Origin of the sequence: Rhodoferax sp., assembly GCF_030653815.1 — a bacterium.
In the GTDB taxonomy this organism is placed as follows: domain Bacteria; phylum Pseudomonadota; class Gammaproteobacteria; order Burkholderiales; family Burkholderiaceae_C; genus Rhodoferax.
Map to the genome: position 1 here is coordinate 1 of NZ_JAURYQ010000033.1, position 55,004 is coordinate 55,004.

Sequence of the window (55,004 nt, forward strand, 5' to 3'; positions counted from 1 at the left end):
TACCAGAGCAGGTAGTCGTCGTCGAGCTTTTGTTCAAGCCGCTCGGCGAGTCGGCGCTCGCCGCTGGTCATGCGTGAGGCGCAGGCACCCAGCGCGGGTATGAGGCTTGCCATGATGTTCCCGTCCCTGAGAAGTGATGGATGGATGATAGGCCATTACCCCGGCGCTTTTAAGTGGCGCTGCTCAGTGCTGATGCCCGTGCGCCCCATGTACATGGCCGTGGGCCAGTTCCTCGGGCGCCGCCGCGCGCACGTCGGTCACCTTGATGCTGAAGCGCAGCACCTTGCCGGCCCAGGGGTGGTTGCCGTCGAGCAGCACCGTGTCGCCCTTGATCTTGACCACGTGGAACACCTGGTCGCGGCCATCGGCGGTGCGGCCCTGCAGTTGGCCGCCCACTTTCACGCCCGGCGGAAAGTCGCGGCGCGGCATGGTTTGCGCCAGGCTCTCGTCCCGCAGGCCAAAGGCGTCCTCGGGTTGCAGCAGCAGGCTGGTCTGGTAACCAACCGTCTGGCCGTCCAGCGCGGCCTCGATTTTGGCCAGCGTGTTGCCGTAGCCACCGTGCAGGTAGGCCATGGGCTCCTTGGCTTCTTCAATGAGCTTGCCCTGGGCGTCCGCCACTTTGTAGCGCAGGGTCACGACGGTGTCTTTTTCGATTTTCATGGGTGTTGGGTGAGGTGGATGGTTCAGTAGCGCATTCTCGCGCAACGCGGCTGGGTGGATCCGCTGTCCACTTCAGTCACTTGCTACCATTGCCGGCATGAACCCAACTGCTCGTCCGCGCATCGTGCTGGTCACGCTTAACGCGCGCTACATCCACGCCTCGCTCGGCCTGCGCTACCTGCTGGCCAACCTCGACCGGCATGGCGGCGCGGGCCTGCTCGCGCTTGCCGAACTGCGCGAGTACACGATTTCCCGACCCAAGCAGGAGGTGGTGGCGGACCTGCTGGCCACGCTGGGGCCGGCGCCAGACACGGCACCACAGATCGTGGGCTTGGGTGTGTACATCTGGAACGTGACACAAACCACCGAGGTGATCCGGCTGCTCAAGGCCGCGCGGCCCGACCTCAAAATAGTGCTGGGCGGGCCGGAGGTGAGCCATGAGACCGAGCAGCAAGCCATCACGCATCTGGCCGACCATGTGATCACGGGCTGGGGCGATGTGAGTTTTGCCAAGCTGTGCCGCGCGCTGCTGGACGGCCCGCAGCCGCTCATGAAAATCATCCCCGGCGAGCAGCCGCCGCTGGCCGAGCTGGAACTGCCCTACGCCGAATACAGCGCGGCCGACCTGGCGCACCGGCTGCTGTACGTGGAGGCCTCGCGCGGTTGCCCGTTCAAGTGCGAGTTTTGCCTGAGCGCGCTCGACAAGACCGCCTGGGGTTTTGAGCTGGACCGGGTGCTGGCGGCGCTCGATGCTTTGTACCAGCGCGGCGCGCGCACCTTCAAGTTTGTGGATCGCACCTTCAATCTGAAGATCGACCATTCGGTGCGTATCTTGCAATTTTTTTTGGAGCGCATTGCGAGCCAAAACGCTGGCCTCTTCTTGCACTTTGAAGTCATCCCCGACCATCTGCCCGAGCGCCTGCGGGCCATGCTGGCGCAGTTCCCGCCGGGGGTGCTACAGCTGGAGGTGGGCGTGCAGACCTTCAACGTGGCGGTGCAGCAGACCATCTCACGGCGGCAGGACAACGATGCCACCGAGGCCAACCTGCGCTGGCTGCTGGCGCACACCCAGGCGCACCTGCACGTCGACCTGATCTTTGGCCTGCCGGGGGAAACACTGCAAAGTTTTGCCGACGGCTTCGACCGGCTGCTGGCGATAGGCCCGCATGAGATCCAGCTCGGCATCCTGAAGCGCTTGCGCGGCGCGCCGATTGCCCGCCACAGCACAACCCATGGCATGGTTTACGCGCCCGAGCCGCCCTATACCGTGCAGCACACCGCCGTGGTTGACGCCGCCACGCTGCAGCGTTTTGGCCGCCTGGCGCGTTACTGGGAGCTGCTGGCCAACTCGGGGCGTTTTGCGCAAACGCTGGCGCTGTTGCTGCATCCGCCCGCGGTCGACGGCCGCGCTGGGGTCTCGCCGTTCTGGTGTTTCATGGCGTTCTCTGACTGGCTGTGGCAGCGCCAGGGCAGCACGCACCGGCTGACGCCCGAGGCGCTGGTGGATGCCTTGTTTGACTACCTCAGCCAGCATCTGCCGCAGGCTACTGTGCGCCAGGCCCTGCTGGCGGATTACCTCGCCAGCGGTGCGCGAGCCAACCCGAAGGCGCTGCACGGCTTGTTGCCGCGGCGCACCGTGTCAGCGGCCAAGGCCGGCCGCACGCTGGCCACCCGGCAGGCGCGCCACTCTAATCAGTTGGGGTCAGAGCACGTCGCTACGCGAGTGGTCTGACCCGCAAGCCTAAACTTCATCCCAGTCCTTCCAGTCCACCGAGTGGGTGGTCCGGTACAGGTTGACCGCATAGCCCACGGTGGGGGCAAAAATGTCATGGCCGATCAGGTCCAGCGTGCCGTAATTTTTCAACCGGTCCTTGACCTGGCCCTTGAGGCCGGCGAACCACAGTTCGATGCGCTGCTCTGTCAAGTCCCGGTGCAGCTTGACCAGTGTGTCGGCGGCGGTGATGTCGATGTCGGTGATGGCATCGGCCACCACCACCAGGCGCCGCGTGGGCGTGGGTGCTGCGGCAATGGCGCGGTGCACCTGTTCCTGAAAAATCTCGCCGTTGGCAAAAAAGAGTTGGGCATCCCAGCGAAACAGCACCAGGCCGGGTACGCGCCGGCCCTCGGGGTGGCGCGAGATGTCGTGGTAACCCTTGGTGCCGTCCACCCGCGCCAGCACGGCAAAGTACGGGTGCCAGGCGTTCCACAGCAGTACCAGCATGGCCAGCGCCAGGGTGATGAAAATGCCTTCCATGACGCCAATCAGGGCCACGCCGACAAAGCTGGTCAGCGACAAGGCGAATTCCACCTTGCGCTGCCGGTACATCTGCCGCATGCCCGCCACATCGGCAAACGACAGGCAGGCCACGATCACCACCGCGCCCAGTACCGCGCTGGGCAGGCTTTGCAGCCATTCGGTGCCCGACACCAGCAGCAGGGCAATGGCCAGCGCCCCCACCAGCCCGGTCACCTGCGTTTTGGCTCCGGCGGCTTCGGCCACCGGCGTGCGTGAGGCGCTGCTGCTGATGGAAAAGCCCTGGAACAGTCCGGTGCTGATGTTGGCCAGACCGAGCGCCACCATCTCCTGACTCTGGCTGACCCGGTAGCCACCGCGTTGCGCCAGCGCACGCGACAGCACGCTGGTATCGGTGAACGACAGCAGCGAAATAATGACGGCGCCGGGCAGCAACTGCCGCACGTCCTGCCACGACACCGCCGGAAACTGCCAGTCCGGCAGGCCCTGTGGCAGGCGCCCCAGGGTGGACAGATCGGCGGTGTTGGCCAGGTCAAACCCGGCCGACACCGCCGTGGCCAGCAGCACCACCAACAACAGGCCCGGCCAGCGCGGGCGTAGCCGCGCCAACAGCAATATGAGCGCCAGACTGACGCTGCCAATCAGCAGTGCCACCCCGTTGCCCTGGCCGCTGGACACACTCGCCAGCAGATGATGCACTTGGTCTGGCAGGTCACCCGCCCGGGAGGGAATACCCAGTATTTTTGGCAATTGCCCGACCAGCACGGTCAGGGCGATGGCGTTTAAAAAACCAATGCGAATCGGTTTGGACAGCAGGTCGGCCAGCAGCCCCAGACGGGCCAGCCCGATCAGCATCGAGCACAGGCCCGACAAAATGGCCAGCATGCCTGCCAGCAGCACGGCGCGCTCCACACTGCCGGCAGCCATGGGCAGGATCAGCGCCGCAATCACGGCGGTCAGGGTCGAATCGGGGCCCAGCACCAGGATCCGGCTGGGGCCAAAAATGGCGTACACGATGAGCGGAATGATGGTGGCGTACAGACCATGGACGGCCGGCAAGCCCGAGGCCTCCGCATAACCCATGCCCACCGGTACCAAAATGGCAGTGAGCGCGAGCCCCGCCATCAGGTCGGGCAGCAGCCAGGCTTTTTGGTAGTGCCGCAAGGTGCTCAGGCCCGGTGCCCAGCCGGTCGGCCAGCGGATGTTTTTCCAGTGGATGGGCGCCACATCAGGCTCCTGCGGCGGGAGGCCGGTGCGGGGATGAAGCGAAAGCGGTGGTCATGATTGACGCCAAGTTTACGACCCGGCAGGCCTGCCGGACTGTGCCTGTCCCGTTACCATGATGGTCATGAAAAAGAACGTCCTGTCTTCCCATGCCGCCTGCCCCTGTGACAGCGGCCTGGCCTATGGCGATTGTTGCGGCCACTGGCACGCGGGCATTAAGCAAGGCGTGCACGCGCCTACGCCCGAGGCGCTGATGCGCTCGCGCTACAGCGCCTACGGGCTGGGCCTGATCGATTACCTGCTGGCCACCTGGCATCCGTCCACCTCGCCCGGCGAGCTGGAGCTGCCGCCGCTCAAATGGCTCGGGCTGGAAGTGCGTCACGCGCAGGCCACGGGCGATGCGGGGGTGGTGGAATTTGTTGCGCGTTACCGCGAAAGCGGGCGTGGCGGGCGCATGCATGAGCTCAGCCGCTTTGTGTTTGAAGACGGACGCTGGCTGTACATCGACGGCGAGCAGCAGGTGCCTGACTGAGTCCGGCGTTGGCCTTTCAGGCAGCAGGCAGCCAGAGCGTCACTGTGGTGCCCTCACCCAGCCTGCTTTCGACGCTCACTTCGCCGCCATGGATTTCAATGATCTCCCTGACGATGCTCATGCCCAAGCCGGTGCCCGGGAACTTGCCTGTGCTGTCGGCACGGTAAAAACGCTCGAAGACGCGCGCCAATTCTTCTCGACGCATGCCGATGCCGTGGTCACGCACCTCGATGCCGAAACGGCCCACGCTATGATGCACTTCCTGTAGAAAGCTCACGCTGATCGCGCCCCCGCGCGGCGAGTATTTGTAGGCATTGGAGAGCACGTTGAGCAGCGCCTGCTGAATTTTTTTCCGGTCCACCCGCACGATCAGCGTTTCGTCTGAGGTCTGTATCAACGGTGCGTCGCGACCCTCAGGCAACTTGTAGCCCATCACGGCCTCACTCACCAGCTCTTGCAGTGACAGGCGTTCCAGCACGAAGTCTTTGCCGCGGCGTGCTTCAATGCGCGCCAGGTCGAGCAACTCATTGATGATGGAGGCCATCAGTTCGGACTGGCGGAAGATGGTGGACAGCATCTCCTGGCGCTCGTTCTCGTCGAAATCCCGCATCATCAAGAGCTCGCAGTAGCCGTAGATGCTGGCCATGGGCGTGCGCAACTCATGCGCTGCCGTGGACAGGAATTCGCTCTTCATGCGGTCCACTTCGGTCTCGTGCGTGACATCACGCAGATACAAAATTTGCGACACGTTCTCGGCCTGCGACAGCCGCAGGCCGACCGCCAACACTCGATTGCCCGGGCCAGCCAGCTCGATCAGACAGTGTCGTGTCTTGATCAGTGGCATTTCCGCTTCGCCCTCACGCAGGTTTTTGCGTGCCGCACGCAAGGTAGCGACGCCGGGAAACGTCGCCTGAGGCAGACATTTGTGGGCCAGCAAACTGGAAAATTCGGCCTCGTCCAGGCCCATGATGTCGCCAGCCTCGGTGCCCGTCATGCGCAGGAAGGCGCGGTTGGCAAACGTGACCCGCAGCCCGGCGTCAAAGGACACAAAGCCGTCCGGGCTCAGATCAAAAATGGCATTCAACTGCTCGGTGCGGTCGCGTGTTGCGGTTTGTGACTGTTCCAGCTCAGCGGTTCTCAGGGTGACTTTTTCTTCCAGTGACGACTCGGAAGCGCGGACCGCGTTGACCATGACCTCAAACGCCTTGGCCAGCTGCGCCACTTCGCCGGCATTGGTTTGCGGCACGGCAATGCTCAGGTCGCCGGTCTGGGCCACACGATGCGCCGAGTCGGTCAAGGCGGTCAGCGGTGCAATCAGACCGCGCGACACGCTTCGCGCCCAGTAAATGACCAGCAGCACCAGCAGCAGGCCGGCCAGGCCATAACCCAGGCCGAGCGGAAGCAACTTGTTCCCGAAGGGTTGCAGGCGGTCCCGGGCGACCACTTCCATCGGGTAGGGCATGGCTTCGGGCCTGTCCTTGAAGAGCGCTGTGCTGGCCTGCTGCTCGGCGGCCGACCCGGCCTGCGTCTCTGGCACGTTGCCCAGCGATTGCTTGCTGCCGGTGCGCTGCAGCGCGACGCCGGTCAAATCAAGGTCCTTGGGCACCGACTGCAGGACGTCATGCAAATCAAGCTGTGTCACCACCACCCCTTCCACGGTGCCGGTGTAGCCAAAAACAACGCCTTGATAAACCGTCCAGCCGATGTGGCCATTGGCAAGCGGGATCAATTCACGCAGCGCCTTGCCATCCGTCATGGCCTGTTTGAACAGGGGGGAATCCGGGCGGCAATTCGACAGCGGTGAACGGGTTCCGGCCATCCGTGAGCCATTGATGTCGCACAGCGCCAGGCCGCTGGCGGCCGCAATCGGAAAGTTGTAGTTTTCCAGAAACGGGACCACATAGGAGTCACGCCCCTTGGAGTCGAGCAGGGCGGTCATGAACATCGGATTTTTCGCCAGCGCCGTGGCGGAACTTTCGACGACATTGATCGACGCCTCCAGGCGCTCGGCGACACGGCCGGATTTTTCCTGTAGCCGCTCGTGCTGGGTGCGGGCCTCGACCCAGTAGATGACGGTCAGCGACATCAGGGCCACCACCACAATGCTGGCAATCGCAATGAATGCCGCCTGCAGGGCAAAGGTATTGGCCAGGCTGGAAATGCGCCAGCGCCTGAGCGCGGTGAGCGGATTTTGCAAGTTCACAAATCCGACCTTACGGTTTTGTTTTCAGGATGGGCTCAATGGCGCCATCGTCTGCAAAACGCGCCATGAAGACTTCATTGATGCTGAGCGCGTCATGGCGCTTGGCCGTGAAGGGTTTGTCGAGCGGGCGTACCAGACCCTTGTACGGCCCCAGATTTTCAAGCGCCTGGCGCACCACGGACCGGTCGGTGGAGTTGGCCTTTTTGATCGCCAGGGCGAGCAGATGCACCAGGTCATAGGCATGCGCCACGCCAACCGGCGATGCCACCTTGCGCGGATCATCACTGCCGGTGACGGCCTTCAAGCCGGCCAGCACACCTTTGGTTTTTGGATCACTCTTGCCAATGAACGAGTAGGTCTGCACCACCGACAGATCAACGCTTTTCAGCGCCGCCCCGGACTGCTCGAAAAAATTTCCGCCGGTGATGCCCCAGTGCGCCACCAGCGGCAAGCGCTGTTCTGAAGGCAGCGAGGCCATTTCCTTGGCCAGAATGACGCCCTCCCTGTCATTGGCGACCAGGATGACCGCCTGCGCCCCCGCGTTGCGCAGCGCCTGGTAACGCTCGATCAGACTGGCATCTCCCCAGTTGTACCATTTGGACGCCACGATCTCCTGATGCGTGTCCTTGGCTGCCGTTTCTTCGGCCGCCTTGAGGCTGCTGCGACCCCACTCCGTACTGGGCAGCAGGATGCCCACTTTGCGGTGGCCCTGTTTGAGGGCATGACGCATCATGACCGGCAGGGCCCAGGAGTCCCTCAGCGACAGCCGAAACACATAGTTGGGCGTGAAATCGTTTTCCGTGATGGCGTCGGCGGCGGCCCAGGGGTCAAGCATCAGCATCTTGAGGCGGTGGATTTCGGGCAGCATCTCGACCACGACCGGGCTGTAGCGGCCACACATGACCGCCACCACGTCGGGGTCGGCCGCCAATTCGCGCAGGTTGTTCAGGGAACGCGCGGGCACCGCCCGGTTGTCGCGCTCGATGACTTCGAGCTTGCGTCCGAGCACGCCGCCCGCGGCATTGATTTCATTGACGGCAACCTGGGCACCATGACGCACCGCCTGCGCCGAGGTCGAATTGGGAATGCCGAATTCGGCGTCGATGGCAATCTTGATGTTGCCCGCAGCAGAGGCGATGGCGGTGACGAACAGCAGCGCCAACGCGAGCACAAAAGAGATCAAGTTCTTGAGGCGGGTCTTCAAAGAGAGCTCCAGTTTTTGTTGGGCAAGACGGGCTGGATGGCCGGGAGGCGTGCGCGGCTGCGCAGACCAATTGTGCCTTTAAAACCTGCGATACCGCCAGGTCGGCCAGTTGCCTTCAGGCCAACAGCCGCTTGACCAAAACAGGCGCGCTGGCAGGCGCCTGTGGCGCGATTTGCAGCAGGGTCAGGAGCGATCGGCGGGCTTGTTCCGCCGCGCCCCGGTCGGCCGCGTGCACCACAGCCAGCACCGCGCCCGCCTGCACCGCCTGACCCAGCTGGACAAACTGGCTCAAGCCCACCCGCGCGTCGATGGTGTCGCCGGCCTGGCGCCTGCCACCACCCAGCTCCACCACGGCCAGGCCGATGTCGCGCGTGGCCATGCCAGCCACAAACCCGCTATGCGGCGCCAGTACCGGCAGTTGAACCGGCGCTTTTGGTAGGTAGTGGCCGGGGTGCTCGCAGAGGTCAGTCGGGCCACCCAGTGCGGTGACCATGCGCGCAAACTGTTCCAGCGCGCGGCCACTGCGCAGGGCCGCATCGACCTGTTGCAGGGCCTGCGCGTCGTTACCCGCCAAGCCGCCCATGACCAGCAGTTCGGCCGACAAGGTGCGCGTGACTTCAAGCAGCCGCGGCTCGCGCCATTGGCCAGTCAAAAAGTCGATGGCTTCCATCACTTCGAGCGCATTGCCACAGCTGCTGCCCAGCACCTGGTTCATGTCGGTGAGCCAGGCGCGCGTGGGCAGCCCGGCACCGTTGGCCACTTGCACCAGCGATTCGGCCAGGGTGGTGGCCATGTCAAAAGAATCGGCAAAGGCGCCGTTGCCCACTTTCACGTCCATCACCAGCGCCTGCAGGCCGGCGGCGAGCTTTTTTGACAGGATGCTGGCGGTGATCAAGGGCACGGATTCGACCGTGGCCGTGACATCGCGAATGGCGTACAGCCTGCGGTCGGCCGGTGCCAGTTCCGCCGTCTGGCCAATGATGGCGCAGCCCGCGCTGTGCAGCGCCCGGTGCAGCGTGGGCACATCGGGCGCGCACTGGTAGCCGGGGATACTGGCGAGCTTGTCGAGCGTGCCGCCGGTGTGGCCCAGGCCGCGGCCCGAAATCATCGGCACCACGCCGCCACAGGCCGCCACGATGGGCGCCAGCATCAGGCTCACCTTGTCGCCAACGCCGCCGGTGGAATGTTTGTCGAGCACCGGGCCGTGCAAGTGGGCGGTGCGCCAGTCCATCACCAGCCCGGAATGCGTCATGGCCAGGGTCAGGTCAACCGTTTCCGCGCGGCTCATGCCCTTGAGGAACATGGCCATGGCCAGCGCGGCGGCCTGGCCTTCGCTCCAGGAGCCATCCACCAGGCCACGCACAAAAGCGTCGATGTGGCTGCGCGCCAGGGTCTGGCCGTCACGTTTGATGCGAATGATTTCCTGGGCCAGCATGGTGAGTTTTCAGTAAGCGCCGCGCGGTGCGGTGCTGGGTTCGCTCGCGCCAGACAACACCGCCTCGATGTCGTGCAACAGGCTGCTGGCGCCAATGCGAAAGCGCTGCGGCGTCAGGGCGGGCGCGCCGAGCAGTTCTTGCGTGAGCGCCAGGTAGGCGGCTGCCTCGGCCACGGTGCGAATGCCGCCGGACGCCTTGAAGCCCACACGGTTGCGTGCGGCAGGGCTGGCGGCAATGGCGCCGAGCAACAGGCGCGCGGCCTCCAGTGTGGCGCTGACCGGGGTTTTACCGGTACTGGTTTTCAAGAAATCAGCGCCAGCGTCCAGACTCAACTGGCAGGCACGTTTGATCAGTTCGGGGGTCTTGAGTTCGCCGGTTTCCAGAATCACCTTGAGCAGCAGGCCGGGGCAGGCGCGGCGCACGGCCACCAGCAGTTCGACGACGGCGCGTTCATCACCGGCCATCAGGCTGCGGTAGGGCAGCACCACATCGACTTCCTGTGCCCCCGCTTGCACGATCTGTTCGACATCAAGCACGGCGGCGTCGATGTCGGCCCCGCCATGCGGGAAATTGGCCACGGCCGCCACGGCAATCGTCGCTGGTAATTGCGCCCGGGCAAACGCCGCCAGGCGCGGCCAGACGCAGACCGCCGCCACCGGGCCGAACGGGCTTTGCGCGCGCCGGCACAGGCTTGCAATGTCGGCCTCGGTGTCGGCGTCATTCAAGCTGGTGAGGTCGAGGCAGGCCAGGGCGAGGTGGGCGCTGGCCTGCGGGTTGTTCAGCCATTGGGTTGGCAAAGGGGTAGTCATGAGGGGTGGTCCATCTCGGCAACGATGTCGGCCAGCAAGCGGCTGGCGGCCGCACTGCCCAGCTGCGCCTGCTGCAGGGTGTGGGCGTGGCTCAGGTGCTCGGCCGACATGCCGGCACCCAGGTTGGTGATGAAAGACAGCGCCAGCACGCGCAGCCCCAGGTGCCTTGCCAGAATGGTTTCGGGCACGGTGCTCATGCCCACGGCATCGGCACCCAGCAGCCGCAGCATGCGGATCTCGGCCGGGGTTTCAAACTGCGGGCCAAAAGCCCAGGCGTAAACGCCTTCAAACAAGCTGGCGCCCTGCTTGTGGGCCACGCGGTGGGCATGGGCTCGCAGCGCCGGGTCATAGGCATCAACCATGTTGACAAAGCGTTCGGACCCGCTGCTACCGACCAGCGGCGAGCGTTGGGGCAGGTTCAGGTGGTCGCTCAACAGCATCAGGCTTTGCGGCGGCATGTCGGCGCGCAAGCTGCCGGCCGCATTGGTCTGCACCAGCGTGTGGCAGCCCAGGTGTTTGAGTACGCGCAAGGGCTCAGTCATGCCGTCGATCGCACCCGATTCATAGCCATGCTGGCGCCCGCTCAGCACGGCCACGCGCTGCGCGCTCAGCTGCCCCAGCCACAGGCTACCACTGTGACCCGCCACACCGGTTTGCGGAAAACCGGCCAGTTCGGCGTAAGGGATCTGGATGGCATCAACGAGGTGGTCGGTCAAGCCACCCCAGCCCGAGCCCAGCACCACCGCGATGCGCGGTTGCAGATGGGGTGCGCGTTGGCGGATGGTCTCGATGGTCTTCATGGTGCGTGCTGGCAAGCGTTTTATCTGGCCTTGAGGTGGCCCGGCCCAAAGCTCTCGGGCAGCAATTGCGCCAGGGTGTGACGCGGGCCCAGCTCAAGTTCGTTGGCGCTCTGGACGATCAGATCGGGGGCGCCAAATTCACGCAACTTCTGACGGCAACCGCCGCAGGGCGTGATCCAGCTGCCCCCGTCACCGCGGCCCACCACCAGCACGGCGCGGGCCTGTCGGCCGCCGGCCAGCACCATCGCGCTCAAAGCGGCGGCTTCGGCGCACAGGCCCTCGGGATAGGCGGCGTTTTCCACATTGCAGCCCGCATGAATGCGGCCCTGCTCGTCGAGCACGGCGGCACCGACGGGATAGTTGGAATAGGGCGCATAAGCCTTGCGTTGGGCCAGGCGCGCGGTGGTTAGCAGCGCCTGCTGCTGGCTGTCGGTAAGGATGAAGCTTGGCATGGTCGCACTTTACCGCGAATGGGGGATGCGCCGAGACGCTGTGGGCGCTTGACGTCGGCCACGGTGGCACCACGCAGCCATCACGCCATGCCGATAAGCTGCGCTCCTTTGTGAAACAAGGCTGCACCACGCGGATCGAAGTGAAAGGCAGCTACAAAATCATCGTAGGTGTACCGAGGCATCAGCTTGCGCAGCGCGTTGGCATGGGCACGTGCTTCGTCAAGCGAGCCCGCCAGTGCCAGGCTGTAAGCGGCGATGCCGAGAATGTGCGCGTGCGCGTTCGGGCGCGCGGCAGCCTTGACGGCCCAGTCGGCAGCTTCCTTGAACTGCCCCAGGCGCACGAGCGCCATGGCGCGCGCACCCAGCATGCCAAACAGCAGTGGGTCGAAGGGACTGAGAAGGCGGGAGTGATCGGAGGAGGAAATGGCGGCATGCGGGTCACCCGCTTGGGAATGCACAAACGCCAGCGTGTAATGCGCCAGCGCAAAGCTCGGGCTCAGTTCGACCGCTTGCCCCAGTTCAACAACAGACTGGTCATGGTGCCCACGCAACCAGAGCGCGCGACCCATGGCCCAGTGTGCTGCCGGGTTGCGCTCATCGACGATGAGGCTTTGGCTGGCTGCTTCATAGGCCTGATTGACTTCCGGTTCACGCGCTGCCCAACCCTGGAAGGCGTTCTGGAAATGCGTGAATGACAGCCCTGCGTAGGCCCGTGAGAAAGTTGGATCAAGGCGCACTGCCATTTCGAAAAAGTGCCTTGCTCGTTGGTTATCTTCCTTGCTGAAGCGGTACATGTGCCACAGGCCGCGGTGGTGCGCCTCCCACGCATCCAGCGAGTTTGGCGGACGCAGAATGGCGCGGTTGCGCTCGGTCATCTCGATTTCGCTGGCAAGGCACGCCACGATCTTGTTGCCAATCTCGTCGAGGACGCTGAGTGCGCCGTCCAACTTGTGGCTTAGCACCTCGGTCCAGATGATCCGTGCTGTGCGTGTCTCTTCGAGCTCAACCGTGACGCTGAGGCTCTGGTCGCGACGCAGCACCGAGCCGCTCACGACGTAGTCGACCTTCAACAGCCTGCCCGCTTCTTGCGGGCTCAGTCGACGCTCATGCAAGGAGAACACGGTGCCCTGTGCGATGACGAAAAGGCTTCTCATCTGGGCGAGGCGGGCGATGATGTCGTGGGCGAGCGCGTCGGCAGTGCCGCCGCGTGCATCGGTGACGGGGGAGAGATCGGCAAAGGGCATCACCGCGATGGAGGCCCGGCGGGGACCCGTGCTCGCAGCGTCGACAAGTTCGCCGGCTGCTGGCGCAACAGGCAAGGCCTGGGACGGGTCGTGCGCCTGCACCTCTGCGACAAAGCGGTAGCCTCGCCGGTGAACGGTTGCGATGTATTTCTGTTCCTGCCCGCTGTCCCCCAGGGCCTGACGAGCTGCCTTGACGCAACTGCTCAAGGTCGACTCGGTCACCACCTTGCCAGCCCACAGTGCGTCAAACAGCTCCTGGCGGGTGACGATGCGGTGGCGCTGCCGTGCCAAACAGACCAGCAAGTCGAACACCATGGGCTCGACCAGGCGCAGCTGACCATTGCATCGCAATGTGAACAGACTGGTATCGAGCTCAAAGCCCCTGAAAGTCAGCAGCACGCGCCACCCTTCTGGAAAAAAGCAAGCCAAATCTTACGGCAGTAACCCATCCCCAGCAAATCTTCACAATACCTCCATCGCATCTCCAAGCCACAGAGGACGGGTTTCGGTATCTTTGCCACCAGAGAACGGCCGCAAGCGGGTCTGATCTCGCAACGCCCTTAACCTGAAAGGAATCCATCATGTCCCAAACTCTTTATCAACGCCTGGGAGAATCCGAAGGCATTGCCCGTATCGTGGAAGACGTGATGGCGAACCATCTGGCCAACCCGCTTGTCAAAACCCGATTCGAGAACATCAAGGATCTGGAGCGCGCCAAGCGCATGGCGCGTGAATTTTTTGGCGCAGGCTCCGGCGGCCCCGCCCCCTACACGGGCAAAGACATGGTGGAGGCCCACAAAGGCATGAACATCAGCGAGCAGGAGTACCTGGCAGCGATGGACGACATCCTTGGCGCCATGGATAAAAATCATTGCGACGCGCAAACCAAGAACGATGTGCTGGCCATTCTGTACTCGCTGAAGGGTCACATCATTCGCGTTTGACACGTCGTCAGCCGGGCTGGCGAAACAATTGTCATGGTGTCGACCCCGCCTGGCGCATGGCCTGGGCCATCGCCGTGTGCCCACGGGCGTCCAGCGTGTCGGCGGCACCCCGTCGATCGGGCACTTCCCGGTTTTGACTGAGTTTGAGCTTGCCCACCAGCGAGGTGATGGCGATCTCGAGGCCCACCACGTTGCGCAGCATGGTGTCGATGAACTCCGGCGCGGAGTCCCCCATTTTCCAGGGCTTGGGCTCAGCGGCTTCGTGGCTTCGCGTGAGCCGGGCCACCACGCGACGCACAAAGCGCTCGTCGTCATGCGCGGTGAGCGTGCCGTGCACATGCACCACCTCGTAGTTCCAGGTCGGGACCTGGCGATGTGTCTCATGCTTGCTGGGGTACCAGTTGGGCGAGATGTAGGCCTCGGCACCGCGAAACACGACCATCACCGGCGTGCCTGCGGGGCAACGTTGCCAAAGCGGGTTGGCTCGGGCCACGTGCGCGATGAGGGTGCCGTGCGTCCCCGCGTCCGGGTCGTGCTCGAACGGAAGGTGTTCGGCATCCAGGCCGGCACTTCCGTGGGTGACCAGCATGCCCAGCGGATGCTCGCGCATGATGCGTTGCAGTGCTTCGGGCCGGGTTTCAGCAAAGTGGGCGGGAATGTACATTGTGGACCTTGGAATGGATCAGGACGAAATTATTCACCAGTCTGGTCGTCCTTGCCTTTGCCGGTAACATCCGGAAATCACGCTGCAGGAGGTTTCAGTCATGCCAGTTGTCGTCGTTGCCAACCCCAAGGGAGGTGTGGGCAAGTCCACCCTGTCCACCCAGATTGCTGGCTACTTTGCCAGCCAGAACCACGCTGTGATGCTGGGCGACGCCGATCGTCAGCAGTCGAGCAAACTCTGGCTGTCACTGCGCCCGGAGCAGGCGCGGGCCATTCGCAGTTGGGAACTGGGCAACGACCAGATTGCCAAACCGCCCAAAGGCACCACCCATGTGGTGCTGGACACCCCCGCCGGTCTGCACGGCAAGCGTCTCAAGGAAATTCTCAAGCGGGCGCACAAGGTGGTCGTGCCCTTGCAGCCCAGCGTGTTTGACATCTTTGCCACGCAGGATTTTTTGAATGAACTGGCGGAAAGCGCACGCGCTGCCCAAATAGACGTTGGCATTGTCGGCATGCGGGTGGACGAGCGCACCCGCGCCGCCGAGCAATTGCACACCTTTGTGGAAGCCACCGGCCTGCCGGTGCTGGGCTATGTGCGTGACACGCAAAACTACGTCCAGCTGGCGGCCCGCGGCCTCACGGTGTTCGACCTGCCTCCCGGGCGCGTGGCGCGGGACCTGGCCCAGTGGCAAGCCATTTGTCGCTGGCTGGATCAGTAGCAGCTTGAGGTTTCTTTGCTTTAATCAGCGTCTAGTCCGGATAAGGTGGTGGGTTTTGATAAATCCAACAAACGATGACTTTTTTGGTGAATGGTCTGCACGAGATGATTCAAAATCAATGCCATCACACCGGCTATACAAGCGCCCGTGCGTTTTGCAAAAATTGTAAAAATGGGCTTTAGCCTATATCGAGACTGCGTAAGCAGCTATTTAATTGATAAAGGATTGAGATGCACCCCAGCTTGAAAATTGACGCCGATACGCTGGCACGCTTCTGCCAGATGCGGCGTATCCGCCGCCTGGCTTTATTCGGCTCGCAACTCAAAGGGCATGCGCGGCCTGACAGTGACATTGATTTGCTGGTGGAGTTTGAGCCAGAGCACGTGCCGGGTCTGCTGGGGGTAGCCAACATAGAGCTGGAGTTATCAGACCTGCTTGGTGGGCAAAAAGTTGATCTGCGCACCCCCGGCGATTTGTCGCGCCACTTTCGTGATGAGATCGTCCGTACAGCACAGGTGCAATATGCAAGCTGAAGACAGGGTACGTATCCTGCACATGGTCGAGGCTTGTGAGGCATTGCTGCGCTTTACCGCAGGGCGGGAGCGCAATGCCTTGGCCTCGGACGAGATGCTGTTGTTTGCTGTGGTGCGAGCCGTAGAAATTGTTGGCGAGGCCGCCAGCAAGGTTACCCAGGAAACGCGTGATAAGCATTCGCACATTCCATGGCGTGCCATCGTTGGCATGCGTAACCGGCTGATTCATGCCTATTTTGAAATTGACATCGACATGGTCTGGGTGGCCGCCACCGAAGAGATTCCTGTGCTGTTATCACAACTGCGGCCGCTGGTTACCGCGTAAATCCCCACCTCAATGGCTTTTTGACCGGCCAGCACGTTGGCTAATGCAATCAACCCAAATCCAGTGAAAGCGTGTGGGCGAGATTTTGAGAATTTGTGTTTTGAAAGGTGGTCGCAATGCTCTACCTCCTCACCCCAAATGTTTGCCCACAATCCCGGCCAGCTCGAACATCGTCACCTGCGGCCTGCCAAACACTGCCAGCAGTTTGTCGTCGGCATTGATGGCGCGCTTGTTGGCGGCGTCCTGCAAGTTGTTGGCCTTGATGTAGTCCCACAGCTTCTTGATGACCTGGGCGCGCGCCACCGGCTCGGCGCCAATCACCGCGGCCAGGGCGGCGCTGGGCGTTGAGCCCGCGCTGCCTGCCGCGGGTGCTTTGCGTGGCGTTTTAACGGCGGGCGCCTTGGCCACTTTTTTGGCCGGTGCTTTCACCGCTTTTTTCGCCGCTGCAGCCTTGGCTGGCGTGCCTGCTTTGGCTGCCACCGCCGCTTTGGTCAGCGGTGTGGCGGCGGTTTTGCGTGGCGGGAACTTGCTCGGGGCAAACTCAAAGTTCACCTTGCCTGCAGCCGGGTCCCAGGCCAGCATGGCTTTGAAGGCGCGCCGCGTGCGCATCGAGACAAACTTGTCGAGCAGATCGGTTTTGCCGGTGCTCAGCAGCTTGATCATTTGCTCGCGCTCGACGGGTTGCTGCAGGATGATCTGGCCAGTCTTGAAGTCGCAGCTGGGTGTGGCCTGGGCATCGGTCGGGACCGACTTTTCGCAGACGTAGTTCTTGCCATGCTCAAAGACACCCGCACCGCATTTGGGGCAGGCACCGAGGCTGGTTTGCTTTGAAAAGTCGATCAGTTCACCGGATTCTTCGCCAGCCTTGTCGTCGCCAAAGTCGAATTCCAGCTTGTAGTTCTTGGTTTCTTCGTCGAACTTGATGACCATCTCGGCGGTGAATGGCCAACCCGCTTTGGAGCGGAAACCGCTCAGGGGGCCGATTTTGCGCTCGCGCAAGAACTGCTCGACCTCGGCCAGCTCAAAAGTCCGGCCCGCCGGGGTCTTGCCAAACGAGAAACCGCAGCCGTCGCTTTTGCCATCGGCGCCGGTGCAGGCGTAGCGGCGGTAGTTTTCTTTCACGACGCCGCCACAGTTGGGACAGGGCGTGTGCAGCGTGGCATAGTCGCCCGGCACCGTGTCGCGGTCGTATTCCTTGGCTTTTTTGACCATGCGCTCGGTCATGGCGGCAATCTCGGCCATGAAGGTTTCGCGTTTGAGTTTGCCGTGCTCCATTTGCGCCAGCTTGAACTCCCATTCGCCGGTGAGTTCGGCTTTGGTGAGCTCCTGCACATCCAGGCCGCGCAACAGCGTCATCAGCTGGAAGGCCTTGGCGGTCGGGATCAGCTCGCGGCCCTCACGCAGCATGTAGACCTCGGAGATCAGGCCCTCGATGATGCTGGAGCGCGTGGCGGGCGTGCCCAGGCCTTTTTCCTGCATGGCCTCGCGCAGCTCGTCGTCTTCCACGGTTTTGCCGGCGCCTTCCATGGCGCCGAGCAGGGTGGCCTCGGTGTAGCGCGCTGGCGGCCGGGTTTTCAGGGCCTTGGGGTCGACCGCTTCGGCCTTGACCCGCTCGCCGGGCGCCACCGGCACCAGGTTGCCGCTGTTTTTGTCACCGTTCTCAGGCTGCTCGGCAGCGGCTTCCTTGCCGTAAATCGCCAGCCAGCCCGGTTTCACCAGCACCTTGCCTTCAGTCTTGAAGTTGTGCCCTGCGGCGGTGCTGACTCGGGTGGTGATCTGGTATTCGGCGGCCGGGAAAAACACCGCCATGAAGCGGCGCACCACCAGGTCGTAAATCTTTTGCTCGGTCTCGCTCAAGCCGTGGGGGGCCTGCAGCGTCGGGATGATGGCAAAGTGGTCGCTGACCTTGGCGTTGTCAAAAATCCGTTTGCTGGGGCGCACGTAATTGTTGTTGAGCGCTGTCAGGGCGTGCGGCGCCAGGTGTTTCATGCCGCTGTCGGCCAGCATCTCGAAGGTCTGCTTGACCACCGGCACATAGTCTTCGGGCAGCGCGCGCGAGTCGGTCCGCGGGTAGGTCAGGGCCTTGTGGCGCTCGTACAGGCTTTGCGCAATCGACAGCGTGGTCTTGGCAGAAAAGCCGAATTTACCGTTGGCCTCGCGTTGCAGGCTGGTCAGGTCGAACAAGGCCGGTGACACCTGTGTGGTGGGTTTGCTTTCCTCGGTGACCGTGGCCTGCTGGCCACGCACGGCGGCGGCTATGGTCTCGGCTTCGCGCTGGCTCCAGACCCGGTCGGCCTTGAGTTCGGCGTCCACCTCGTCGTTGCCGGCAGCGGCATTGGCGGCCGCGCGTTTCCAGCTGGGGTCAAACCATTTGGCCGGGTAGTCACCGGCCTGGGCGGCAAACGTGGCGTGGATTTCCCAGTAGTCGCGGCTAACGAACTTGCGGATTTTTTCTTCGCGTTCCACCACCACGCTCAGGGTGGGCGTTTGTACCCGGCCCACGGTGGTCAAGAAGAAACCGCCGTCGCGCGAGTTGAAGGCCGTCAGCGCCCGCGTGCCGTTGATGCCGACCAGCCAGTCGGCCTCGCTGCGGCAGCGCGCGGCATCGGCCAGCGGTTGCATTTGCGCATTGGTGCGCAGGTGTTGGAAGCCGTCGCGAATGGCTTGCGGCGTCATGCTTTGCAGCCACAGGCGGCTGACCGGCTTGCCCAGCGGCTTGGCGCCGCCGGCGTACTGCTCGATCAGGCGGAAGATCAGCTCACCCTCGCGCCCGGCGTCGCAGGCGTTGATCAGTTGGCCCACGTCCTTGCGCTTGGCCTGCTTCACCACCGCGTTGAGCCGGGTCTTGGTCTTGTCGACGGGTTTGAGGTCGAAGTGCGGCGGAATCACCGGCAGGTGGGCAAAGCTCCACTTGCCGCGCTTCACGTCAAAGGCTTCGGGCGCCTGGATTTCCACCAGGTGGCCAACCGCGCTGGTCACCACATGGGTGTCGTTTTCAAAATGCTCGTCGTGCTTTTCGAACTTGCCCGACACAGGGGTCAGGGCGCGCACGATGTCTTGGGCGACCGAAGGTTTTTCAGCAATGATCAAGGTTTTCATCTGACTACAATCCATTTTCTCGCGCTCGCACGGGCGGGCGCACACAGGCAGGTACGCACACGCGCACCCATACGAGTCCACGATACCAAATTTTCAAGCGAGTCAAAAAAGTGCCGACAAATCCCCGCCGACTCCAGGTCCGTCGCTCCGGCATTCATGGCAAGGGGGTCTATGCGGTGCAGGACATTGCCGCCGGCGACACCCTGATCGAATACGTGGGCGAGATCATCAGCTGGGAAGAAGCCCAGGCGCGGCACCCGCACGATCCCGTCAACCCCAATCACACGTTTTATTTTCACATTGACGAAAGCCGCGTCATTGATGCGCTGTATGGTGGCAATTCGTCGCGCTGGATCAACCATGCCTGCGAGCCCAATTGCGAGGCCGACGAACAGGACGGCCGCATTTTCATCAAGGCCTTGCGCGACATCGCCGCCGGTGAAGAGCTCAACTACGACTACGGCCTGATCATCGAGGAGCGCTACACCAAAAAGCTCAAGGCCGAGTACCCCTGCTGGTGCGGCGCGGCCAGTTGCCGGGGCACCCTGCTGGCACCCAAGCGGCGTTGAACGATGACCTCCCCTTCTACCGCCCCCATTCGCTGGCCTGCCGAGGCCATCTGGGAGGCCGTGGCCCCTGTGCTGCCGGGTTTTACCGTGGAGGTGCTGCCCGAAGTCGATTCGACCAATTCCGAACTCATGCGTCGTGCCCGCGCTGGTCGCCTGGAGCCCGTGCTGCTGGTGGCCGAGCAGCAAACCGCCGGCCGTGGCCGCATGGGGCGGCAGTGGCACAGCGGTGCGCAGGCGGCGGGCCAGCGCGGCCAGGCCTTGACGTTTTCACTGGGCCTGAACCTGGCACCGGCCGACTGGTCGGGCCTGTCGCTGGCCGTGGGCTTGAGCGTGGCGCAAAGCCTGCACCCGGACATTCGCCTCAAATGGCCCAATGACCTGTGGTGGCACGACCGCAAATTGGCCGGCATCCTGATTGAGACCGCCAATTGGGGCGAGCTCAGCGCCAGCCGCTATGTGGTGATCGGGGTCGGCATCAACCTGGCCACCCCTGACGCCACCGGGCTGTCCACTCCGCCAGTCGGCCTGCGTGAGTTGTTGCCCGAGGTGGACGCAGCACAAGCGCTGTTCAGCATTGCGGCCCCGTTGGTGCAAACCGTGCAGCGCTTCGAGGCCCATGGCTTTGCGCCGTTTCAGCAGGCCTTCAACGCGCGCGACGCGCTGGCGCAGTTGCCGCTCACACTCAGCGATGGTGTGCACGGTGTGGCCCAAGGGGTGGACGCGGCTGGCGCCCTGCTGGTGGCCACTGCACAGGGCATGCAGCGTGTCACCAGTTCCGAAGTCAGTGTGCGCGTGCAACAAGGCCCGGCCTATGTTCACTTATGACTTTTTTTGAGCGCCAGGCATGATGGCCCGCACCTTGGTCTGGCTGCTGCTGCTGCTCAATGTCCTGTATTGGTCGTGGGCCCAGGGCTGGCTGCTGCCTTATGGTTTTGGCCCCTTGTCACAACGTGAGCCGCAACGTCTGGCGCAGCAAATTCTGCCGGACGCCATCACGCTGGTGAGCCAGGCCGACGCCAGGCGTAATCCTGTGGCGGTCGCGCCTGAAGAACTGCTGTGCCTGCAAACCGGGTTGTTGGACGCGGCCCAGGTTGGCGCCCTGCGTCCTTATCTGGCAAGCGCATGGCCAGCCGACAGTTGGGTTTTCGAGCCGGCGCCAGGGGCGCGTCTGCGCCTGCCGGCGCTGAACGCCGCGCTGCAAGCCCGCGTGCCTGAGTTCAGCACTGTGGTGCCTGACGTCGTGTTTGAAACCTGCCCCGAGCCTGAAGCCAAGCCTTAGGCAGGGTCGGCCGCCAGTGCGGTGAAGCGCACCACAAAGCGGGCACCCGGTGGTGTTTGGCCCGGGTGGTTTTCTTCCAGGCTGACGCTGGCCTGGTGTTGCTGGGCAATTTCAAGAACGATCGGCAGGCCCAGGCCGGAGCCATCCGCCTCGGTGCCCAGGGCGCGGTAAAAGGGCTGGAAAACCAGCTCGCGCTCGGCTTCGGGCACGCCGGGGCCGGAGTCTTCCACCTGCAGCACCAGGGTGTGACCAAAGGGGTCGGTGAGCACACGCGCCGTGATCACCCCCGGCTTTTCCAGGCTGGAGGGTGTGTAGTTGATGGCGTTGTCAACCAGGTTGCGCACCATTTCCTTGAGCAGGGTCGGGTTGCCCAGCACGGTGCAGGTGGGCGTGCCGGGCTGGGTGCCTTCGTAGCCCAGGTCGATGTGTTTATCCAGCGCACGGGGCACGCAGTCGCGCACCACCGACATGGTCAGTTCGGCCAGATCACAGACCACGCGGGGCATGGCCGAACCGTTGCTCTCGGCACGTGCCAGTGACAGCAGCTGGTTGACGCTGTGGGTGGCGCGAATGCTGGCGCGGCCAATCTGGCGCAAATAGTGTTTCAGGTCTTCGGCGCTGGCGCCCTCGCGCTGCGCGATTTCGGCTTGCATGCGCAGCCCGGCCAGCGGCGTCTTGAGCTGGTGCGCCGCGTCGGCCAGAAAACGTTTCTGGGTGGCAATGGAGTCGGTCAGGCGCAGCAGCAGGTCGTTGACCGACTCCACCAGCGGTGCCACCTCCATGGGCACGATCTGCGCGTCGATCGGGCTCAGGTCGTCGGGTTTGCGCGCGCGAATGCGCTCTTCCAGCTGGTGCAGGGGTTTGATGGATTGCACCAGCGCCAGCCACACCAGCAAGACGGCCAGCGGCAGGATGACAAACTGCGGCAGCATCACGCCCTTGACAATTTCTGTGGCCAGCACCGAGCGCTTTTCCAGGGTTTCAGCCACTTGAACCAAAGCGGGTTTGCTGCCCGGGATCGGCAGGCTCACCCACAGATAAGCCACCTTGACATCAAAACCCTTGACCACGTCATCGCGTATGCGAACTTCGTCGAGTACCACGGGCTCGATCGCTGGCGGTGGTGGCAGGTCGCGTTCGCCGCTGAGAAACTGACTGCGTGGGCCCAGCACCTGGTAGTACACGGTGTCGGAGTCGTCGGCGCGCAGCAGTTCGCGCGCCGGCCGGGGCAAGGCAAACTGGGCGCGCTCGTTCTGGATGGTGATGAGTTGCGCCATGGCCCGGACGTTGTATTCGAGCGCGCGGTCAAACGGCTTGCCGGCAATGTTCTGCGCCACCAGCCAGGTCATGACCAGGCTTAACGGCCACAGCAACAGCAGTGGCGTGAGCATCCAGTCCAGGATTTCACCAAACAGCGAGCGCTGCTCGCGCGGATTCACCATAAATTAAACGGTCTAGCCCGGAATCTTTTCCAGGCAATAGCCCAGACCGCGCACGGTGGCAATGCGGATCGGGCCTTTTTCGATTTTCTTGCGCAGGCGGTGGATGTAGACCTCGATGGCGTTGTTGCTCACCTCTTCGCCCCACTCGCACAGGCGCTCCACCAGCTGGTCTTTGCTCACCAGTCGGCCGGCGCGCTGCAGCAGCACTTCCAACAGCCCGAGTTCGCGCGCCGACAGTTCCACCATGACGCCGTCGATGCTGGCCACGCGACCGCCCTGGTCGTAAATGAGGGGGCCGTGCTTGATGGTGCTGCTGGCCGCGCCCATGCCGCGCCGGCTCAGGGCGCGCACCCGGGCTTCGAGTTCCTGCAGGCTGAAGGGCTTGGCCATGTAGTCGTCAGCGCCGTAGTCCAGCCCCTTGACGCGCTCTTCGACGCTGTCGGCGGCGGTCAGGATCAGCACCGGCAGTGATGAGCCGCGGGCCCGCAGGCGCTTCAGCACTTCCAGACCGTGCATCTTGGGCAGGCCGAGGTCGAGAATCAGCAGGTCGAATTCGGTGTTGGTCATGAGCGCGGCATCGGCCTCGCTGCCGCTGGCCACATGATCGACGGCAGCACCCGAGCTGCGCAGCGTGCGTAACAGGCCATCGGCCAGAACCTGGTCGTCCTCGGCAATCAAAATGCGCATCAAGCTCTCCTCGTTGGGGGTCAGTCGGTTGAAAATTTCTCGCTGAATCGTCGCTTTTTCTGCATTCTAGGCGGCATAGGCTTCCAGTCCGAGCGCCATCACGGTAGCCACTTGCTGACCCACCGCGTCCTGCAGTTCGGTTTGCGCTTGTGTCACGGCATCCTGGAATGCCTGCAGCCAGCTCAGGCCAGCGGGGGTGAACAGCACCAGGCAGGCGCGGGCATCGCGCAGGTCGGGCTGGCGCTGCACCAGACCCCAGGCCTCGCATTGGTCCACCAGCTTGCCCATGGCCTGTTTGCTCACCCCCGCGCTGGTCGCCAGGTCAGTCAGGCGCGAGCCCGCCAAAGCCAGGTGCCGGGTGATGTGCACGTGGGAAGCGGTCAGGTGGCCACGGGCAGCCAGGTTGGCCAGCGCCAGCGGCATGCTGTCATTGGCGGCCATCAGCGCCAACACGCGGGTGTCAAAACGCGTCGACGCCTGCGCCAGCCAGTAACCCATGTGGGTTTGGCGCCAGGGCGCGCCAAGAGAGAGGACAGTCATATTGAATATAGTAAACCAAATTGACTAAAAAACTGATTTACGACGTTAAACAATCGCTCTAAACTACTGTTCAAGCATCCAGCCTGTTGTTAAAAACAGAGAGTCAGAATTTTTCCAGGCAGATGCCAAACCATTTCAACCCCAAGGAGAAACGTCATGGACGCAACCGTCAGAGCCGCCACCCCCATCAATCCTGAAAAAGCCAAGGCCCTGCAAGTGGCGCTGGCCCAGATTGAAAAACAATTTGGCAAGGGCACCATCATGCGCCTGGGCGAGGGCGAAGTCATTGAAGACATCCAGGTGGTGTCCACCGGCTCACTGGGCTTGGACATTGCGCTCGGCGTGGGTGGCCTGCCGCGTGGCCGGGTGGTGGAAATTTATGGCCCGGAATCCAGCGGCAAAACCACCTTGACGCTGCAGGTGATTGCCGAGATGCAGAAAACCGGCGGCCAGTGCGCTTTTGTCGATGCCGAGCATGCGCTCGACATCCAGTACGCGCAAAACCTCGGCGTCAACCTGCAAGACCTCTTGATCAGCCAGCCCGACACCGGCGAGCAGGCGCTTGAAATTGTCGACAGCCTGGTGCGCTCGGGTGCGGTGGACCTGATCGTGGTGGACTCGGTGGCCGCCCTGACACCCAAGGCCGAGCTCGAAGGTGAAATGGGCGACAGCCTGCCCGGCCTGCAGGCCAGGTTGATGAGCCAAGCGCTGCGCAAGCTCACCGCCCACATCAAGAAAACCAACTGCATGGTGATCTTCATCAACCAGATCCGCATGAAGATCGGCGTCATGTTCGGCAGCCCCGAGACCACCACCGGTGGCAATGCGCTCAAGTTCTACGCCTCGGTGCGGCTCGACATCCGGCGCACCGGCACCATCAAGAAGGGCGACGAAGCCATCGGTAACGAAACCAAGGTCAAGGTGGTCAAGAACAAGGTGGCCCCGCCGTTCAAAACGGCCGAGTTCGACATCCTGTTCGGCCAGGGCATCAGCCGCGAGGGCGAGATCATCGACATGGGCGTCACCGCCAACATCCTTGACAAGTCCGGTGCCTGGTACGCCTACAACGGCGAAAAAGTGGGTCAGGGCCGCGACAACGCGCGGGAATTCCTGAAAGAAAACCCCAGCCTGTCGCATGAGATTGAAAACAAGGTGCGCGCCTCTTTGGGTATCCCGCTGCTGGCCGGCACCGAAGCAGCTGAAGCAGCGCCTAAAGCGGCCGCCAAGAAGGCCGCCTGACCGCCGTGGCCTTTGACCAGCCTTCGCTCAAAGGCCGTGCCCTGCGCCTGCTCAGCGGCCGCGAGCATTCGCGTGCCGAGCTGGAGCGCAAGCTGCAGCAATTTGAAGAGGAGCCCGGCAGCCTTGCGCTGGCGCTCGATGAGCTGGTGTCCAAGGGCTTCATCAGCGAGCAGCGGGTGCTTGAGTCGGTGATCAACCGGCGCGCCGCCAAACTCGGCGCCTCTCGCATCCAGCAGGAGTTGCAGGCCAAGGGTCTGGACCCGCAAGCCGTGTCAGAGGCCGTGGCGGACCTGCGTAGCACCGATCTGGCCCGCGCCCGGCTGGTGTGGCAGAAGAAATTTGACCATCCGCCCGCAGATGCGGCCGAGCGCGCCAGGCAAATGCGTTTTCTGGCCAGCCGCGGTTTTGGCGGTGACACCATCCATCGGGTGGTGTCGGGCAGCGACGACGATTGAGCCTTAAAGTCCCAGCATCAACTGCAGGTTCTGTACCGCTGCACCGCTGGCGCCCTTGCCCAGGTTGTCCAGCCGCGCCACCAGCACCGCGTGCTGGAAGTCATCGCCGATGTCACGGTTGGCAAACACCCGCAGTTCCAACAGGTTGGTGTCGGCCAAGGCCACCGCGTCGAGTTTATTGTCGGGCGTGGCGGGTAACACCTTGACCCATGCGCTGTCGGTGTAATGCCGTGTCAGCGCCTGCTGCAGGTCGTCCGCGCTGGGCCGGCCCGGCAGCAGGTCCAAGTGCAGCGGAATTTGCACCAGCATGCCCTGCCTGAAGTTGCCGACCGCAGGCACAAACAGGGGGCGGCGCGTCAGGCCGGTCAAGGCCATGATTTCCGGGATGTGTTTGTGCTTCAGACCCAGGCCGTAGAGCTCAAAGGCCGGTGCTGTGCCCTGCTCAAAGGCTTCGATCATGGGCCGGCCGCCGCCTGAATAGCCGCTGACCGATGGCAGGCAAAGCGGGAAATCGGCCGGAATCAGCCCGGCATCCATCAGGGGCCGCAACAGCGCAATGGCACCGGTGGCATAGCAGCCCGGATTCGCTACCCGGCGCGCGGTCTGGATCGCTTCGCGTTGTCCGGCGGCCAATTCAGGAAAACCATAGACCCAGCCGGGTGCGGTGCGGTGCGCGGTGGAAGCGTCAATGATTTTGGGGCCGGGCTTGCCCGTGCTTTTTTCCAGCGCGTCGACCATGGCCACCGACTCAAGCGCCGCGTCGTCGTGCAGGCACAGCACCACCAGGTCGGCCTGGGCCATCAGGTCGCGCTTGGCGTTGGCGTCTTTGCGCAACTCGGGCGCAATGCTGATGAGCTCGACGCCTGGCAGGGTTTGCAGGCGTTCCCGAATTTGCAAACCGGTGGTGCCGGCCTCGCCGTCGATGAATATTTTTTGCATGGTGAAGTCAAATCCTGAAAAATGGGTTGCTTGTAAGGCTGGTAACAGTTTGCCGCAATGCAGCATGATACAGTCCGCAGTTGCTTCGCACGGTGTCCCTGATGCTGCCCTGTTGGACATATCAGACGGCTATCCATCATTCATTCCTGAGAGAAAAGCTCATGAAAATTCACGAGTACCAAGGCAAGGAAATCTTGCGTCAATTCGGTGTGCCAGTGCCTCGCGGCATTGCAGCGTTCACCGTTCAAGAGGCGGTGGAAGCCGCACAAAAACTCGGCGGCCCGGTCTGGGTTGTCAAGGCGCAGATCCACGCCGGGGGCCGTGGCAAGGGCGGCGGCGTCAAGGTTGCCAAGACCATTGAAGACGTCAAGCGCATCGCCGGCGAAATTTTGGGCATGCAGCTCAAGACCCACCAGACCGGCCCCGAAGGCCAAAAGGTGCGTCGCCTGTACATCGAAGACGGTGCCGATATTCAAAAGGAATATTACGTTTCCATCGTGACGGATCGCGCCACGCAAAAGCTGGCCTTCATTGCCTCCTCTGAGGGCGGCATGGACATCGAGGAAGTGGCGCATTCCACCCCTGAGAAGATCATCACCGAGTTCATTGATCCTTTGACGGGTCTGGGCGAGGCGCAAGCCAAGAAAATTGCCGACGCCATCGGCATGCCGGCTGGCTCGACGGCGCAAGCCGTGGACATCTTCCAGAAGCTCTACAAGTGCTACATGGACACCGACGCGTCATTGGTTGAAATCAACCCGCTGAACCGCGACGGCAAGGGCAATGTGATGGCACTCGACGCCAAGTTCAACTTTGACGCCAACGCGCTGTACCGTCACCCCGAAATCGTGGCCTACCGCGACCTCGACGAAGAAGACCCGGCCGAAGTCGAAGCCAGCAAGTTCGACCTGGCCTACATCAGCCTGGACGGCAACATCGGCTGCCTGGTCAACGGCGCCGGCCTGGCCATGGCCACCATGGACACCATCAAGCTGTTTGGCGCAGAGCCTGCCAACTTCCTGGACGTGGGCGGCGGCGCCACCCCCGAGAAAGTCACCGAAGCCTTCAAGATCATGCTGAAGAACCCCAAGGTCGAGGCCATTCTGGTCAACATTTTTGGCGGCATCATGAAGTGCGACACCATTGCCACCGGCGTCATCACCGCTTGCAAGGCGACCAACCTGAATGTGCCGCTGGTCGTGCGCATGAAGGGCACCAACGAAGAGCTGGGCAAGAAGATGTTGAAAGACAGCGGCCTGCCGATCATTTCCGTGGACACCATGGCAGAAGCTGCACAAGCTGCTGTCAAGGCAGTAGCCAAGTAATTTGCCGGAGAGAACCGCGCTGCGCAAGGTTCTTTCCCCTACTGATTAGGAAAAAACATGTCAATCTTCATCAATAAAGACACCAAGGTCATCACCCAAGGTATTACCGGCAAAACTGGCCAGTTCCACACTGAAAAATGCCAGGAATACGCCAACGGCAAAGAATGTTTTGCTGCCGGCGTGAACCCCAAGAAGGCTGGCGAATCCATTTTTGGTATTCCTATTTTTGCCTCGGTCAAGGAAGCCGCTGCTGAGACCGGTTCCACCGTGTCGGTCATTTACGTGCCACCGGCTGGTGCCGCTGCCGCCATCTGGGAAGCCGTCGAGGCCGACCTCGACCTGGCGATCTGCATCACCGAAGGCATCCCGGTGCGCGACATGCTGGAACTGCGCAACCGCATGAAAGCCAAGGAAGCTGCTGGCGGCAAGAAAACCCTGCTGCTCGGCCCGAACTGCCCCGGACTGATCACGCCCGACGAGATCAAGATCGGCATCATGCCCGGTCACATCCATCGCAAGGGTCGCATTGGTGTGGTCAGCCGCTCCGGCACGCTGACCTACGAAGCGGTGGCGCAATTGACCGAAATCGGCCTGGGTCAGTCCAGTGCCGTGGGTATTGGTGGTGATCCGATCAATGGTCTGAAGCACATCGACGTGATGCAGGCCTTCAATGACGATCCGGATACCGACGCCGTCATCATGATTGGTGAAATCGGTGGCCCGGACGAGGCCGAAGCCGCTCGCTGGTGCAAGCTCAACATGAAGAAACCCATCGTCGGCTTCATCGCCGGTGTGACCGCTCCGGCGGGCAAGCGCATGGGCCACGCCGGTGCCTTGATTTCCGGCGGCGCCGACACCGCCGAAGCCAAGCTCGCCGTGATGGAAGAATGTGGCTTCAAGGTCACACGCAATCCGTCCGAAATGGCCAAGCTGCTCAAGGCCATGCTATAACGCTCGCCAGACCTTGAAACAAGGCTTTTGACCGGGGTCAAGGCCCCTAGCCGGATTTCCTGAAGGACAGTCCGGCTTTCCTGTTTCTGGGGCTGGTCGGAGCAATAATGAACCATGAACTACGCCTATCACGCACAAACTGACCCCGGCTTGACGCGTCCCAACAACGAAGACAGCTTTCTGTTTGACGAGCATTGTGGCGTCGCGGTGCTGGCCGACGGTATGGGCGGCTACAGCGCGGGTGAGGTTGCCAGCAGCATGGCCACAAGCTTGATTGCGTCAGAGTTGACACGCTGGCTGTCCCGCAGCGAGTCTTCGAAGCACGCGGACGACCTCTGCCGCTTGTTGGCTCTCAGTGTTGACAAGGCCAACCGGGAAATCCTGCAGGCCGCCATTGCCAACCCCAGCTATAAGAGCATGGGCACCACGGTGGTGGCGGCTGTGTTTCTGGGTGACCGGCTGTTTTTGACCCATGTGGGCGATTCACGTTGCTACCGTTTGCGCGATGGCGTTTTGGAGCAAATCACCAAGGACCATTCGATGCTGCAGGAGCAGGTGGATTCCGGCTTGATCACCCGGGCCCATGCCGCGCGTGCCCCGGGCCGCAACTTGCTGACCCGGGCGCTGGGCGTTGAATCCAGGTTGCCCCTTGAAGTCAAGATTCATCCGGTCGAAGTGGGCGATCTTTACCTGCTGTGCTCTGACGGCCTGACCGACATGGTGGACGACGCCAGCATGGCCAGCCTGATGAGCGACACCACGGAGTTGGCCCAGCGTGCATCGGCCTTGATCCAGCTGGCCAATGCCAAAGGGGGCCGGGATAATGTGACCGTGATGTTGATTCATGCCCAGCAGGCGCCCGGTGCCCAGGGCCTGGCGCGGCCGCAGTTGCCAACTTAATGACGAATCTTTGAAGGAGATTTTGTGCCGAAAATCACCATCAGACTTGACGGTGGCCTCATCAAGGAAGTCAGTCTTGTCAAAAAGCACACCACCTTGGGTCGGCGACCGTACAACGATGTCGTGCTGGAAAACCTGGCGGTCAGTGGACGGCACGCCCGCCTGATCCAGGAAGACCAGCAGGTCATGATCGAGGATATGGATAGCACCAATGGCACCTATGTGAACGGTCATGCGGTAAAAAGGCAGGTACTGCAAGACAACGACACCATTGAAATAGGTCACTTCAAAATCATTTTCTCAATCCAGTCGGCGGCCCGTGATGCGACGGCCGAGGCGGAGTCAAGCCCACCTTATGATGCCACCTGGCCGCAAGCTTTTCACGACATTGCCGAGCTGCCTGTCAACCGCCAGGGCCGTATCAAGGTGGTCTCAGGGTCGGCGGCAGGGCGAGAAATGGCGTTGACCAAGGAGGTGACCACCTTCGGTAAACCCGGTGTTGCCATTGCGGCCATCACCCGACGCGACGCCAATTATTATGTTCATCATGTCGAGGGCGCGCAGGTGCCCTTGCTCAATGGCACGGCTGTGGGACAGGCACCGGTCCTGTTGCGCGCAGGTGACCAGATCACCTTGAGTGGCACCGTGCTGCAATTTTTGTCTTCCTGATCAGCACAATGTTTGGTTGGTTCAAGGCGCTAATCAACAAGTTGAAGCCTGCAAAGTCGGTAAAGCCTGTAAAGTCTGCCAAGTCTGTGAAATCGCCAAGGCCTGAAAAATCTGAAAAGTCTGCGAACAAAGGAAACATGAACACCCTCACGCAACCGCCCGGCTCGGATCATGGCGTCATGACGCTGGATGCACTCTTTTACAAGCAGTTGCAGCAAGTGACCGCGCGCATCCATGAGACTGAAAACATTGAGCAAATCATGTTGGAGTCGAGCCAGGACATTTGCAAGCTGTTCAATGCGGACCGGTTGACGCTGTATGTGGTCAATGAGGAGCGCAACGCCATTGTTTCCAAGGTCAAGACGGGTCTCAACAGCAACCAGGAACTGAAGCTCCCCATCAGCCCGCAAAGCATTGCCGGGTACGTCGCCTTCAGTCAAAAGGTGGTCAATCTGGCCGATGTCTATGATAACGAAGCCCTGAAACAGGTGCACCCGGACTTGAGCTTTCTGAAAGCGGTGGACCGGCGCACCGGTTACCGCACGCGTCAGATGCTGGTGGCCCCGATCCTGGAAGGCAAGACGCTTTATGGCGTGCTGCAGATCATCAACAACAAGAATGACCAGATGTTTGGCGATCTGGATGTGGAAGGTGCCACCCAGCTCTGCAAAACCCTGGCCATCGCCATCCGCCAGCGCATCCGCAAGCAGGAAGACCGCGTACGCCGCATGGTCACCAAGTACGACGACCTGGTCGCCAGTGGTGTCATGACCGCGGAAGAGTTGAAGCAATGCCTGACGGATGCCCGCGAACAGGGGCATACCGTTGAGCAACTGTTGCTCAATGACTACCAGGTGCGCCCGGTCCAGATCGGCCCGTCCCTGGCCAAATTTTTTGGCGTGCCCTACGAGCCGTTCAGCGAAGGCCGTATTCGCTCTGAAAACCTGCACGGCAAGCTCAAGCGGGAATTCATTTCCGAGCAGGGCTGGATCCCACTGGAGGAATCACCCGACGGGCTGGTCATCATGTGCCTGGACCCCGAGACCGTGCGCAGCTCGCGCATTGTGGCTCAGGTTTATCCGCGCATTGGCAAGTTTGCCTACCGGGTCACCACACACCATGAGTTCATGCAGACGCTGGGCCAGATCTTTGGCATCGAGGCCGAGAGCGGCAGCATCAGCGACATGCTGGCTGACATGGACAGCTCGCCCATGGACGACGGCACCAACGAAGACTCGCTGGAGTCTGCGGCAGCCGACAACGAACTGGTCAAATTTGTCAACAAGGTGATCCTGGACGCCTACCACCAGGGGGCTTCCGATATCCACATCGAGCCCATGCCCGGCAAGCTCAAGACGGGGGTGCGTTTTCGCATTGACGGTTCACTGCAGCCCTACATCGAAGTTCCGGCCCATTTTCGCCAGGCCATGGTGACGCGCCTGAAAATCATGTGCGACCTTGATATCTCAGAGCGCCGCAAGCCGCAGGACGGCAAGATCAAATTCAAGAAATATGGCCCGATCGACATCGAGCTGCGCGTCGCCACCATCCCCTCGGCCGGCGGCGTCGAAGACGTTGTGATGCGGATTCTGGCGGCTGGTGAACCCATTCCGCTGGACAAGCTGGGTCTGACACCGCACAACATGGAGCGCGTGCTGCGCACAGTTGAAAAACCCTATGGTTTGTTTTATGTGTGCGGCCCCACCGGTTCGGGCAAAACCACCACCCTGCATTCGATCCTGAAACACCTCAACAAGCCGGACACCAAGATATGGACTGCCGAGGACCCGGTCGAAATCACCCAAAAAGGCCTGCGCCAGGTCCAGATCAACAAGAAAGCCGGCATTGATTTCGCGCTGGTCATGCGCGCTTTTTTGCGCGCTGACCCCGACATCATCATGGTGGGTGAATCACGCGACCACGAAACCGTGGCCATGGGCGTGGAAGCCTCGCTCACCGGGCACCTGGTGTTCTCCACGCTGCACACCAACTCGGCGCCCGAGTCCATCACGCGCTTGCTCGACATGGGCATGGACCCGTTCAATTTTGCCGATGCCCTGCTGGGCATTCTGGCGCAGCGCCTGGCCAAGAAATTGTGTGTCTGCAAGGAGGCCTATGTGCCCGACGCCGAGGAGCTGCGCCTGTTCGCGGTCGAGTACGCCGAGGAGCTGCGGCATTCGATGGTGTGGAAAGACGATTTCGATGCGCAGCTGACGCAACTCATCGCGCGCTGGAAAACCGAATTCGCCGACGGCGGTGAGCTCAAGTTTTACCGCCATGGGGGCTGCGACAAGTGCCATCAGACCGGCTACAAGGGCCGGGTCGGCCTGCATGAACTGCTGATCGCCGACGATGGCATCAAGAAGCTGATCCAGGAGCGTGCCCGGGTCGCTGAAATCTTCTCTGCCGCGGTCGAGGGCGGCATGCGCACCTTGAAGATGGATGGCATGGAGAAAGTCATGATGGGGCTCACCGACCTGAAGATGGTGCGCTCGGTCTGCATCAAATAACATTTCGTTCGGCATGACGAACCACGCCACCTGCCTGTGCTGCCAACGCCGACCGCTGTTGCAGGGCATGGCCGTGCTGTTGTTGTCGCCTGGCTGGGCAGCGGCGCAGGACGCTGGCCGCGAAGGCGTGGAGGTCGGCGGCAACTCGCTGTTCAGCCGCCTGGTGCCGGCCGAAACGGTTGAGCAGTCGGCCTCACAACAGTATGCCGACATGCTGCAACAGGCTGCGGCCCAAAACGCGCTGGGCGGCAAAAACCATCCCCAGGTCAGGCGCTTGCGTGCCATCGCGCAACGCATCATTCCCCACGCCATGGGCTGGAACCCGCGCGCCAGAGATTGGCGCTGGGAGGTGAACCTGATCGGCAGCCGTCAGATCAACGCGTTTTGCATGCCCGGCGGCAAGATCGCGTTTTACAGCGGTATCCTGGACCAGCTGAAACTGACCGATGACGAAGTTGCCACCGTCATGGGCCACGAGATTGCCCATGCACTGCGCGAACACGCGCGCGCCCGCATGGCGAAAAATGCCGCCACCGGCATTGGTGCCAATTTGCTCAGCAATGTGCTGGGCCTGGGGCAACTTGGCCAGACCGTGACCAGCTACGGCGCGCAGTTGCTCACACTGCAATTCAGTCGCAGTGACGAATCCGATGCCGACCTGGTCGGCATGGAACTCGCCGCGCGCGCCGGCTTTGATCCACGCGCCGGTGTCACGCTATGGCAAAAAATGGCGGCGGCCAATACCGGCGCGCCGCCGCAATGGCTGTCGACCCACCCGTCCGGCAACAGCCGCATTGCCGACATCCAGGCCAACCTGCCCAAGGTGCTGCCGCTGTACGCGCGCAGCCAGAACAAATAGCGGTGATGACTCGGTTTGCAGCGGGAATGAAAAGAGCCAGTGCTTCCCTGGTTGGCCAGTCGGTACCTAAGCCGATGATGAAGTTTGTGGAATCTATGGCGGCGCGAATGTGGGTCAGCGCGGCTTGTAAGCCGTGACATCCATTTCAACCTTGGCATCAATCATCAAGCGGGATTCCACTGTGGAGCGGGCGGGACGGTGTTCGCCGAAGCATTCCATGTAAACCCGGTTGAAAGTGCCGAAATCACGCGCATCGTCCAGCCAGACACTGACTTTTGCCACGTCAGCCAGGGTGCAGTCGGCCAGCGCCAGCGCCTGCTTCAGACGCTCAAACACCTGGCGGGTCTGGGCTTCTATGCCACCCACGATGACTTGTCCCTGTTCGTCTGTGGGCACCTGACCCGAGACAAAGACAAAGTCGCCAGCGCGGGTCGCGGGTGACAGCGGACGTGCCAGTCGGTCCGAGGCCATCGGTGCCTGTCCTAACATTTCAACATTCGACATGAAACACTCCATTTGTAAAAAATTTACATAAACATAGGAAAAACACTGTTGACATTTTAAAAAATGCCATCTAGCATCAATAATTGTAATGTTATTACTTTAGGAGTCAATATGCAATTCGACCTGACGGGCCTCTCGAAGCCTACAGTTTTCGTGTCTTCTTCGACCAATCGTTTGGGCAGACGACGCTGGCTGGGCCTCTTGGCCCTGACCGGCGCCTTGACCATGACGCTGACCGGCACGGCTATTGCGGCACCTGCCAAAGGTGGCGCCGCCAACCTGGCCATGGTGGGCGAGCCGCAGGGCCTGGACCCCATGATCAGCACGGCTGATCTGGTCGGCACCATCATGCAGCACGTCTACGAGCCGCTGTATACCTTTGATGCCAACTGGGCCATCGCGCCCATGCTGGCCGAAAGCATGCCGGTGGTTTCCAAGGATGGTCTGAGCTACAGCATCACCCTGCGCAAAGGTGTGATGCTGCACAACGGCCGCGAATTGAACGCTGAAGACGCAGTGGCTTCGCTCAACCGTTGGATGGAGCTGTCTCCGCGCGGCAAGGCGGTGGGCAAAGAGGTGGCCTCGTTGACCACCAAGGGCACGCATGGCCTGGAGCTCAAACTCAAAACCCTTTATGCCCCCTTGCTCGCCCAATTGGCCTTGCCCAGTGGCATGGCCGTCATCATGGCCAAAGAGAGTATTGCACCGCAATTGAAAGACTTCATTGGCACCGGTCCCTATAAATTAAAGGAACGCAAGCCAGACCAGTACACGGTGCTGGTGCGCCATGACGCCTACAGCGCGCGCAAGGAAGCGCCGAGCGGCTACGCCGGACGACGTGAAGCGCTGCTCGATGAGCTGCGTTTTGTGCCGGTTCCCAACGCCAATACCCGGGTCGAAGGCGCTTTGTCGGGGCAATTCCACTACGCTGACCTGCTGCCGGTGGACGCCATTGGACGCGTGGAAAAGGCGGGTGCCTCGGTGGTTCCGATCGTGACCAAGAATTTTGGTTTCCCTTACATCGTCTTCAACACCAAAGAGGGCGTGTTGGCTTCGCAGGCCATGCGCCGTGCGGTTCAGGCTGCGTCCGGTCCGGGTGAAATGCTGGCCGGGGGCTTTGGTGACAACCGCTTTTTTGTGGTGGAGCCGAACTTCTTCCCCAAGGGCACGCCCTACTACTCAGCGGCCGGCACCGAACTGTACAACCAGCGCAATCCGATCATGGGCAAGGAACTTGCAGCCAAGGCAGGCTACACCGGTCAGCCGATCCGCATCATGGCCAGCCGTCAATATGAGTTCCACTACAACATGGCCCTGGTCATGGCAGAGCAACTCAAGAAAGCCGGTTTCAAGACCGATTTGCAGATTGTCGATTGGGCCACGTTGGTGCAGCGCCGCAATGATTCCAAGCTCTGGGATGTCTACTTCACCCATTCCGGTTTGTTCCCGGAGCCCATGCTGTCGCCGCCGCAACTGGGTGACGGCGCGCCGGGCTGGTGGGACACTGCTGCCAAAAAGGCCACCTTGGCGGCCTTCAACCAGGAAACCAATTTGAGCAAACGCGGACCGCTCTGGGGCAAAGTGCAGCAAACCGTGTATGACGAAGTGCCCTTCATCGAAGTTGGCAAGTTCAACGCCTTGTCGGTTCGCTCGGCCAAGCTGGAGGGCTATACCCCCTCGACCTGGCCGTTCTTCTGGAACACCGGCCTGAGCAAATAAGGGACGACACAGACCATGCGGTTCTTGCTCAACCGGTTGGCTGGCGCCGCCATGGTCCTGGTGATTGTGGCGGTGCTGGTTTTCTTGCTGACCCGCCTGGCGTCGGGTGACCCGATGGCGCTGATGCTGGGGGACCAGGCGACGGTCGAGGACGTCGCCAAGGCCCGCACCCAATATGGCCTGGACAAGCCGCTGCCGACGCAGTTTGTGTTGTGGGTGGGGGAGTTGATGCAGGGCAACCTGGGGCAGTCCATTTTCCTGCAGCGGCCAGTGGCGCAAGCCCTGATGGAGCGCGCCGAGCCCACGTTGTTTCTGGCCTTCTTTGCGGTTGCCATTGCCGCTGCGATTGGTGTGCCATGCGGCATGGCGGCAGCCATCTGGCGCGGCAGCCACACCGACCAGTGGTTGAGTGGTGTGGCCATGCTGGGGGCCAGCATTCCAAGCTTCTGGATGGGCCTGATCCTGATCCAGTTTTTTGCCGTTTACCTGGGCTGGTTTCCGGCGTCCGGTTATGGCGATCCGGGCATGGGTCTGGGCGCTCGCCTGTACCACCTGATCCTGCCTGCGTCGGTGTTGGGGCTGCTGAACTCGGCCCTCATCATCCGTTTCACGCGCGCATCCATGCTGGACATTCTGGGCGAAGACTTTGTTCGCACCGCTCGGGCCAAGGGCTTGCCGGAGCGGGTGGTGATGTTCAAGCATGTGCTGCGCAACGCCCTGGTGCCGATCATCACCGTGCTCGGCTTGACCATGGCCCTGATGATTGGCGGTACCGTGGTCACCGAGACCGTGTTCAACCTGCCCGGTGTCGGCAATCTGGTGGTGCGCGCCGTGCTGCGCCGGGACTATCCGGTCATTCAGGGCACCCTGCTGGTGATTGCGAGTATTTACGTGTTGATCAATTTGCTCATTGATTTGCTCTACACGCTGGTGGATCCGCGCATCCGGCTAGGAGGTGCGTCATGAGCCCGGACGCAGGCTTCCTGAACCGCCGATTTCCATTGATGCTGCCCGTCCTGCGTCGCCTTTTTGCGCGCAAAGTCGTGCTCATGGCGGCTCTCATGCTGAGCCTGGTGGTGGTGGTGGCCACCGTCTACCCCTGGCTGTCGGATGCCGACCCGAATGCCATCAACGTGAGTGAGCGCCTGTTCGCACCTTCCTCGGCACACTGGGCTGGCACCGATGAGTTGGGGCGTGATGTGCTGCTGCGCATCGTGTACGGTGCGCGTTATTCACTGCTGATTGGTTTTGTGACGGCCGCGGGGGCTGTTCTGCTGGGGACTCTGATGGGGGTGCTGGCCGGTTTTTTCCGGCGACTGGACGCGCCCTTGATGCGGGTGGTCGATGCCATGATGTCCTTTCCCGACATCCTGTTGGGCATTGCCCTGGTGTCGATTCTGGGGGTGTCCCTGTGGAACGTGATGTTGGCGCTGGTCATTGTGTACACGCCGCGCGTGGCGCGGGTGGTGCGTGCGGCCACCCTGGTGCTGCGTGAACTGCTGTTTGTCGATGCCGCGCGCGCCCTGGGCGTGCGCACCCCGCTGATTTTGTGGTCGCACATTTTGCCCAACCTGATGTCGCCAGTGCTGGTGCAGGTGACTTTCATTTTTGCCTATGCCATTCTGGCGGAGGCCGGGCTGTCTTTCCTGGGCGTGGGCGTGCCACCGGACATCCCGACCTGGGGCACCATGATTGCCGGCAGCCTGGAGTATTCCGACCGGGCCTTCTGGACCATCCTGAGTCCGGGACTGGCGATTGTGCTGACCGCCGTGTCGCTGCAAATGCTCGGTGATGGCGTGCGCGACCTGCTCGATCCCAAATTGAAAAAGGCCGTATGAGCACAGACCTTGATTTGGCGCCACGCCTGGACGTGCGTGGCCTGTCCACTTCTTTTGCGACTGACGCCGGACGCATTCAAAGCGTGGCGGATGTGTCTTTTCATATTGCGCCGGGCGAGACCCTGGCGCTGGTCGGTGAGTCGGGCTCGGGCAAGTCGGTGACCAGCCTCACGTTGATGGGCCTGCATGCCAAAACCTCGCAGGCCCGTGTTGACGGCGAAGCCTGGTTTGTGCGCCGCGATGGGCAACGCGTCAACCTGCTGGCGCTGCCCGAGGATGACTTGCGCCAACTGCGCGGCAACGAGATGGCGATGATTTTCCAGGAACCCATGACCAGCTTGAACCCGGTGCTGACCGTTGGCGAGCAGATTGCAGAATCGGCCCGTTTGCATCTGAAGATGGACCGGACTGCTGCGCTGGCGCATGCGCTGCGCATGCTCGAACTCGTCGAGATCCCGGCGGCCGCCCGCCGCCTGCGCGAATACCCGCACCAACTCTCCGGCGGTATGCGCCAGCGGGTCATGATTGCGCTGGCGGTGGCCTGCAACCCGACCCTGCTGATTGCCGACGAGCCCACCACAGCCCTGGATGTCACGATCCAGGCGCAAATATTGGCGCTGATGGGCCGCTTGTTGAAAGAAACCCGCATGAGTTTGCTGTTCATCACCCACAACCTGGCGGTGGTGGCGCAATACGCCGACGCGGTGGCGGTGATGTATGCCGGGCGTGTGGTGGAGACGGCCCCGGTGCAGCGGCTCTTTGCCCAGCCCCAGCACCCGTACACGCGTGGTTTGCTGGCCTGCCTGCCTGGCGTGGCGCGGCGGCGCGCGCAGGAAGGTGGTGGCAGCCTGGGGCCGCGCCCGCGTTTGGTGGCCATTCCCGGCCAAGTGTCGAGCCCGTTTGACCCGCCCGCCGGTTGTGCCTTTGCACCGCGTTGTGCCGAGCGCGTGGCGGGCTGCGATGCCCAAATGCCACCGCTGGTCACGCTAGGGGACCGGCTCAGTGTGCGCTGTATCCGGGCGCGCACCGATGAAAGCCATGAGGTGGTCGCATGAGCACGCCCGATATCCTGCTGGACGTCCAGGGCTTGAGCAAGTATTTCGGTGCGGGCCGGCACCCGGTGCGGGCGGTCGACGAGGTCAGTTTCAAGATTGTTCGCGGCGAAACCCTGGGGCTGGTGGGTGAGTCGGGCTCGGGCAAAAGCACCATCGGCCGTTTGCTGACGCGCTTGCTGGACCCGACGGCCGGACAAATGCTTTACCGGGACGAGGCGCACCTGGGTGACGGCCAGGCCATCGATCTGGCCACCTTGTCGCAGGCACAGTACCGTCCGCTGCGCTCGAAGATCCAGATCATCTTTCAGGACCCCTACGCCAGTCTCAACCCCCGCATGCGGATTCGACAGGTGCTGGCCGAAGCGCTCGACACCCATGGGCTGGCCAAGGGCGCCCTACGCCTGCCGCGTGTTCATGCCTTGCTCGAACAGGTAGGGCTGCGTGCGGAACACGCCGAACGTTTTCCGCATGAGTTTTCGGGCGGGCAACGTCAACGTATCGGCATTGCCCGGGCGCTGGCGGTGCAACCCAATTTCATCGTGGCTGACGAACCTCTGTCGGCGCTGGATGTCTCCATCCAGGCGCAGGTGGTGAACTTGCTGGGGGAACTCAAGGAGCAGCTTCAGCTCACGATGCTGTTCATTTCCCATGACCTCGACGTGGTGGAGTACCTGTGTGACCGCGTGGTGGTGCTGTACCTCGGGCGGGTCATGGAGATCGCGCCCACGGCAGCCCTTTACACGCAGCCCCAGCACCCTTATACCCAGGCCTTGCTGGCCGCCGCCCCGATTCCCGATCCGGCCCAGCGGCGCCAGATCCCCCTGCTGCACGGCGATGTGCCCAGTCCCGCCCATCCGCCGTCGGGCTGTGTTTTCCGAACCCGCTGTCCGCATGCGATCGATCTTTGTGCCAGCACCGCAACACCTTTGCGTGAAGTGCGGCCTGGCCACTGGAACGCCTGCTGGCGCAATGACCTTGTGAGCGCACCATGACCCCTGATTTCACCCTCGACCACAGCTTTAAGAGTTATCCCTTCAACGCCGCGCCGTGCCGGGCCAGTGAGCTGGCCGGCAAGGGCTGGAACTTGCTGGCGGACGACCTGCCATTTCCCCTGGCGGTCATTCATCGCAGCGCCTTGCTTCACAACGTGGCCTGGATGCAGGACTACGCCAGGCGCAAGGGCGTGGCGCTGGCACCCCACGGCAAGACCACCATGTCCCCCCAGCTGTTCCAGATGCAGCTGGCGGGCGGGGCCTGGGGTATGAGCTTTGCCACTTTGTACCAGGTGGCCGTGGGTGTCGAGGCCGGGGCGCGTCGCATTATCATCGCCAACCAGGTGGTGTGTGATGCCGATTTTGACGCGCTGGCCACGCTGTTGGCCCGCCACCCGGACCTGCGCGTCTGGTTTCTGGTGGACTCGGTGGCGCAGTTGACCCTGATTGAAGACTGGGCCAGCCGCCGCGCGGCCACGACACCCTTTGATGTGCTGCTGGAGATGGGCATACCCGGTCAGCGTACCGGTTGTCGCACACTGGCGCAAGCGCTGCATCTGGCGCAAAAAATGGTGGCGTCCCGAGCCGTTCGTTTCGGCGGTATCGAGTGTTATGAAGGTGGCGTGGCGACATGCGAGAGCGCGCACGATGTGCGTGAAGTCACGGCCCTGGTGCACCGGGTGACGGAAGTCGTCAAGGCCTGTGACCAGCAAAACCTGTTTGAAGGCAATGAACTGCTGATCACCGCAGGCGGCTCGGCGGTGTTTGACCTGGTGATCCCGCTGCTGCGCCTGCACGACATGCAGCGCCCGCTGCTGGGCGTGCTGCGCTCGGGGTGTTACATCACCCATGACCACGGCAACTACGCGCGCTTTTTGCGGCTCGTGGAGCAACGCGAAGGACTCGACGCCTCGCTGCGGCCGGCGCTGGAGGTCTGGGCCATGGTGCAGTCGGTGCCCGAGCCCGGCCTGGCGCTGCTCACCTGCGGTCGGCGCGATGTGTCCTATGACCTCGAAATGCCCTTGCCGCAGCGCCATGCGGCGCGCGCCAGCCGGCAGGTCAACGCCGTTCCTGCCGATTGGAAAATCAGTGCCCTCAATGACCAGCACGCTTATCTGCGATTCGACCCGGCGGGTTTGATTCCGCAGGTCGGCGACCGCGTCAGCTTGGGGATTTCCCACCCCTGCACCACCTTTGACAAATGGCGCTGGTTGCCTCTGGTGGAAGACGACGGCGCCATCACCGGCGCGGTGGCCACCCGGTTTTGACGCGCTTGCCCATGATGACCTCGACCCAAGGTTTGTTGCAGCAGATGCGCGAGAGGCTGCCGGACCTGCCTGCGGCCCAAGGCAAGGTGGTGCATGTGATCCTGGCAGACCCGCAGGGGGCTGCCCGAGCCACCGTGGAGCAACTGGCCCTGCAAGCCCGGGTGTCCATGCCGACCGTGGTTCGCACCTGTCGCAGCTTTGCATATGACTCGGTGCGTGACTTCATGCTGGCCCTGGCGCAGGATCTGGCGGTTTCGGGTTCGCACCTGCACCGTAGCGTTGCCGACGACGACACCGTCCAGCAAGTGTCCAGCAAGATCATCCAGGCGGCCGTGGCTTCGCTCAGCGAGCTGGGTCGCCGCCTCGACACCGACATGATCGACCGCGTGGCCGAGAAATTGGCGCAGGCCCGGCGCATTGACTGTTATTCGGTGGGGGCGGCTTCGACCTTCATGGCCAATGAGCTGCAAAGTCGCCTGTTTCGCCTGGGCCGTCCGTCCAATGCGATTTTTGATGCCCACCAGCAACTGGTCTCGGCCAGCACCCTCGGTGCGGACGGTGTCGCCTTTGTCATCTCGCATGTGGGGCGCATGCCCTACACGCTGGAAGCGGCCAAGTTCGCGCGCGCCCAGGGGACCACGGTGATTGCGATGACGCAACCCGATACCCCGTTGGCCAAAATTGCCGACTTGGTGCTGGGGATTTCGGTTCCGCCCGATGCGGTGATGCGTGTCGGGACCGAAGCTTATCTGGCCCACTTGCTGGTGATCGAGATTTTGATGGTGCGCCTGGCGCAAAGGCTGGGCCCGCAGGTGGCCTTTGGCTTGCAGCAATTCAAACAATTGCTGCAGCGGCATGGGTTTGACAGCGCCGAGTATGCCGGCACGCCCGACTTTGAAGCGAGTCAGGCTGACCTGGTTCACCTTCCTCATAGCACCCCGTAACCGAACTGACATGACACGTGCAACTTTACTGAAAAACGGATTGATCGTCGCGGGCGACAACACCCCGGCCTGGCGCGGTGACCTGCTGATGTTTGACAGCCAGATTGTGGCCATGGCCGCGCCCGGCCAGATCGGGGCCGAGGTACTGGCCCGGTTCACGCTGCCGCTGGATGAATTCGACTGCAGCGGCAAAGTGATTGCGCCAGGCTTCATCGATGTTCACACCCATGACGATGCGGCTGTGCTGGACGCCCCCGACATGCTGCCCAAACTGTCGCAAGGGGTTACCACCGTGGTGACCGGCAATTGCGGCATCTCGCTGGTGCCCATGATGACCACCGAGCCACCGGCGCCCTTGTCCCTGCTCGGACATCGACAATTTCGGTTTGGCGGTATCGAGGCGTATGCGCAGGCCATCGATGCCATCCAGCCGGGGGTCAATGTGGCGGCACTGGTGGGGCACACCACGCTGCGCATGTGCCACATGAAACAACTCGATCGGCCTGCGCAGGCCGATGAACTGGCGGCGATGGTGGCGGATCTGGAGCAGGCCATGGCGGCGGGCGCGCTGGGCTTGTCTTCCGGTGTTTTTTACCAGGAAGCGTTTGCCGCAGACCTGACCGAATTGAGCGCCTTGGCCTGCACCGCAGCACGGGCTGGCGGCATTTATGCGACCCACATCCGCGATGAAATGGCCGCCATTTTGCCGGCCCTGCAAGAAGCGGCGCTGACCGCGCGGCAGGCGGGTTTGCCGCTGGTGTTGTCGCACCACAAATGCGCCGGCCCGGCCAATTGGGGGCGCACCCGCGAGACCCTGCCGCTGATCGAGGCCCTGGCCCGGGAGCAGGAGATTGGCATGGACGTTTACCCCTACACCGCGGGGTCAACGGTCTTGCGCGAAGACCTGGTGGACGGCGTGATCGACATCCTGATCACCGGCAGCACTGCCCATCCCGAGATGGCGGGGCGCTACCTTGCCGACATCGCCCGTGACTGGGGCGTGCCGCAGCAGGCGGCCTGCCGTCGCTTGATGCCGGGTGGGGCGTGCTACTTTCAAATGCGCGAAGACGACGTGGAACGTGTCATCGCCCATCCGTTGTCCATGATCGGCTCTGACGGTTTGCCGCACGATGAACGCCCCCACCCGCGCCTGTGGGGCACGTTCCCGCGCGTGCTGGCGAGTTACTGGCGTGAAAAAGGGGTGCTGCAACTGGAGCAGGCCATTCACAAAATGACGGGTCTGTCGGCGCGGCGCTTCAATCTGGACGGGCGTGGCACCTTGCGCGTGGGTCACAGTGCCGACATCGTGGTCTTTGACCCGAAGCTGGTTAAAGACCTGGCGAGTTTCGAGAAGCCCATGCAGTACAGTGCCGGTATCGAGCAGGTGTGGGTCAATGGGGTTCTGAGTTACACCGCCGGGCAGCGCGGCACCGGCGCACGTGCCGGGCGCTTCCTGAGACGCGGCGCCAATCTGGTGTAGCAGCAGACATGTGTCGGCTATTCAACCACCACAAGGCCAGCGTGACGACTTTGGTCAGGGTTTGGATTAAGCAAAAAACCTTGCTCTTCGCGCAGTAATCCCTCACCCGGCAGGTCAACCGCAATCTGATTTTATGGTTTTGATCAGTAGTGTCCCAACGTTCTTCAGAGGAGATTGAGCTGATTTGACTCGAAATCGGGATCTGAATTTGTTGAGGGTGGTGTAAGTAGTTGATTTATTGGGATAGTTTCAAACATAGACAGGCTCAGGATATGTAGGATTTCATACAGGCTGTGATGATCAAGATGCAGACGTTTCTTCGTGATGGCAATCAACAGGTAGGTGGATATGGCGATCCATATCTGCGTCTTCACCGCGTTCTCGCTGGTGCCAAAGAACACCTTGATGCGCAGATGCTGCTTGATCAATTTGAAGAACAGCTCCACCTGCCAACGCTGGCGGTACAAATCGGCAATCAGTTCCGGCTTCAAGGCAAAGTTGTTGGTCAGAAACACCAAGCGCTTGCCGGTGTCGTCCTTGACGACCACCCGACGCAGCGTCGCGGGGTAGTCCTTGCTCGACAGATAGGTCGTCAACACGCCCGTCTGATCGCACAGCACCGCTGTATTGATTCGATCCACCGGGTGCGAGTAACGCCGCTTGGACTTGGTATTGCTTTTTGCACGGGTCACGAAGAAGGCTTGCGCCTCGTGAATCACAAACAGCCGGGAGAAGTCCAGATAGCCCCGATCCATCAGGTAAAACGCCCCAGGCTCCAGCACCAGATCGGCCAGCACATTGACCTCGTGCGTCTTGCCGTCGGTGATGTGAATCAAACTGGGGATATTGCCTCTCAACTCCAACAACGTGTGCAGCTTGATGGCCGCCTTGGCCGAGCGAAAAGGCGCCCAGGCAAACACCGACAGGCACAGGTCGATGGTGCTGGCATCGAACGCGTAGACCGCCGCATCGAGTTCCAGCCCGAACGGCTCCGTGGCGTACAGGGGTCGGGCCAGCCCAATCAGGTGCTGGGCGAAGTCGGCATAGATTTGCCACGGGCGGGTGGCGTTCGCATTGGCCAACGTGTTGCGCGAAATCGTCTGGCAGCGAAAGCCCATGTGGTACAGCCGGCGGGCTTGAGCGTGCAGGTTGACCTCGATGTCGCGCAAGGATTCGCGAGAGGTCAGTTGCGCAAAGGCCATGGCGAAGAACTGATCCAGACACGAGAAGTCCTTGACCTTGTGCTCGCCACGATGGTCGGCCACACAGCGACGAAATGTGCTCAGTGGCAGATAGAGCATGAGTTGCGCAAATACGAGCTTGCCTTGGTGCGTGACGGTTTTGGGCGGAAACCCGAAAAAAACCGACAGTCTGCCTTTCGACGTTCAAATCGAGACCAGACTGAAACACTAAATTTGGCAAGCAATTCATTAACTTACGACGTTCCGATGTCACAACGTTGGGACACTACTGATTTGCGGATAAGTTATAAAGCGGCAATAGTGGGTGGCAGGATAAGGGCCGGGGCGGCGGCCTCATACTGTCAAATGCCCAGAAATCGGCCGCCACCCCAGCCGTTATCCTGCCGGTGAGCGTGGTTGGCGATTGCGGCAAGAAGACAAGGATTCCGGAAATCCGTGACAGCTTTGTTGACCGTTCTGCAGGGGGAGCAGGTGCCCATTGAGCTCAGGTGGCGGTCAGGTCTCAGACATGCGCCACCATTCATAGGATTGAAATTTGCGGCATTGGCCGTCCGGTCCACACCACAAGCGCACGCTCGGTCGAGTTGCGCCACAACAACCCGATCTTCCTGCTTCGACCCATCTGTTACCTGGATATTCTTGCTGCTTCTTGGCGCGCTCAATACCCTGAATCCGTGCCAGATTCTCAGTGCGCCGCCCCATGACCGACTGCGCTCTGTGTTGCGGCACTTGGCTCCCCAGACGTTTAAAGACCCGCATACAATTCTTTCGACCTGTAGGATTTCATCCAGCCAGATAATCACTTGGTGGGCGTCAAATGCGCTGCAGAACCCCTGTTCTACCGAAAGGACTTTTGAAAGCATCATGCCGCCACATAGAATGACCAGTCTTGGGTTCACGGAGCAAGCGTTTCCCGCTGGAACGCATATGTGCTACATCTACGCGGACGACCGCGAGCACCAGGAAACCATGTCAAAGTTCGTCGAAAGTGCGTTACCCGAGCAGGAGTTGGTAAGCTACTTCGCTGACGTGCTGTCAGCGGAAGATCTTTCCGCCCACTTCGCGCGTCTTGGCATACGATTGCCCCAGGAGCTTGCGGCAGGTCACTTCGAGGGCGATGTGGCCCAGCGCATCTACTGCCCCGACGGGACATTCATCCCGCAACGCATGCTGGACCGGGTGCGGGAACTCTACCTGGAGAGCGTTCGCGCTGGCTATTCAGGAGCCCGGGTGACCGGCGAGATGAGCTGGGCTCTCAGAGGATTACCTGGCTCCGAACGCCTGATAGAGTATGAGTCTGGCTTGAACGCCGTAGTGCGGGAGTGTCCTGCCACTCTCGTCTGCCAATACGACGCGCGACGCTTCAGCGGCGCGACCTTGTATGACGTCCTGAACGTTCATCCGTACATGATCGTGCGCGGGCAAATCGTGCGCAATCCATATTATTGTTCCGGGGACTAGCCCCCTCGCTGGCGCGTCTGATCCAACAGGTGTAGGCATGACAAGTAGTCCCGTACAAACCCAGGTGCTCGGAAAACTGCTGCTCGCCCAACAGACGTTGGACATGCTCCCGGATGAACGCGTGATCGCCGAGTTCACTGCGCGTGCGTTGCAGGAGGTTCCGGGGATATCTAAGACGCATATCTGCCTGAGCGCCGCTGTGTCGTTGCCGCGCGCGGATTTCGAGCCGGTTTGCAGCTCCTGCACTGTCCGCCTCGGCGACGCCACGACCGCGGCGCCGGCCAAATGCGGCGTTGCGCCGATGCCCGCTTACCGCGTATTTCCATTGCGTACGGCCCGAGGTCATTACGGATACCTACCGATCCGGCTTGGCGACCGGCACCTGTTCGCGCAGTACGAACCGCACATTGAAAACTTGGCCAATACGGTTGCGAATGCCATCGAAAACCGGCGCTATCTCGCACAGCTGAAGCAAGCCAATGCCGAGCTGGCGCGAGCGCGCGCGTCCTTGGAGCGCACGGTAGCCGAGCGCACCGCCGAACTGGCAGAGAGCGAGGAGAAATACCGGCTCATATTCTCGACCAATCTCGATTCGGTGGCGCTGGTCGATGCCAACACCATGTATTTTCTGGACATGAATCCGGCGTGGATCGCGCTCTACGGTCATTCGCGTGACGAGGCATTGGCATTGACCCTTGCCGATGTGAGTGCTGTTCCGGAATTAACGAAGGAAACATTTCGCCAAGCTATTGCCGCAGGCCAACCTGTCAAGATCGCACTACGGTGGCACAAGAAGAGGGATGGTTCGACCTTCCCGGTCGAAGTCAGCGGCGGCGGCTTCATGTACCGGGGACAGCCGGTCATATGGATCGTCACGCGAGACATTAGCGAGCGCAAGCTAGCCGAGGACGCCATTAGGAAGTCAAACCGCGCGCTGCGGGTGTTGAGCAGTTGCAATCAAGCCCTGATTCAGGCTAGCGCAGAGCAAAAACTGTTCGAAGATATCTGTCGGATTATCGTCACCGAAGGAGGCTACCGGCTTGCCTGGGTCGGCGTCGCGGAAAACGACGCCGCCAAAAGCGTCCGTATGGTCGCACAGTGTGGCTTTGGAGACGGTTATCTGGACACATTGAACATCACCTGGGCGGATACCGACAGAGGCAGGGGCCCTACGGGCACCGCCGTCAGGACCGGTTCTACCCAGGTGAACCAGAATTTTGAGACGAATTCTCTGCTCGCTCCCTGGCGCGAAGACGCTAGGAAACGCGGCTACCGTTCAAGCATCGCGTTGCCGCTCAAGAGCGTGCCGCCGACACTTGGCGCCTTGACCATCTACGCGGCGGAGCCCGATGCTTTCGACGCGGAAGAGGTAAAGCTGTTGGAAGAACTAGCCGATGATCTGGCCTTCGGTGTCACTGTTCTGCGGGCGAGAGCTGCGCATACGCGAGCCGAGATTGCGCTTCGTGACAGCGAGCAGAAGTTCAGGGAACTGCTGGAGTCCGCGCCCGACGCGATGGTGATTGTCAACCAGGACGACGAAATAGTGCTGGTGAACGCCCAGGCGGTCAAGCTGTTCGGTTGGCGCCGCGAGGAGCTTCTGGGGCGAACGATCAGAATACTCATGCCCGAACGCTTCCGCGGCGGTCATTCGGGAAAGCAGAGTGGCTTTCTCGCACAGCCGCACCCACGGTCAATGGGCGCGGGCCTGGATCTGTTCGGTCTACGCAAGGACGGCACCGAATTCCCGGTAGAAATCAGCCTGAGCCCGATGGAGACCAAGGATGGCATCCTGGCGATTGCCGCTATTCGCGACATCACCGAGCGCAAACAGGCAGAGCAGGCACTGAAAACAAGCGAGGAGCGCTTCAAAACCATGTTTGTGCAGGCGCCTTTGGGCATTGCATTGATCGATTCCATCACCGGGCATATCTACGAAGTCAACCCACGCTTCGCCGAGATTGCAGGCAGGTCAATGGAAGCGATGGCGAATATCGATTGGTTGCAAATCACTCACCCAGTTGATGTGCAGGCAGACCTGGCAAATATGGCTCTGTTGAATGCCGGAAAGATAAGCGGATTCCAGATGGAAAAGCGTTATCTTCACCCCGATGGAACACCTGTTTGGGTCAGCATGGCAATTGCCCCATTAGAGGTAGAAGATAGAGCCCATCCGCGCCATCTCTGCATGATTCAAGACATTACCGAACGCAAAGCAGCGGAACGCACGATCGCGCGCCTCAACCGCGTATATGCCATCCTCAGCGGCATCAACGCGCTCATCGTGCGCGTCAACGACCGCGACGAGCTGTTCAGGGAGGCGTGCCGGATCGTCGTCGAGACAGGCGGATTCCGCATGTCCATGATCGCTATCGTCGATCGGAGGACGCAAGAGATCGTTCCAGTCGCATCAGCGGGCAAGGACGAGGAACTCCTGAGCGCAATCAGAAGCATCCTGACATCGAGTGAGGGCGCGTCAACCACCATGGTCGCGCGCGCGATCCGGGAGAAAAAATCAGTCCTGTCCAACGATTCTCGAGGCGACCGGCAGGCTGTATTCGGCCAGGCTTACACCGAAGCTGGAGTCCGCTCAATGGCGGTCCTGCCGCTGATTGTTTCGGACGAAGCGTTAGGCGTGTTCGCTCTGTACGCCAGCGAGACCGAATTCTTCCATGAAGAAGAGATGAAACTGCTGACGGAATTGGCCGGCGACATCGCGTTCGCGGTTGATCACATCGAGAAACAGGAGCGGCTCAATTACCTCGCCTACTACGATGTGCTCACCGGGCTTGCGAACCGCTCTTTGTTTCTGGAGCGGGTGACTCTGTACCTGCGCAGCGCTATCGCCGATGGGCGCAAGCTTGCCGTGTTCCTGTTCGATCTGGAGCGGTTTAGAAATATCAACGACAGCCTCGGCCGGACGGCCGGTGACGCGCTCTTGCGGCAGGTGGCGGAGTGGATCACGCGTTACGCGAGGGACGCCAACCTGTTGGCGCGATTGGACGCGGACCATTTTGCCCTGGTGATCCCGGAAGTAAGGCAGGACGGCAACCTGGCGCGGTTCATCGAGAAATGGATGAAATCGTTCCTGGCGCATGCGTTCCAGGTGGATAACGTCGCGCTTCGCGTCGGCGTGAAGGTTGGAATCGCGCTATACCCGGACGATGGTGCCGACGCCGAAACATTGTTCAGGAATGCCGAGGCCGCGCTCAAGAATGCCAAGGCGAGCGGCGAACGCTACCTGTTTTACACCCAGACAATGAACGAAGCGCTGGCGGGCAAGCTCACGCTGGAAAATCAGCTGCGCCAGGCGATCGACAACGAGGAATTCGTGCTTTATTACCAGCCCAAGGTGAATCTCGTGAGCGGCACGGTCACCAGCGCCGAGGCACTGATCCGCTGGCATGACCCACGCACTGGCCTGGTACCGCCGGACCGATTCATCCCGATCCTGGAAGAAACCGGCTTGATTCATGAGGTTGGACGCTGGGCGTTGCGGCAGGCCACCAAAGACTACCTGCGCTGGCGCGCCATGGGTCTGCCTGCGGTGCGCATCGCGGTGAACGTGTCGCCGATGCAACTGCGCAATCGCGGCTTCGTTGACGAGATAAGACAGGTAATCGGGGTCGACGCAAACGCGGCAGCCGGCCTTGAACTGGAGATCACCGAAAGCCTGATCATGGAGAACGTCAAGCACAGTATCGCCATCCTGCAGGAAATCCGCGCCATGGGCATGACCATCGCCATCGATGACTTTGGCACCGGCTATTCCTCACTCAGCTATCTCGCCAAACTGCCGGTGGATACGCTGAAGATCGATCGCTTGTTTGTGATCGAAATGAATACCCCGGAGGGGCTGGCGCTGGTGTCCACCATCATCACTCTGGCGCATTCGCTGAATCTGAAAGTGGTGGCGGAGGGCGTCGAAACTGAAGAGCAGTCGAACCTGCTCATCTCGTTGAACTGCGACGAAATGCAGGGCTTTTTATTCAGCAAGCCGGTGCCGACCGATATCTTCGAAACAAAATTCCTTGCCCTGCCTCCCGCAGGGTGACGAATAATGATGAATCCACTCCCGCAGACGACACAGCCTGGATACCATGCTGTCCTTTGGGTTCAACGCGCAGTCACCAGCGTCAGCACATGAGATTCATCAGGCGCCGAAGGTTAAGCTGGTTTGCTTTTCAGACTCAACGCCAGCTCATAAAGCGCATTGCGCGGCTCACCGGTGATCTCGGCGGCCAGTTTGACGGCGGTTTTCAGTGGCAACTCGGCCAGCAGCAATTGCAGTATGCGGCTGTCCGGTCCGCTGGCCACGCTGGCCGGAGCCGGGTGCAACACCAGCGCAAATTCACCGCGCAGGCGGTTGCCGTCCTGCGCCAGCCAGGCCGGAAAATCCTGCGCGGGCAACGTGGCAATTTCCTCGAACTGCTTGGTCAGTTCGCGCCCCACCGTGAGCGCCCGCGCACCCAACACCGCCAATGCCGTGGCCAGGGCCTCGATGCGGTGCGGTGCCTCCAGCAGCACCACGGCCCGCGCTTCAGCCGCGAGCGCCTGCACGGCAGTGTTGCGCTCGCCGCTCTTGCTGGGCAGAAAGCCGGCAAAAACAAAACCGTCGGGGTGCTGGGCATCCAGCGTCAGGCCAGCCACACTCAGCACGGTGGTGATGCTGCTGGCGCCGGGCAGTGGCAGCACCGGCAAGCCGGCCTGGCGCGCCTCGGCCACCAGCCGGGCGCCGGGGTCGCTGATGGCGGGCGTGCCGGCGTCACTCACATAGGCCACGCGCAGGCCCTGGCGCAGCCGCTCCAGCACCACCTGCGCCGCCTGTGCCTCGTTGTGTTGGTGCAGCGCCAGCATCTGTGCCGGCGGCTTGTCGATGCCGTAGGCGCGCAGCAGCGCCTGGGTGTGGCGCGTGTCCTCGCAGGCAATCACCTCGGCCAGTTGCAGCACATGCAGGGCACGCAGGCTAATATCGGCCAGGTTGCCAATCGGTGTGGCCACCACATACAAGGCGCCGCGCGGGTAATTTTGCTGGCCACAGGCTTGCTGCGCGGCCTGCAGGGCCGGCGCGAAGCTGGCGCTCACCGGGGTCAAGGAGCTTGAAGTCAATGGGTATTCCTCTGGTCAAAACGGGGCCGGCATCGTCCCGGTCGCCCAGCACCAAACAGTTGGGCGACCAGGCCGAAGATCTGGCGCTGGCGCATTTGCAGCGCGCCGGTTTGCGCCTGCTGGAGCGCAATTATCGAACCCCGGGGCGCGGCGGTGGTGAAATTGACCTGATCATGCGGGCGGCCGACGGCACCTGTGTCTTTGTCGAGGTGCGTCGGCGCGCCTCCAGCAGCCACGGCGGTGCTGCTGCCAGCGTCAGCTGGACCAAGCAAAAGCGCCTTGTGTTCGCGGCGCGCCATTATCTGCTGCGTCTGCGCACCGTGCCGCCCTGCCGGTTTGATGTGGTGGCCGTGCAGGCAGGTGACATTGAGTGGCTTCCCGGCGCATTCGATGCCGGCGGCTGGTAGGCGCGGGTATCATTGCGGCCATGCTGCAACAACGTATCCAACAACATTTCATTGACAGTGCCGACCTCAAATACCAGGCCGCGCCGCTGCTCAGCCAGGTCATTGCCGACGCCGTGCAGGCGCTCATGGCCTGTGTCACCAGCGGTGGCAAGGTGCTGAGTTGTGGCAATGGCGGCTCGGCCGCCGACGCCCAGCATTTTTCGGCTGAATTTGTCGGCCGCTTCGAGCGCGAACGCCCCGAGCTGGCAGCCATTGCCCTGACCACCGACAGTTCGATCCTGACGGCGATTGCCAACGACTACGATTTCAGTCACGTTTTTTCGCGCCAGGTACGCGCCCTGGGGCAACCGGGCGACGTGTTGCTGGCCATCACCACCAGTGGCAATTCGGCCAACGTGCTGGCGGCCATCGAGGCCGCGCACGAACGCGACATGGTGGTCATCGGCCTGAGCGGACGCGGTGGTGGCAAGATGGTGCAGGCGCTGCGCGACACCGATGTGCATATTTGTGTGCCCCATGAGCGCACCGCGCGCATCCAGGAAGTTCATCTGCTCACCCTGCATTGCCTGTGCGATGCGGTCGATACCCTGTTACTTGGCGATTAGGAAAACACCCATGAAATTTGTCAGTCCAAAACTCCTCTCTACGGTACTCGTCGCTGCCAGTCTGGCGGGCGCCTTGAGCGCCTGCGCGCCCATCGTGGTGGGCGGCGCGGTCATGGGCTCGCTGGTGGCCACCGACCGGCGCACCTCGGGGGCGCAACTTGAAGACGAGGGCATTGAGTTGCGCGCCGCCAGCCGCATCCGTGACAACCTGGGCCAGCGCGGCCACGTCAACGTCAACAGCTACAACCGCCGTGTGTTGCTGACTGGCGAAGTCCCGAGCGCACAAGACAAGCAGTTGGTGGAGCAGATCGTGACGCGCGTCGACAACGTCCAGCTGGTGGTCAATGAACTGGCGGTGCTGGGCAATACCAGCCTGACGCAGCGCTCCGCCGACACCCTGGTCACCGGGCGCATCAAGGCGGCCATGGTGGACAGCCGCGACCTTTTTGCCAATGCCTACAAGGTGGTTACCGAGCGCGGCACCACCTACCTGATGGGCCGGGTCACGCAGCGTGAAGCGGATCGCGCCACCGACATCGCCCGAAGTACACCGGGTGTGCAAAAGGTGGTGCGGGTGTTCGAGATCATCACCGAAGACGAGCTGCGCAGCCTGTTGCCCAAGCCGGCAGCGAACGAGGCCAAGAAGTAAGCGTGGTTTAGCGCAGGCGCTTGATCAGGCTGGAGGTGTCCCAGCGCTGGCCGCCCAGCTGTTGCACGTCGGCATAAAACTGGTCCACCAGCGCGGTCACCGGCAGGCGCGCGCCGTTGCGTCGGGCTTCGTCCAGCACCAGCCCGAGGTCCTTGCGCATCCAGTCCACGGCGAAACCAAAGTCGAACTTGTCGGCCACCATGGTCTTGCCACGGTTGTCCATTTGCCAGCTTTGCGCCGCGCCCTTGCCAATCACGTCGAGCACCTGGTTCATGTCGAGCCCGGCTTGCTCGCCAAAGGCAATGGCCTCGGCCAGGCCTTGCACCATGCCGGCAATGCAGATCTGGTTGACCATCTTGGCCAGTTGCCCGGCGCCGCTGGCGCCCAGGTAAGTCACGGCTTTTGAAAATGCCATCGCCACCGGCTGGGCCGCCTCAAAGGCGGGCAGGTCACCACCACACATCACGGTGAGGGTGCCATTGACGGCGCCGGCCTGGCCGCCTGAAACCGGGGCATCGACAAAATGCAGGCCCTGGGTATGGGCTTGCGCGTACAGTTCACGCGCCACATTGGCCGAAGCCGTGGTGTGGTCAATGAACACCGCCCCTGGGGGCATGCCGACAAAGGCACCGTCAGCGCCCAGGGTGACACTGCGCAGGTCGTCGTCGTTGCCGACGCAGCAAAACACCAGGTCGGCGTTGTGCGCGGCCTGGCAGGGTGTGGCGGCATGGTGCAGCCGGCCGTGGCTGCCGGTCAAGGCTTCGTATTCATGGCACCAGACTTGGGCTTTGGCCGCCGTGCGGTTGTACACGGTGACCTGGTGGCCGGCGCACGCCAGGTGGCCGGCCATGGGGTAACCCATCACGCCCAGGCCCAAAAAAGCAACGCGTTTGGCGGGGATGGCTTCGTAGCTTCTGGTGTTCATGCGGGTGTCGTTGGAGAGAGGGTTAAACAATGCTGAAATTTTCGGTGCCGGCGCTCAGGTCCTGGGTCTTGCCGCGCTGGCTGTTGAGTTTGAACTGCAGCCGCAAATCATTCATGGAGTCGGCGTTGCGCAGCGCGTCTTCGTAGCTGATCTGGTTGGTCTCGTAAGCGTCGAACAGCGCCTGGTCAAAGGTTTGCATGCCGATGTTGCGGCTTTTCTTCATGATTTCCTTGATCTCGGCCACTTCACCCTTGAAGATCAGGTCGGAAATCAGCGGCGAATTAAGCAGGATCTCGACCACCGCCAGACGGCCCTTGCCGTCCTGCTTGGGAATCAGCCGTTGCGATACCAGCGCCTTGAGGTTGAGCGACAGGTCCATCAGCAACTGGGCGCGGCGCTCTTCGGGGAAAAAGTTGATGATCCGGTCCAGCGCCTGGTTGGCGCTGTTGGCGTGCAGCGTGGCGAGGCACAGATGGCCGGTTTCGGCAAAGGCCACGGCGTGTTCCATGGTCTCGCGGTCGCGGATCTCACCCATCAGGATCACATCAGGGGCCTGGCGCAAGGTGTTTTTCAGCGCCGCTTCCCAACTGTCGGTGTCAATGCCGACCTCGCGCTGCGTCACCACGCAGTTCTTGTGTGGGTGGACAAACTCGATCGGGTCCTCGATGGTGATGATGTGGCCATAAGTGGACTGGTTGCGCCAGTCCACCATGGCCGCCAGCGTGGTTGACTTGCCCGAACCGGTGGCGCCGACCAGAATGCACAGGCCGCGCTTGGTGTTGACCACATCTTTCAGGATCGGTGGCAGGTTGAGGCTGTCGATGCTGGGCAGGGTCATGGGGATGGTTCGCAGCACCATGCCCACCTTGCTTTGCTGCATGAAGGCGTTGACCCGGAAGCGGCCCAGACCGGGCGGCGCAATGGCGAAGTTGCACTCTTTGGTGCGCTCGAACTCGGCCACCTGTTTGTCGCTCATGATCGAGCGCGCCAGCGCCAGCGTGTGGCCCTCGTTGAGGGGTTGCGGCGACACCTTGGTGACCTTGCCATCGACCTTGATGGCGGGGGGAAACTCGGCGGTGATGAACAGGTCGGAGCCGCCGCGCCCGGTCATCAGCTTGAGCAGGTCGGTAATGAAAGAAGTGGCTTGATCGCGTTCCATATGGTCACCCTGGGAAGTTTTCTGGGATTTTGGCCTTGGTGCGGGCTTCGGCCGCGCTGATGATGTTGCGCCGCACCAGGTCGGTCAGGTTCTGGTCGAGGGTCTGCATGCCCACGTTGTTACCGGTCTGGATGCTGGAATACATTTGCGCCACCTTGGCCTCGCGGATCAGGTTTCGGATGGCGCTGGTTCCCAGCATGATCTCGTGCGCTGCCACGCGACCCG

51 protein-coding genes and 2 pseudogenes are annotated in these 55,004 nt (G+C 61.9%); 30 read left to right on the forward strand and 23 right to left on the reverse strand.

The genetic code is table 11. From position 1 onward, the window contains the following. Window positions 1-113, reverse strand: a pseudogene (locus Q7U49_RS11235) (NERD domain-containing protein); the annotation flags it as partial. Between the two features lie 70 nt (window positions 114-183). Next, a complete protein-coding gene (locus Q7U49_RS11240; protein ID WP_304764358.1) occupies window positions 184-660 on the reverse strand; it encodes a peptidylprolyl isomerase in 477 nt (158 codons plus the stop codon). 97 nt (window positions 661-757) lie between these two features. Between Q7U49_RS11240 and Q7U49_RS11245 the strand changes: the two genes are divergently transcribed. Next, a complete protein-coding gene (locus tag Q7U49_RS11245) occupies window positions 758-2,392 on the forward strand; it encodes a B12-binding domain-containing radical SAM protein (RefSeq protein ID WP_304764359.1) in 1,635 nt (544 codons plus the stop codon). 9 nt (window positions 2,393-2,401) lie between these two features. Here Q7U49_RS11245 and Q7U49_RS11250 read toward each other — a convergent pair whose 3' ends face one another. Beyond that, on the reverse strand, window positions 2,402-4,141 hold the full coding sequence (locus Q7U49_RS11250; RefSeq protein WP_304764360.1) for a SulP family inorganic anion transporter: 1,740 nt from the start codon (window positions 4,139-4,141) through the stop codon (window positions 2,402-2,404). 121 nt (window positions 4,142-4,262) lie between these two features. Here Q7U49_RS11250 and Q7U49_RS11255 point away from each other — a divergent pair, with 121 nt between their 5' ends. Further along, window positions 4,263-4,670 (forward strand): YchJ family protein, encoded by a 408-nt coding sequence (locus Q7U49_RS11255; RefSeq protein WP_304764361.1) that lies wholly within the window; start codon window positions 4,263-4,265, stop codon window positions 4,668-4,670. 16 nt (window positions 4,671-4,686) lie between these two features. On the opposite strand, the gene Q7U49_RS11260 is transcribed toward Q7U49_RS11255, so the two are convergent. The 7 genes from Q7U49_RS11260 to Q7U49_RS11290 form a co-directional block, all read right to left on the reverse strand. Next, window positions 4,687-6,867, reverse strand: coding sequence for an ATP-binding protein (locus tag Q7U49_RS11260; protein WP_304764362.1), 2,181 nt, complete (start codon window positions 6,865-6,867; stop codon window positions 4,687-4,689). Window positions 6,868-6,883: 16 nt separating this feature from the next. Further along, window positions 6,884-8,077 (reverse strand): ABC transporter substrate-binding protein, encoded by a 1,194-nt coding sequence (locus Q7U49_RS11265; protein WP_304764363.1) that lies wholly within the window; start codon window positions 8,075-8,077, stop codon window positions 6,884-6,886. Window positions 8,078-8,192: 115 nt separating this feature from the next. After that, a complete protein-coding gene (deoA, locus tag Q7U49_RS11270) occupies window positions 8,193-9,512 on the reverse strand; it encodes a thymidine phosphorylase (RefSeq protein ID WP_304764364.1) in 1,320 nt (439 codons plus the stop codon). 9 nt (window positions 9,513-9,521) lie between these two features. After that, window positions 9,522-10,322, reverse strand: coding sequence for a deoxyribose-phosphate aldolase (gene deoC, locus Q7U49_RS11275; RefSeq protein WP_304764365.1), 801 nt, complete (start codon window positions 10,320-10,322; stop codon window positions 9,522-9,524). Beyond that, window positions 10,319-11,137, reverse strand: coding sequence for a purine-nucleoside phosphorylase (locus tag Q7U49_RS11280; protein WP_304764366.1), 819 nt, complete (start codon window positions 11,135-11,137; stop codon window positions 10,319-10,321). The genes deoC and Q7U49_RS11280 overlap by 4 nt, the downstream gene beginning before the upstream one ends. Window positions 11,138-11,142: 5 nt before the next feature. Continuing rightward, entirely contained in the window at window positions 11,143-11,574 is a 432-nt protein-coding gene (locus Q7U49_RS11285; protein ID WP_304764367.1) for a cytidine deaminase, read from the reverse strand. A gap of 80 nt (window positions 11,575-11,654) precedes the next feature. Continuing rightward, a complete protein-coding gene (locus Q7U49_RS11290; protein ID WP_304764368.1) occupies window positions 11,655-13,217 on the reverse strand; it encodes a winged helix-turn-helix domain-containing protein in 1,563 nt (520 codons plus the stop codon). 182 nt (window positions 13,218-13,399) lie between these two features. Between Q7U49_RS11290 and Q7U49_RS11295 the strand changes: the two genes are divergently transcribed. Next, window positions 13,400-13,762, forward strand: coding sequence for a group 1 truncated hemoglobin (locus tag Q7U49_RS11295; protein ID WP_304764369.1), 363 nt, complete (start codon window positions 13,400-13,402; stop codon window positions 13,760-13,762). A 31-nt stretch (window positions 13,763-13,793) separates the two neighbouring features. Here the strand turns inward: Q7U49_RS11295 and Q7U49_RS11300 are convergent, their stop codons facing one another. After that, complete coding sequence (locus Q7U49_RS11300; protein ID WP_304764370.1) at window positions 13,794-14,426, reverse strand: FMN-binding negative transcriptional regulator; 633 nt, start codon at window positions 14,424-14,426, stop codon at window positions 13,794-13,796. Window positions 14,427-14,526: 100 nt separating this feature from the next. Here Q7U49_RS11300 and Q7U49_RS11305 point away from each other — a divergent pair, with 100 nt between their 5' ends. The 3 genes from Q7U49_RS11305 to Q7U49_RS11315 all read left to right on the forward strand — a co-directional run bounded on the left by Q7U49_RS11305 (window position 14,527) and on the right by Q7U49_RS11315 (window position 16,002). Then, on the forward strand, window positions 14,527-15,144 hold the full coding sequence (locus tag Q7U49_RS11305) for a ParA family protein (protein ID WP_304764371.1): 618 nt from the start codon (window positions 14,527-14,529) through the stop codon (window positions 15,142-15,144). 242 nt (window positions 15,145-15,386) lie between these two features. Then, entirely contained in the window at window positions 15,387-15,677 is a 291-nt protein-coding gene (locus tag Q7U49_RS11310) for a nucleotidyltransferase family protein (RefSeq protein ID WP_304764372.1), read from the forward strand. Then, entirely contained in the window at window positions 15,667-16,002 is a 336-nt protein-coding gene (locus Q7U49_RS11315; RefSeq protein WP_304764373.1) for a DUF86 domain-containing protein, read from the forward strand. The genes Q7U49_RS11310 and Q7U49_RS11315 overlap by 11 nt, the downstream gene beginning before the upstream one ends. Before the next feature lie 129 nt (window positions 16,003-16,131). On the opposite strand, the gene Q7U49_RS11320 is transcribed toward Q7U49_RS11315, so the two are convergent. Continuing rightward, window positions 16,132-19,101 carry a DNA topoisomerase III gene (locus Q7U49_RS11320; RefSeq protein WP_304764374.1) on the reverse strand — a complete coding sequence of 990 codons (2,970 nt, stop codon included), beginning with the start codon at window positions 19,099-19,101 and terminating at the stop codon, window positions 16,132-16,134. An 89-nt stretch (window positions 19,102-19,190) separates the two neighbouring features. Here Q7U49_RS11320 and Q7U49_RS11325 point away from each other — a divergent pair, with 89 nt between their 5' ends. From Q7U49_RS11325 to Q7U49_RS11335, 3 genes are read left to right on the forward strand one after another with little or no spacing between them, the layout of a single operon-like run. Beyond that, window positions 19,191-19,670, forward strand: a complete 480-nt coding sequence (locus Q7U49_RS11325) for an SET domain-containing protein (RefSeq protein ID WP_370653996.1) — start codon at window positions 19,191-19,193, stop codon at window positions 19,668-19,670. A gap of 3 nt (window positions 19,671-19,673) precedes the next feature. Then, window positions 19,674-20,495 carry a biotin--[acetyl-CoA-carboxylase] ligase gene (locus Q7U49_RS11330; RefSeq protein ID WP_304764375.1) on the forward strand — a complete coding sequence of 274 codons (822 nt, stop codon included), beginning with the start codon at window positions 19,674-19,676 and terminating at the stop codon, window positions 20,493-20,495. A gap of 19 nt (window positions 20,496-20,514) precedes the next feature. Continuing rightward, window positions 20,515-20,949 carry a hypothetical protein gene (locus Q7U49_RS11335; protein ID WP_304764376.1) on the forward strand — a complete coding sequence of 145 codons (435 nt, stop codon included), beginning with the start codon at window positions 20,515-20,517 and terminating at the stop codon, window positions 20,947-20,949. Here the strand turns inward: Q7U49_RS11335 and Q7U49_RS11340 are convergent. The 3 genes from Q7U49_RS11340 to Q7U49_RS11350 form a co-directional block, all read right to left on the reverse strand. Beyond that, entirely contained in the window at window positions 20,946-22,391 is a 1,446-nt protein-coding gene (locus tag Q7U49_RS11340) for a sensor histidine kinase (protein ID WP_304764377.1), read from the reverse strand. The genes Q7U49_RS11335 and Q7U49_RS11340 overlap by 4 nt on opposite strands. A gap of 12 nt (window positions 22,392-22,403) precedes the next feature. Further along, a complete protein-coding gene (locus Q7U49_RS11345) occupies window positions 22,404-23,078 on the reverse strand; it encodes a response regulator transcription factor (RefSeq protein WP_304764378.1) in 675 nt (224 codons plus the stop codon). Window positions 23,079-23,144: 66 nt separating this feature from the next. Then, window positions 23,145-23,618 carry a MarR family winged helix-turn-helix transcriptional regulator gene (locus Q7U49_RS11350; RefSeq protein ID WP_304764379.1) on the reverse strand — a complete coding sequence of 158 codons (474 nt, stop codon included), beginning with the start codon at window positions 23,616-23,618 and terminating at the stop codon, window positions 23,145-23,147. A gap of 156 nt (window positions 23,619-23,774) precedes the next feature. Between Q7U49_RS11350 and recA the strand changes: the two genes are divergently transcribed. Together recA and recX are read left to right on the forward strand one after the other, a co-directional pair. Further along, window positions 23,775-24,857 carry a recombinase RecA gene (recA, locus tag Q7U49_RS11355; protein WP_304764380.1) on the forward strand — a complete coding sequence of 361 codons (1,083 nt, stop codon included), beginning with the start codon at window positions 23,775-23,777 and terminating at the stop codon, window positions 24,855-24,857. 5 nt (window positions 24,858-24,862) lie between these two features. Further along, window positions 24,863-25,312: a recombination regulator RecX gene (recX, locus tag Q7U49_RS11360; RefSeq protein ID WP_304764381.1), complete on the forward strand. Its 450-nt coding sequence runs from the start codon at window positions 24,863-24,865 to the stop codon at window positions 25,310-25,312. Window positions 25,313-25,315: 3 nt separating this feature from the next. Here the strand turns inward: recX and argC are convergent, their stop codons facing one another. Then, complete coding sequence (gene argC, locus Q7U49_RS11365; protein WP_304764382.1) at window positions 25,316-26,251, reverse strand: N-acetyl-gamma-glutamyl-phosphate reductase; 936 nt, start codon at window positions 26,249-26,251, stop codon at window positions 25,316-25,318. A 101-nt stretch (window positions 26,252-26,352) separates the two neighbouring features. On the opposite strand from argC, the gene sucC reads away from it, so the two are divergent. The 6 genes from sucC (at window position 26,353) to Q7U49_RS11395 (ending at window position 33,465) form a co-directional block, all read left to right on the forward strand. Further along, window positions 26,353-27,576: an ADP-forming succinate--CoA ligase subunit beta gene (gene sucC, locus Q7U49_RS11370; protein ID WP_370653994.1), complete on the forward strand. Its 1,224-nt coding sequence runs from the start codon at window positions 26,353-26,355 to the stop codon at window positions 27,574-27,576. A 57-nt stretch (window positions 27,577-27,633) separates the two neighbouring features. Then, window positions 27,634-28,527, forward strand: a complete 894-nt coding sequence (gene sucD, locus Q7U49_RS11375) for a succinate--CoA ligase subunit alpha (protein WP_304764384.1) — start codon at window positions 27,634-27,636, stop codon at window positions 28,525-28,527. A 114-nt stretch (window positions 28,528-28,641) separates the two neighbouring features. Beyond that, complete coding sequence (locus tag Q7U49_RS11380; protein WP_304764385.1) at window positions 28,642-29,427, forward strand: Stp1/IreP family PP2C-type Ser/Thr phosphatase; 786 nt, start codon at window positions 28,642-28,644, stop codon at window positions 29,425-29,427. A 24-nt stretch (window positions 29,428-29,451) separates the two neighbouring features. After that, on the forward strand, window positions 29,452-30,096 hold the full coding sequence (locus Q7U49_RS11385) for an FHA domain-containing protein (RefSeq protein WP_304764386.1): 645 nt from the start codon (window positions 29,452-29,454) through the stop codon (window positions 30,094-30,096). A gap of 137 nt (window positions 30,097-30,233) precedes the next feature. Then, entirely contained in the window at window positions 30,234-32,606 is a 2,373-nt protein-coding gene (locus Q7U49_RS11390; protein WP_304764387.1) for a GspE/PulE family protein, read from the forward strand. 13 nt (window positions 32,607-32,619) lie between these two features. Continuing rightward, window positions 32,620-33,465: a M48 family metallopeptidase gene (locus tag Q7U49_RS11395; protein WP_370653995.1), complete on the forward strand. Its 846-nt coding sequence runs from the start codon at window positions 32,620-32,622 to the stop codon at window positions 33,463-33,465. 114 nt (window positions 33,466-33,579) lie between these two features. On the opposite strand, the gene Q7U49_RS11400 is transcribed toward Q7U49_RS11395, so the two are convergent. Then, window positions 33,580-33,969 (reverse strand): RidA family protein, encoded by a 390-nt coding sequence (locus Q7U49_RS11400; RefSeq protein WP_304764388.1) that lies wholly within the window; start codon window positions 33,967-33,969, stop codon window positions 33,580-33,582. 219 nt (window positions 33,970-34,188) lie between these two features. Here Q7U49_RS11400 and Q7U49_RS11405 point away from each other — a divergent pair, with 219 nt between their 5' ends. The 8 genes from Q7U49_RS11405 to Q7U49_RS11440 are packed head-to-tail and all read left to right on the forward strand — an operon-like array spanning window position 34,189 to window position 43,265. Next, complete coding sequence (locus Q7U49_RS11405) at window positions 34,189-35,688, forward strand: ABC transporter substrate-binding protein (RefSeq protein ID WP_304764406.1); 1,500 nt, start codon at window positions 34,189-34,191, stop codon at window positions 35,686-35,688. Between the two features lie 15 nt (window positions 35,689-35,703). Then, window positions 35,704-36,654 (forward strand): ABC transporter permease, encoded by a 951-nt coding sequence (locus tag Q7U49_RS11410; protein ID WP_304764389.1) that lies wholly within the window; start codon window positions 35,704-35,706, stop codon window positions 36,652-36,654. Further along, on the forward strand, window positions 36,651-37,526 hold the full coding sequence (locus Q7U49_RS11415) for an ABC transporter permease (RefSeq protein WP_304764390.1): 876 nt from the start codon (window positions 36,651-36,653) through the stop codon (window positions 37,524-37,526). Before Q7U49_RS11410 ends, Q7U49_RS11415 begins: the two co-directional genes overlap by 4 nt. Continuing rightward, complete coding sequence (locus tag Q7U49_RS11420; protein WP_304764391.1) at window positions 37,523-38,581, forward strand: ABC transporter ATP-binding protein; 1,059 nt, start codon at window positions 37,523-37,525, stop codon at window positions 38,579-38,581. Before Q7U49_RS11415 ends, Q7U49_RS11420 begins: the two co-directional genes overlap by 4 nt. Further along, entirely contained in the window at window positions 38,578-39,573 is a 996-nt protein-coding gene (locus tag Q7U49_RS11425) for an ABC transporter ATP-binding protein (protein ID WP_304764392.1), read from the forward strand. The genes Q7U49_RS11420 and Q7U49_RS11425 overlap by 4 nt, the downstream gene beginning before the upstream one ends. Further along, on the forward strand, window positions 39,570-40,841 hold the full coding sequence (locus Q7U49_RS11430) for an amino acid deaminase (RefSeq protein ID WP_304764393.1): 1,272 nt from the start codon (window positions 39,570-39,572) through the stop codon (window positions 40,839-40,841). Before Q7U49_RS11425 ends, Q7U49_RS11430 begins: the two co-directional genes overlap by 4 nt. A 14-nt stretch (window positions 40,842-40,855) precedes the next feature. Next, window positions 40,856-41,785, forward strand: a complete 930-nt coding sequence (locus Q7U49_RS11435; RefSeq protein ID WP_304764394.1) for a MurR/RpiR family transcriptional regulator — start codon at window positions 40,856-40,858, stop codon at window positions 41,783-41,785. A gap of 10 nt (window positions 41,786-41,795) precedes the next feature. Next, window positions 41,796-43,265 carry an amidohydrolase family protein gene (locus tag Q7U49_RS11440; protein ID WP_304764395.1) on the forward strand — a complete coding sequence of 490 codons (1,470 nt, stop codon included), beginning with the start codon at window positions 41,796-41,798 and terminating at the stop codon, window positions 43,263-43,265. Window positions 43,266-43,429: 164 nt separating this feature from the next. On the opposite strand, the gene Q7U49_RS11445 is transcribed toward Q7U49_RS11440, so the two are convergent. Continuing rightward, complete coding sequence (locus tag Q7U49_RS11445; protein WP_304764407.1) at window positions 43,430-44,635, reverse strand: IS4 family transposase; 1,206 nt, start codon at window positions 44,633-44,635, stop codon at window positions 43,430-43,432. 173 nt (window positions 44,636-44,808) lie between these two features. After that, window positions 44,809-45,366 carry a hypothetical protein gene (locus Q7U49_RS11450; protein WP_304764396.1) on the reverse strand — a complete coding sequence of 186 codons (558 nt, stop codon included), beginning with the start codon at window positions 45,364-45,366 and terminating at the stop codon, window positions 44,809-44,811. A 28-nt stretch (window positions 45,367-45,394) separates the two neighbouring features. Between Q7U49_RS11450 and Q7U49_RS11455 the strand changes: the two genes are divergently transcribed. Continuing rightward, window positions 45,395-45,928: an MEDS domain-containing protein gene (locus tag Q7U49_RS11455; protein WP_304764397.1), complete on the forward strand. Its 534-nt coding sequence runs from the start codon at window positions 45,395-45,397 to the stop codon at window positions 45,926-45,928. A 37-nt stretch (window positions 45,929-45,965) separates the two neighbouring features. Beyond that, window positions 45,966-49,979, forward strand: coding sequence for an EAL domain-containing protein (locus Q7U49_RS11460; RefSeq protein WP_304764398.1), 4,014 nt, complete (start codon window positions 45,966-45,968; stop codon window positions 49,977-49,979). A gap of 113 nt (window positions 49,980-50,092) precedes the next feature. Here Q7U49_RS11460 and rsmI read toward each other — a convergent pair whose 3' ends face one another. Further along, window positions 50,093-51,034: a 16S rRNA (cytidine(1402)-2'-O)-methyltransferase gene (gene rsmI / locus Q7U49_RS11465; protein WP_304764399.1), complete on the reverse strand. Its 942-nt coding sequence runs from the start codon at window positions 51,032-51,034 to the stop codon at window positions 50,093-50,095. On the opposite strand from rsmI, the gene Q7U49_RS11470 reads away from it, so the two are divergent. The 3 genes from Q7U49_RS11470 to Q7U49_RS11480 are packed head-to-tail and all read left to right on the forward strand — an operon-like array spanning window position 51,034 to window position 52,695. After that, the gene (locus Q7U49_RS11470) at window positions 51,034-51,441 is read left to right on the forward strand and encodes a YraN family protein (RefSeq protein WP_304764400.1); all 408 of its coding nucleotides are present in this window, start codon (window positions 51,034-51,036) and stop codon (window positions 51,439-51,441) included. The genes rsmI and Q7U49_RS11470 overlap by 1 nt on opposite strands. 20 nt (window positions 51,442-51,461) lie before the next feature. After that, window positions 51,462-52,046, forward strand: coding sequence for a phosphoheptose isomerase (locus Q7U49_RS11475; protein WP_304764401.1), 585 nt, complete (start codon window positions 51,462-51,464; stop codon window positions 52,044-52,046). A 10-nt stretch (window positions 52,047-52,056) separates the two neighbouring features. Next, window positions 52,057-52,695, forward strand: a complete 639-nt coding sequence (locus Q7U49_RS11480; RefSeq protein WP_304764402.1) for a BON domain-containing protein — start codon at window positions 52,057-52,059, stop codon at window positions 52,693-52,695. 7 nt (window positions 52,696-52,702) lie between these two features. Here Q7U49_RS11480 and Q7U49_RS11485 read toward each other — a convergent pair whose 3' ends face one another. From Q7U49_RS11485 to Q7U49_RS11495, 3 genes and pseudogenes are all read right to left on the reverse strand, one after another. After that, complete coding sequence (locus Q7U49_RS11485) at window positions 52,703-53,620, reverse strand: NAD(P)-dependent oxidoreductase (RefSeq protein WP_304764403.1); 918 nt, start codon at window positions 53,618-53,620, stop codon at window positions 52,703-52,705. A gap of 22 nt (window positions 53,621-53,642) precedes the next feature. Continuing rightward, window positions 53,643-54,779, reverse strand: coding sequence for a PilT/PilU family type 4a pilus ATPase (locus Q7U49_RS11490; protein ID WP_304764404.1), 1,137 nt, complete (start codon window positions 54,777-54,779; stop codon window positions 53,643-53,645). Window positions 54,780-54,783: 4 nt separating this feature from the next. Continuing rightward, window positions 54,784-55,004: pseudogene (locus Q7U49_RS11495) on the reverse strand (twitching motility protein PilT); the annotation flags it as partial.

What these genes read in the sequence shown, in the direction of transcription:
- Q7U49_RS11490 (WP_304764404.1), bottom strand. Translation starts at nt 54,779, where the DNA reads ATGGAACGCGATCAAGCCACTTCTTTCATTACCGACCTGCTCAAGCTG.
- Q7U49_RS11315 (WP_304764373.1), top strand. Translation starts at nt 15,667, where the DNA reads ATGCAAGCTGAAGACAGGGTACGTATCCTGCACATGGTCGAGGCTTGT.
- Q7U49_RS11245 (WP_304764359.1), top strand. Translation starts at nt 758, where the DNA reads ATGAACCCAACTGCTCGTCCGCGCATCGTGCTGGTCACGCTTAACGCG.
- Q7U49_RS11350 (WP_304764379.1), bottom strand. Translation starts at nt 23,618, where the DNA reads ATGACTGTCCTCTCTCTTGGCGCGCCCTGGCGCCAAACCCACATGGGT.
- Q7U49_RS11485 (WP_304764403.1), bottom strand. Translation starts at nt 53,620, where the DNA reads ATGAACACCAGAAGCTACGAAGCCATCCCCGCCAAACGCGTTGCTTTT.
- sucD (WP_304764384.1), top strand. Translation starts at nt 27,634, where the DNA reads ATGTCAATCTTCATCAATAAAGACACCAAGGTCATCACCCAAGGTATT.
- Q7U49_RS11345 (WP_304764378.1), bottom strand. Translation starts at nt 23,078, where the DNA reads ATGCGCATTTTGATTGCCGAGGACGACCAGGTTCTGGCCGATGGCCTG.
- Q7U49_RS11420 (WP_304764391.1), top strand. Translation starts at nt 37,523, where the DNA reads ATGAGCACAGACCTTGATTTGGCGCCACGCCTGGACGTGCGTGGCCTG.
- Q7U49_RS11460 (WP_304764398.1), top strand. Translation starts at nt 45,966, where the DNA reads ATGACAAGTAGTCCCGTACAAACCCAGGTGCTCGGAAAACTGCTGCTC.
- Q7U49_RS11410 (WP_304764389.1), top strand. Translation starts at nt 35,704, where the DNA reads ATGCGGTTCTTGCTCAACCGGTTGGCTGGCGCCGCCATGGTCCTGGTG.
- Q7U49_RS11415 (WP_304764390.1), top strand. Translation starts at nt 36,651, where the DNA reads ATGAGCCCGGACGCAGGCTTCCTGAACCGCCGATTTCCATTGATGCTG.
- Q7U49_RS11330 (WP_304764375.1), top strand. Translation starts at nt 19,674, where the DNA reads ATGACCTCCCCTTCTACCGCCCCCATTCGCTGGCCTGCCGAGGCCATC.
- Q7U49_RS11285 (WP_304764367.1), bottom strand. Translation starts at nt 11,574, where the DNA reads ATGCCAAGCTTCATCCTTACCGACAGCCAGCAGCAGGCGCTGCTAACC.
- recA (WP_304764380.1), top strand. Translation starts at nt 23,775, where the DNA reads ATGGACGCAACCGTCAGAGCCGCCACCCCCATCAATCCTGAAAAAGCC.
- Q7U49_RS11425 (WP_304764392.1), top strand. Translation starts at nt 38,578, where the DNA reads ATGAGCACGCCCGATATCCTGCTGGACGTCCAGGGCTTGAGCAAGTAT.
- deoC (WP_304764365.1), bottom strand. Translation starts at nt 10,322, where the DNA reads ATGACTACCCCTTTGCCAACCCAATGGCTGAACAACCCGCAGGCCAGC.
- Q7U49_RS11470 (WP_304764400.1), top strand. Translation starts at nt 51,034, where the DNA reads ATGGGTATTCCTCTGGTCAAAACGGGGCCGGCATCGTCCCGGTCGCCC.
- Q7U49_RS11255 (WP_304764361.1), top strand. Translation starts at nt 4,263, where the DNA reads ATGAAAAAGAACGTCCTGTCTTCCCATGCCGCCTGCCCCTGTGACAGC.
- Q7U49_RS11430 (WP_304764393.1), top strand. Translation starts at nt 39,570, where the DNA reads ATGACCCCTGATTTCACCCTCGACCACAGCTTTAAGAGTTATCCCTTC.
- Q7U49_RS11480 (WP_304764402.1), top strand. Translation starts at nt 52,057, where the DNA reads ATGAAATTTGTCAGTCCAAAACTCCTCTCTACGGTACTCGTCGCTGCC.
- deoA (WP_304764364.1), bottom strand. Translation starts at nt 9,512, where the DNA reads ATGCTGGCCCAGGAAATCATTCGCATCAAACGTGACGGCCAGACCCTG.
- Q7U49_RS11340 (WP_304764377.1), bottom strand. Translation starts at nt 22,391, where the DNA reads ATGGTGAATCCGCGCGAGCAGCGCTCGCTGTTTGGTGAAATCCTGGAC.
- argC (WP_304764382.1), bottom strand. Translation starts at nt 26,251, where the DNA reads ATGCAAAAAATATTCATCGACGGCGAGGCCGGCACCACCGGTTTGCAA.
- Q7U49_RS11300 (WP_304764370.1), bottom strand. Translation starts at nt 14,426, where the DNA reads ATGTACATTCCCGCCCACTTTGCTGAAACCCGGCCCGAAGCACTGCAA.
- Q7U49_RS11440 (WP_304764395.1), top strand. Translation starts at nt 41,796, where the DNA reads ATGACACGTGCAACTTTACTGAAAAACGGATTGATCGTCGCGGGCGAC.
- Q7U49_RS11390 (WP_304764387.1), top strand. Translation starts at nt 30,234, where the DNA reads ATGAACACCCTCACGCAACCGCCCGGCTCGGATCATGGCGTCATGACG.
- sucC (WP_370653994.1), top strand. Translation starts at nt 26,353, where the DNA reads ATGCTGCCCTGTTGGACATATCAGACGGCTATCCATCATTCATTCCTG.
- Q7U49_RS11455 (WP_304764397.1), top strand. Translation starts at nt 45,395, where the DNA reads ATGTGCTACATCTACGCGGACGACCGCGAGCACCAGGAAACCATGTCA.
- Q7U49_RS11475 (WP_304764401.1), top strand. Translation starts at nt 51,462, where the DNA reads ATGCTGCAACAACGTATCCAACAACATTTCATTGACAGTGCCGACCTC.
- Q7U49_RS11305 (WP_304764371.1), top strand. Translation starts at nt 14,527, where the DNA reads ATGCCAGTTGTCGTCGTTGCCAACCCCAAGGGAGGTGTGGGCAAGTCC.
- Q7U49_RS11400 (WP_304764388.1), bottom strand. Translation starts at nt 33,969, where the DNA reads ATGTCGAATGTTGAAATGTTAGGACAGGCACCGATGGCCTCGGACCGA.
- Q7U49_RS11435 (WP_304764394.1), top strand. Translation starts at nt 40,856, where the DNA reads ATGACCTCGACCCAAGGTTTGTTGCAGCAGATGCGCGAGAGGCTGCCG.
- Q7U49_RS11380 (WP_304764385.1), top strand. Translation starts at nt 28,642, where the DNA reads ATGAACTACGCCTATCACGCACAAACTGACCCCGGCTTGACGCGTCCC.
- Q7U49_RS11240 (WP_304764358.1), bottom strand. Translation starts at nt 660, where the DNA reads ATGAAAATCGAAAAAGACACCGTCGTGACCCTGCGCTACAAAGTGGCG.
- Q7U49_RS11295 (WP_304764369.1), top strand. Translation starts at nt 13,400, where the DNA reads ATGTCCCAAACTCTTTATCAACGCCTGGGAGAATCCGAAGGCATTGCC.
- Q7U49_RS11395 (WP_370653995.1), top strand. Translation starts at nt 32,620, where the DNA reads ATGACGAACCACGCCACCTGCCTGTGCTGCCAACGCCGACCGCTGTTG.
- Q7U49_RS11320 (WP_304764374.1), bottom strand. Translation starts at nt 19,101, where the DNA reads ATGAAAACCTTGATCATTGCTGAAAAACCTTCGGTCGCCCAAGACATC.
- Q7U49_RS11335 (WP_304764376.1), top strand. Translation starts at nt 20,515, where the DNA reads ATGATGGCCCGCACCTTGGTCTGGCTGCTGCTGCTGCTCAATGTCCTG.